The organism is Variovorax ginsengisoli (assembly GCF_030811835.1).
GTDB classification, from domain to species: domain Bacteria; phylum Pseudomonadota; class Gammaproteobacteria; order Burkholderiales; family Burkholderiaceae_C; genus Variovorax; species Variovorax ginsengisoli_C.
In genome coordinates this window covers 55,676-102,573 of record NZ_JAUSRO010000020.1, presented here as the reverse complement: position 1 = coordinate 102,573, position 46,898 = coordinate 55,676, and the positions used below count along the sequence as shown (strand labels likewise).

Below are 46,898 nucleotides of genomic sequence, written 5' to 3'. Positions count from 1 at the left end.
CCCACCAGGTGCTCGGCGCACAGCACGGCATGGCCCAGGCCCAGCATGCGCGGCTGGCGCACATAGGACACGGTCATGTCGTCGGGCATGACCGAACGGGCGATGTTCAAGAGGGCGGTCTTGCCGCTGGCTTCGAGCTGGCTTTCGAGCTCGAAGGCCGTGTCGTAATGGTCTTCGATGGCGCGCTTGTTGCGGCCGGTCACGAAGATCATGTCGCGGATGCCCGCGGCGTAGGCCTCTTCGACGGCGTACTGGATGAGCGGCTTGTCGACCACCGGCAGCATTTCCTTGGGCTGGGCCTTGGTGGCGGGCAGGAAGCGGGTGCCGAAGCCTGCGACGGGGAAGACGGCTTTGCGAATGGAGCTGGCTGAATTTCTCATGAGCACCCATTCTTGCCGCGGCGCAATTCATGTCCGTTGTCGTTGCTTTTTGTATCTTTATGATACACAATGTTGCATGCAGGGCGTTATGCGTATCCAAACCGTCGTTGAAGATGAAACAGCCATGAATGCGTCGATCGGACAAGAAAGGTTCAACCGATGGCGCAACGATCCGCGGATGCATGGTTTTGCAAGCCGTCTGCTGGTGCGCTGGCTGCAATGGCAGTGCGGTTGCACACAGAAAACAGCCATCGCCGCTGTTCGAAGCCTGCCTGAAGAGGGCAATCTGGATGATCTGGTGCTTCTGGTCACTGAGTCGGGCGTACCCCATGCGACCAGGCCGGTGGGCCGGGACTGAACCTCACGTCTTTTTCACGTCGGCCGGCGTCGGAGCCTCGACGACTTCCGCCGCACGCAGGCGCATGTGTGCCGCATTGCCTGCTTCCCAGGCGTCCATCCACGAGGCGAACGTGCTGCGCGAGGCGCGTTTGACCAGGGTGGGTGACGCCCCTTCCACCCCTTCTATCAGCTCCCAGCGAAATCCTTTGCCTTGGTCAACGACGACGACCTTGACGATGCGGTATCGCTTACCCGCAGGGGGCGCGCTGTTGTTCGAGTCGAAGCCTTTGTCCATGGGGCATGCCGAATAGTACTTCTAAAGTACTAGTTTTTGAGGTGTGCCTATTCTTTGCTCACGGTCAGTAAATGTCAATCAATGTCAATTGACGATGTGGGGCGCCCGGCGATACGGCCGGTCTATGGGGCAGACGCTAAAAAGCCGCTCACAGCCGGCGGCGGCTGTCTTCGTAGCGACGGTCGATACGGGCGAGACGGTATTCAGAGCCGACGGCGCGGATTTGGCACCATATGGAGTCGTAGCGACCACCGTCGGAATAGTGGGCTTCGACGACCCACACGCCGGGTGAGCGCTCGACTGCAGCCCAGGTGCTCAGGCTTTCGAGCCGCACATGGTCGGGCATGCGTTCGGCTACCGATGACGCGCAGGCTTCACGGGCGTCGGCAATGGACTTTTCTTCGCTCAATGCGCTCCATGACGCATGGGAGCCCATCCACACGCCCAGGCCCCAGATCGCCAGCACGTTCAGGCGCTTGCGCCAGTCGGGCCAAGTCGAGCCAGCGTCGTCGCTGCTGGAGTGCATGGTGCTGGTGGTCATGAGTGGGATCCGAAGGCTTGTTTTCTTCTTATCGGCGCGCTGGAGCTTTTTGTTACGGCTGAATCTGTGAGATTTTCCACATTTTGTGACTTGATTTGACGTCTTGCAATATTTTGTTGCGTTTGCCGAGTGGGTTTCACTGTGGCGGCGCTACGACAGATTCCACCTGAGCTTATGCGGAAGAAGTATTTGTCACTGGCATGTTAAATGCATGATGATGCGGAATATGAATACTGGATGCCATGGAACTGCGCCAGCTTGAAGCCTTCGCCGCAGTGATGTCCACGGGCACCATGACCGGTGCGGCCCGCTTGCTGGCGCGCTCGCAGCCAGCGGTGACGCGGCTCGTGCAAGAGCTGGAGGCCGAAATCGGCTATCCGCTGTTCACGCGCCACGGGCCGCGTGTGACACCGACGGAGCAGGCTTTTCTGCTTTATGAAGACGTCGAACGCGCGCTGGGCAGCCTGCAGCAGATTCACCTGCGCGCCGCGGAAATCGCGCGGGGCGAAGCACAACCGCTCCTGCTGGCCGCCACCTCGGCGTTGGCGCTCGGCTTGCTCCCGCAGGCGCTGCGGCGGGTGGAGGCGCACAGCGGTGCCGTACCGATTCAGCTGCGCAGTGCATCGCCCGAGCAGGTGGTGCATGCCGTGCTCAATGGCGCCGTGCAGCTCGGTGCGAGCAGCCTGCCGCTGGAGCACCGCGGGCTCGACGTGCACTGGATCGGCCAGATGCCCTGCCTGGCGGTGCTGCCGGAAGACGATCCGCTCGCCGCGCACGACGTCGTGCCCTTGGCCTTGCTTGCCCAACGCCGCATCGTCACCATGAGCAACCCCTTCCGGCTGCGGCGCCGGCTCGACGCCACGCTGGCGCGCGCTGGGCACCTGCCAACGCGCAGCGACGCGCTGATCGAAACGAATTCCTCGGTCAACGCCCAGGCGCTGGCGCGCGCCGGCCTGGGTGTGGCCGTGCTGGAGCCGTTGACGGCCTACGGCGCGCCGCTCCAAGGCCTCGCCGTGCGGCCGCTGGACACCGACATACCGTTCGTATTCGGCGTGATCACGCCGCAGGGCAGGCCGGTCGCGCCCCCCGTGCGGGCGCTGATCGACGCCTTGCTGGACGCGGCCACCGCGTTGCCCCATTTCGTGCGTCACGAGCCGTCTGCGCACGGCGCGCTGCTGCAGACGCTCTACGGCGATGACGAACCTTCCGACCTTCCTGAATGAAAGCCCCCCGATGACTGCAGAGATCGGCCTGCCCGCACTTGAAGCCCGCCTGCGACAAGACCTGTCGTGGCTCGGCCTGCCCGCCAAAAGCTGGGTGCCCCCCAAAGCTGGCGCGGCGGAGGCGCCGCTGGACGTCGCCATCGTTGGCGGCGGCATGGCAGGCCTGGCGCTGCTGGCCACGCTCACCCATCTGGGCCTGCGCGCGCGCATCTATGACCGCGCGCCGGCCGGCTTCGAAGGGCCGTGGGCAACCACCGCGCGCATGGAAACGCTGCGCTCGCCCAAGGAACTCACCGGCCCCGCGCTCGGCCTGCCGGCACTGACCTTTCGGGCGTGGTTCGAGGCCCAGTTCGGCCTGGCTGCGTGGGACGCGCTCGACAAGATCCCGCGCCTGCAGTGGGCCGAGTACCTGCGCTGGTACCGGCGCGTGCTGGCGCTCGACGTGCGAAACGACCAGCAGGTCAGTGCGGTGCTGCCGCGTGCGGACGGCGTGGTGCAGATCGATCTGATCGACCTGGCCGCAGGTGACAGGCCCTACAGCGTGCAGGCGCGTCACGTGGTGCTCGCCACCGGCCGCGACGGCCTGGGCGGTGCCTGGGTGCCCGACTGGGCCGCTTCGCTGCCGCGCGCGCGTTGGGCGCATTCGTCGGAGCGCTGGGACGCCGCGAGCCTGCAAGGCCTGCGCGTGGCCGTGGTCGGTGGCGGCGCGTCCGCCATGGACGCCGCCGCCACCGCGCTGGAGGCTGGCGCAGCGCGCGTCGATCTGCTGATCCGCCGCGCCGATCTGCCTCGGGTCAACAAGGGCAAGGGCGCGGGCAACCCCGGCATGGTGCACGGGTTCTGGCAACTGCCCGACGAATGGAAATGGCGCATGCGCCACTACATCAACGTGCAGCAGGTGCCGCCGCCGCACGGCAGCACGCTGCGCGTGTCGCGCCACGCGAATGCGCATTTCCAGCTGGGCACGCCTGTGCTCGGTGCCACCCAGCGGGCCGACGGCGCGCTGCGCCTGGACACCCCCAAGGGCCCGCTGGCCGCGGACTTCGTCGTGTTCAGCACCGGCTTTCGCACCGACTGGACGCTGCGGCCCGAGTTCGCTGCTTTTGCATCGCAGGTTCGCGTGTGGCAAGACCGCTTCGCGCCGCCGGAAGGCATGGCCGACAGCGAGCTGGCCGAATCGCCGGACCTCGGCCCGCTCTTCGAATTCCAGGAAAAGACGCCCGGTGCCTGCCCCGGCCTCGCGCGCGTGCACTGCTTCAACTATGCCGCTTCGCTCTCGCACGGTGCGGCGGCGGGCGACATTCCGCAGATCACCGACGGCGCCCAGCGGCTGGCGCGCGGCCTCGCTGCGGCCCTGTTGCGCGAAGACGTCGACCAGCACTTCGTCGCCATGCAGCGCTATGCCGAGCCGGAGCTCGACGGCGACGAGTGGACGCCGTCGGTGCTGCCGCCGTACATCGAGCCCGAAAATCAAGCCGCTACCGAAGCCGAGGCCGAGGACCCTAACGGCCACGAGGTGGCGCGATGACGGGTTGGCTGGTTCGCCGTCTGCTGCAGGCGTTCGGCGTGGTGGTGGCGATGACGCTGATCGTCTTCATCGGGCTGCATGCCATTGGCAACCCGATCGACATCCTCATCGGCGAGGACATGAACCAGCAGGAACGCCTGGCGGCCATCGCGCGGCTCGGGCTCGACCAGCCGCTGTGGCGCCAGTACCTGGCTTTCGTCGACGGGGCGCTGCACGGCAGCCTGGGCCGCAGCTTCGTCTACCAGGAAGACGCGGTGCGCCTGATCCTGCAGCGCCTGCCGGCGACCATGGAACTGGCCTTCGTGGCGCTGCTGATGGCCATTGTGCTGGGGGTGCCGCTGGGGCTGTTCGCGGGCATGAAGCCAGACCACCCCGTGTCGCGCACGCTCATGGCGACCAGCATCGTCGGCTTTTCGCTGCCGGCCTTCTGGGTGGCGCTGATGCTGATCATGGTGTTCAGTGTGCAGCTGGGCTGGTTGCCGGCCAGCGGGCGCGGCGCCACCCGTGAGCTGTTCGGCGTGCAGTGGTCGTGGCTCACGCTCGACGGCTGGCAGCACCTGCTGCTGCCGGCCTTCAACCTGGCGCTGTTCAAGATTTCGCTGGTGCTGCGCCTGACGCGGGCCGGGGTGCGCGAGGTGCTGCCGCAGGACTACGTCAAGTTCGCGCGCGCCAAGGGCCTGACGCCCACGCGCGTGGTGCTGATGCACGTCATGCGCAACACCATGATCCCGCTGGTCACGGTGCTGGGGCTGGAGCTGGGCGCCACCATCGCGTACGCGGTGGTCACCGAAAGCATCTTCGCCTGGCCGGGCGCGGGCAAGCTCATCCTCGACAGCATCAATTCGCTCGACCGGCCGGTCGTGGTGGCCTACCTGATGGTGGTGGTGGTGATCTTCGTGACGCTGAACCTCATCGTCGACCTGCTCTACAAATTGCTGGACCCACGCGTTCGACTGGAAGGTGCGAGATGAGCGCAGTGAAAAGCTACGACGAACGCTCGATCTGGTGGCGCGTGGCCGCTGACTTTCTGCGCTCTCGCATCGCCGTCGGCGGGCTGGTGCTGCTGGGGCTGGTGGTGCTGGCCGCATTGCTCGCGCCCTGGATCACGCCGCAGAATCCCTACGACCTGATGCAGCTCGACGTGCTCGACGCGCGCCTGCCACCCGGCTCACAGAGCAGCGAGGGCGGCTACACCTACTGGCTGGGCACCGACGGCCAGGGCCGCGACCTGTACTCGGCCATCGTCTACGGGCTGCGCATCAGCCTGACGGTGGGCGTGGGTTCGGCGCTGATTGCAGCGGTGGTTGGCACGCTGATCGGCCTGGTGGCCGCCTATGCCGGCGGCAAGGTGGATGCATTGCTGATGCGGCTGGTCGACCTGCTGCTGTCGTTTCCCACCATCCTGATGGCGCTGATGATCCTGGCCTACCTGGGCAAGGGCGTGGGCAACGTCATGCTCACGCTGGTGCTGCTCGAATGGGCGTACTACGCGCGCACCGCCCGTGGCCAGGCGCTGGTGGAGGCGCGGCGCGAGTATGTGGACGCGGCGCAGGGGCAGGGCATTCCGCGCTGGCGCATCGTCACCGGCCACATCCTGCCGAACTGCCTGCCGCCGCTGCTGGTGATCGGCGCGCTGCAGATTGCGCGCGCCATCACGCTGGAGGCGACGCTGTCCTTCCTGGGCCTGGGCGTGCCGATCACCGAGCCCTCGCTGGGCCTGCTGATTTCCAACGGCTATCAGTACCTGCTGTCCAACGAATACTGGATCAGCTTCTTCCCCGGCGTTGCCTTGCTGGCCGCCATCGTCGCGATCAACCTGGTGGGCGACCAGTTGCGCGACGTGCTCAACCCGAGGCTTCAGAAATGAGCGCAGTTCCCGTGCAGGACCTCGAAGTCCCGACGCTCGAAGTCCGCAACCTGCAGACGCGCTTCCACACGCGCGCCGGCGTGCTGCCGGTGGTCGATGGCGTGTCGTTCACACTGGGCCGCGGCAAGGTGCTGGGACTGGTGGGGGAGTCGGGTTCGGGCAAGTCGGTGACCGGCTTTTCGATCATGGGCCTGGTCGATCCACCGGGCAAGGTCGAAGGCGGACAGGTGCTGTTCCAGGGCCGCGAACTCACGCAGCTGCCGACGACCGAGCGGCGCGAGCTGCAGGGCAACCGCATCGCGATGATCTTCCAGGACCCGATGGCCACGCTCAACCCGGTGCTGCGGGTCGACACGCAGATGATCGAGGCGGTGAAGGCGCACAAGCGCGTGTCCACCGACGAAGCGCGCCGCCATGCGCGCGACACGCTCGCGCGCATGGGCATTCCCAGCCCCGAAGAGCGCCTGCGCGCCTACCCGCACCAGCTGTCGGGTGGCATGCGCCAGCGGGTGGCGATTGCCATCGCCATGCTGCACGGCCCCGACCTGATCATTGCGGACGAGCCGACCACCGCGCTGGACGTGACCATCCAGGCGCAGATCCTCTCGGAAGTGCAGAAACTGGTGCGTGAAACCGGCACCTCGCTCATCTGGATCAGCCACGACCTGTCGGTGGTGGCGAGCCTGGCCGACGAAATTGCCGTGATGTACGCCGGGCGCATCGTGGAGCACGGCACGGTGGCCGACGTGCTCGACCATCCGCAGCATCCGTACACGCGGGGGCTCATCGACAGCCTGCCGAGCGCCAACGAGCGTGGCGCGCGCCTGCGGCAGATCCAGGGCATGACGCCCAGCCTGTTGAACATGCCGGCTGGCTGCGCTTTTGCGCCGCGCTGCCCGCATGCGGATGCGGCCTGCGCGCAGCGGCCCGAGATTTCGCATCCGCGGCACGACGCGCCGTGGCACACGGTGCGCTGCTTCCATCCGCAGCATGGCAAGCCGGCGCCTGCGGTGCCGATGGCGCTGCCCGCCATGGCACGCGCGGCGGCGCTGGAAGAGGGTGTGCCGCTGATCGAGTTGAAGCAGGTCGCACAACGCTTTGGCGCCACGCCACCGCCAGGGGCGGTGGGCCGCGCGCTGCGCAGCGTGGGTCTGAGCAAAGCGCCGGTCGTCACGCACGCGGTCGATGGCGTCGATCTGTCGGTGCGGCCTGGCGAGGTGGTTGGCCTGGTGGGTGAATCGGGCTGTGGCAAGTCGACGCTGGGCCGCATCGCCGCGGGCCTGCTGACGCCCACCGAGGGTGAGGTGATTGTTGGTGGCAAGCCGGTCGCGAGCCTGTCGGCGGAGGAACAGCTCGCCGCCCGCCTGCGCATTCAAATGGTGTTCCAGGACCCGTATGCGAGCCTGAACCCGCGCCTGCGCGTTTCGCGCATCGTGGGCGAGGCCGCGCTGCTGCACGGCCTGACCGACGCGGTCGGGCAGGACGACTATGTGTGCGCCCAGCTGCAGCGCGCCGGGCTCGACCCCGCGCTGCGCCACCGCTACCCGCACCAGTTCAGCGGCGGCCAGCGCCAGCGCATCGGCATTGCGCGCGCGCTGGCGGTGCAGCCGTCGATGCTGGTCTGCGACGAGGCCGTGGCCGCGCTGGACGTGTCGATCCAGGCGCAGATCCTGAACCTGTTCATGGACCTGCGCGACCAGTTGGGGCTGGCCTATCTCTTCATCAGCCACGACCTGGGCGTGATCGAGCATCTGTGCGACCGCGTGGTGGTGATGTACCTGGGCCGCGTGGTCGAAAGCGCGCCGGTGGCCGAGCTGTTCACACGGCCGAGCCATCCGTACACGCAGGCGCTGCTGGCGGAAATTCCGAGCATCGACGCACGCCGCACCGTGTTCAGCGCGATCCGGGGCGAGATTCCGAGCCCGATCGCGCCGCCCTCAGGCTGCCACTTCCACCCCCGGTGTCCGCAGGCGATGCCGCGCTGCCGCACCGAGGTGCCGCGGCTGCGCGGCATTGCGGTGCGGCATGCCACGGCCTGCCACCTGTACGACGACGCTTCCATCTGATCCCCGTCTTTTTGCCTGAAGGATTTTCAACATGAACCGTTTGCTCCCCATCGTTGCCGCCGCATTGCTTGCCACGGGCACAGCCGCATCGGCCCAGACGCTCTCCATCGCCTTCGCCGACCCGGTCTCCTCGGTGGATCCGCAGCTCAACAACCATGCGGGCGACCGTTCGCTCGCGTTGCACTTCTGGGACTCGATCATCAATTCGCGCGACGGCGGCAAGCTCGAACCCGCGCTGGCGTTGAGCTGGAAGACGCTGGACGACAAGACCTGGGAATTCAAGCTGCGCACCGACGTCAAGTGGCAGGACGGCACGCCGTTCACGGCCGACGACATCGTGTTTTCGTTCCAGCGCGCGCGCAGCGTGCCAGGCAGCGTGGCCTCGTATTCGGGCGCGCTGCGCACGGTGGAGTCGGCCACCGCCAAGGACCCGGCCACGCTCATCATCAAGACCAACACGCCCAACCCGATGCTGCCGCTGGACATCGCGTCGATCTACATCGTGAGCAAGCACGTGGGCGAGAAGTCGAAGACGGAGGACTACAACGCGGGGCGCGCGGTGATCGGCACCGGCCCCTACAAGTTCATTTCGTACGTGCCGGGCGACCGCACGGTGTTCGAGCGCAACCCGGGCTACTACGGGCCGAAGCCGCTGTGGGAGAAGGTCAACTACCGATTCATCAACAACGGCGCGGCGCGCACGGCCGCGCTGCTCGCGGGTGACGTGGACGTGATCGACAAGGTGGCCGTGACCGACGTCGAGAAGCTGCGCAAGGACCCGAAGGTCAGCGTCTACACGTACCCCGGCCTGCGCGTGCTGCTGCTGCAGCCGAGCTTCAAGGCCGGCCCCAACGAGTTCATCACCGACAACGCGGGCAAGCCGCTCGAGAAGAACCCGCTGCTCGACGTGCGTGTGCGCCAGGCGCTGTCGTTGGGCATCAACCGCAAGGCCATCGTCGACCGCGTGCTGCAGGGCACGGTGACCGAGGCCAACCAGTGGATGCCCAAGGGCAGCTTCGGCTACAACCCGGAGGTCAAGGACATTGCCTACAACGCGGAGCAGGCGAAGAAGCTGCTGGCCGAGGCCGGCTTTCCGCAGGGCTTCCAGATTGCGATCCACGTGCCGGGCGACCGCTACCCGCAGGCGCCCGAGACGGTGCAGGCAGTGGCCCAGTTCTGGAGCCGGATCGGCGTGAAGACCAAGGTCGAGGTGGTGCCATGGGCGGTGTATTCGAGCCGCGCGAACAAGAACGAATTTGCCGTGAGCGTGATCGCCTGGGGCAATGGCACGGGCGAAGCCGGTTACGGCCTGCTGCAGACGCTGGCCACCAACGACGCCAAGCGCGGACGCGGCTCCAACAACTGGGGCCGCTACAGCAACGAGTCGGTCGACAAGGCGCTGGACGCCGCCACGGTGGAGTTCGATGCACCGCGCCGCGAAGCCATCTTTCGCCATGCCGCCAAGCTGGTGACGGACGACGTGGGGCAGATTCCGCTGTTCCACTACCAGAACATCTGGGCCGCGAAGAAGGGCCTGAAGGTCGTGCCGCTGCTGAGCGACCGCACGACCGCCATGCAGGTCACGCGCACCAAGTGAGGCCGCACGCATGCTGAGCATTACACCGGCCGACGCGCTGATCGACGTGCCGCGGCGCATCGCGGTCGATGGGCTGGCGCCGGGCGAGGAGATCGAAGTCGTGAGCTGCACGCTGCGTGGGCCAGGCGTGCCGTGGCGGGCCGCGGCGCGCTTCGTGGCCGATGCCAGCGGCACCGTCGACCTGCAGCGCGATGCGCCGGTCTCAGGCAGCTACGACGGCGTGTCTGCGATGGGTCTGGTCTGGTCGCAGGTGCCCGACACCCCCGGTGCGCGCGAGCCTTTCGGCGCGGAACCGGGCGCCGCGTTGCGTACTGACATCACGGTGCTGCGCGCAGACGGCGCCGTGCTGCAGGGCGGCTTCGTGCAACGCCTGGCGGGCAAGGGCGTGACGCGCCGCGAGGTGCGCGAAGACGGCCTGGTCGGCACGCTCTACCTGCCGGCGGGGCCGGGGCCGCATCCGGCGGTGATGATTCTCAACGGATCGGGCGGCGGCATCAACGAGCCGCGCGCCGCGCTCTATGCCTCGCACGGCTATGCCGCGTTTGCGCTCGCCTATTTCAAGGCGCCGGGGCTGTCGGACTACATCTCCGCCACGAAGCTCGAGTACTTCGAGACCGCGCTGGCCTGGCTGCATCGCACGGTGCAGCCGGCGCGCGGCTTCGTTGCACTCAGCGGCCAGTCGCGCGGCGGGGAACTGGTGCTGCTGCTGGGCACCTTGTTCCCGGAGTCGGTCTCGGCCGTGATCGGCTACGTGCCCGGCGCCGTGGTGCACTGCGCGCAGAACGCCTGCGACCCGGCCCTCGGCCGCGAAGGCCCGGCCTGGATCTTCCGCGGCCAGCCGCTGCCGCACGTGTGGGAGCACAACCGCACGGCCACCTGGGCGCCGTGGGACGAAGGCCCGGAGCCGCGCCGTCATGCTGCCGCGCTGCTGACTGCGCTGCAGGACCCGGATGCGGTCGAGCGCGCCCGCATCCGGGTCGAGCGCATTCGCGGTCCGGTGATGCTGCTGTCGGCCACCGACGACGGCTCCTGGCCGTCGAGTCTCTACAGCCGCATGGTGACCGAGCGCCTGGCGCAGTTCGGCCATCCGCATGCGGTGACGCATCTGGACTTCGAGGGCGCGGGCCATTCGATCCTGTTCCCGTATGTGCCGACCACCCAGCTGGGCTACGCGCATCTTGTGTCGGGGCGGCGCAGCACCACGGGCGGCACGCCTGCCCACAACGCGCATGCGGACGAAGCGTCGTGGCAGGGCGTGCTGCGTTTTCTTTCTGATTCCTGGAGACACCACCCATGACCGATTCGCCTCTTTCCACCGACCTCGTCGATGCCTGCGTGCCGTTGGCCGCCGACAGCCCGGTCTACGCCGTGCGCCACCAGCGTGACAAGGTGGCAGTGGCCACGCAGGGCAGCTACGCGGCGCTGTTCGATCCGGCGCTGTCGGGGCCACCGCTGGTCGAGCGCCTGTTGGCCGCGCATGCGATCGCGCGCAGCGCCGGCAGCACCGCGCTGCAGGCGCACTATCGCGCGCAGCTCGATGCGCTCGCGCCGCTGAGCGCGGCGCAGCAGGCGGCGGCGGACGGGGCGGCCGTCGAGTCGCTCGCCGCCTTCGGTGAGGGCCCGCGCCTAGAGGCCGTGCTCGCCTTCACCCGCACGCTGACCGATCGGCCTGTCGAAGGGGACCGTGCGGCGCTGCTGACGCTGCCCGCCGCGGGCCTGACCACGGCCGAGGTGGTGGCGCTGGCACAGCTGATCGCCTTCGTCGCCTACCAGGTGCGCGTGGTCGCGGGCCTGCAGGCGCTGGCAGCGCTCGGCGGCGATGCGGTGGCGCCCGTTGCAGCCGAAGAGAGCGCGCCTTTCGTGCACCCGGCCAACCTGCCGCCACCCGGCGAGCCGCTGCGCATCAACGGCTTCACCAGCGAAGTGCTGGGCTGGAAGTCGTGGCTGCCGGTGCTCGACCTGACGCAGGCCACGGCCGAGCAGGTGCGGGTGCTGGACACCAGCCACCCGAAGGCCCGCAGCTCCGACTATTACCTGCTGCTGGTGCAGCAGCCGCGCATCCTGCAGGAACGCGCCACGGTGTTCAACGCGATCATGTACGCACCGGGCGGCCTGTCGCGCGCCGAGCGTGAACTGGCCAGCGCGGTGGTCTCGCGCATCAATGGCTGCGTGTACTGTGCGTCGGTGCATGCGCAGCGCTTCGAGCAACTCGCGCGGCGCAACGATGTGATCGCCCAGGTGTTCACCGACCCCGAGACCGCCGGCACCAATGCGCGCGAGCGGGCCATCGTGCATCTGTCGATCGAGCTGACCCGCGACCCTGCCGGCTTTGGCGCCGCGCAGTTGCTGGCCGCGCGTGCCGCGGGCCTGTCGAACCTCGAGATTCTCGATGCGCTGCACGCGGTGGCCATCTTCGCGTGGGCGAACCGGCTGATGTTGAATCTGGGTGAGCCGGTGGTGGGGGGCTGAGGGCGGCCTCTCACGGCGCCATCATGCCCTTGGCCCGCAGCGTTTCCACCCGCTCCGGCGCCGCGAGCGATGCCAGGAACTCCCGCGCGGCGGCCGCGTGGGCGGCGTCGCCCGCCACCCCACCCGCATACACCGTGTAGTTCTGCACCGCTTCAGGCAGCGGCCCGACGAAGGACACGCCCTGCACCGGCAGGATCTCGCTGACCTGGTGGACGGCAAGGTCAGCCTCGCCGGTGACCAGGCGCTCGGCCACCAGCCCACCGGGCACCAGCACCGCCTTGGCACGGATGGCATCGGCGATGCCCATGCGCTGGAACAGGCCATCGAGGTAGATGCCGCTGGAGCCGCCCGAGGTCGGATCGATGTAGGCGACCTTGCGGGCACCGAGCAGCGCCTGCTTGAAGGCTTCTTCGGTATCGATCTTCGGCTCGGGCGCACCGGCCTTCACGGCCACACCGATGCCTACCTTGCCGAGCGGCACGATGCTGTTGGCCGCGACGCGCCCGCTGGCACCGAGCGGCTGCAGCGCACCGGTGGTGAGCACCACCACGTCGAAGGCTTCGCCGGTCGCGATGCGGCGGCCCAGCGCGCCGGCCGTGTCGTTCTGGATCTCGACCTTGTGGCCGGTGCGTGCCTCGAAGGCCGGCACCGCCGCGAGCACCACCTGCTTGAACGCACCCGCGGTCAGCACCTTGACTGTGTCGGCCTGCGCCGCAAGGCTGAGGGCGGCGGCAGGAATCAGGAGCAGACGCAGGAGCGGGAGCAGGCGAGGCATGGTGTTTAGTTTCGGTAGCTGGTGTCGATACGGTCGAGTTTGCGGATCAGCGAGGGCCAGACGAAGCTGCCGCCCAGCCCGCCGGTCTGCACCTTCATGGCATGGCCGACGCCGTCGACGATCTTCGGGTCGACATGGGTGAGTTCGCCGCCGCCGGACTGCGCGGCAATCTGGATCTGGCAGGTGTTCTCGAAGGTATACATCGACAGGAAGGCGTCGGCGATGGTCTTGCCGCAGGTTAACAGGCCATGGTTTCGCAGCATGAGGAAGTTGGCGTTGCCCAGGTTGGCCTGCAGGCGCGCCTTTTCGTCGTCGCGGATGGCCACGCCTTCGTAGCCATGGTAAGCCAGCGAGGCCAGCACGAAGGTTGACTGCTGGCTGATGGGCAGCACGCCGCCTTTCTGTGCGCTGACCGCGATGCCCGCCTTGGTGTGGGTGTGCAGCACGCACTGCACGTTCTCGCGCACGGCATGCACCGCGCTGTGGATCACGAAGCCGGCGGGGTTCACGGGGTAGGGCGATTCGATGACCTTGTTGCAGTTCTGGTCGACCTTGACCAGGCTCGATGCGGTGATCTCGTCGAACATCAGCCCGTATGGGTTGATGAGGAAGTGGTGCTCGGGTCCCGGCACGCGCGCGCTGATGTGCGTGAAGACCAGGTCGCTCCAGCCGTACAGCGCGACCAGGCGGTAGCAGGCGGCGAGGTCGACGCGCAGCTGCCATTCTTCTGCGGAGACGAGTTGCTGGACTTCGGATTGGGATGTGGCGTTCATGAGGGGCTCCTGTTGGGGTCAGACGGTGGCGGGTTGCGGCTGCTGCAGCGCCGCCTTGTAGATGCTCTGCTTGGGCTGCGCCATCACGCGCGCGAGCATCGGCATGAAGTGCTCGATGGGCAGCGTCTCGGCCTCTGGGTCGAAGGCGGGGTTGTCGTAGCGCTCGCAGAACTCGGCTGTGTGGGCGTAGTGCGGATGGTCCTTGAACTGGTCGCGCATGTCACGGTCCATGCCCAGGTGATGGAAGAAATAGTGGCCCTGGAAGATGCCGTGGTGCTGCACCATCCAGTGGTTGGCCTCGCTCACGAAGGGCTTGAGGATCGCGGCCGCGATGTCCGGATGGTTGAACGAGCCCAGCGTGTCGCCGATGTCGTGCAACAGGGCGCACACCACATACTCCTCATCGCGGCCGTCGCGCAGTGCGCGGGTTGCGGTCTGCAACGAATGGGTGTAGCGGTCGACGGGGAAGCCGCCATAGTCGCCTTCGAGGATCTGCAGGTGCTTGATCACCCGCTCGGGCAGGCCGCGCGAAAAGTGCATGAATTCGCCGCCGATGGTCTGCCAGTCTTCGCGCGTGCTGTCCTGCATGCGCACGAAAGTCGCCTTGGTCGTCATAGTTTGTCTCCGTGGGGTGCGAGCCACTCTAAGCTCATGCTCGACGGTCCACTGTCATGAGTTTGACAATGCACTGTCCTCGCCACCCCCGGACTTACCCCTGGGTGCCATGGCTGCCAACGCTAGGCTGCGCCTCCGTGCGCAGCCCGGAGGCAATCCTGCAGCAACTGCGTGGCCCGCGAGGGCTGTGGCGACCGGCGCGTGAGGCTGACGAAGCTGCATTCGTAGCGAAAACGCTCCGGCGCCACCGGCTGCATCAGCCCCTGGCGTTCGAAGCTCTCCGCGTAGTGGTCGGGCAGGAAGCCGATGAAGCTGCCCGAAAGGATCAGCGTCGCGATGCCCTCCTGGTCGAAGGCGGTGGCGGTGCGTGGCAACTGCTTGCGGTGGCTCAGCTCCATGTTGGGCGAATGCTCGCCGAGCGCGGCGAAATCGTGCGCCTTGAGCCGGGCCCACGTGAGCCCGCGGTGCGGCGCGCCGAAGAGCGGGTGGCCCCGGCCGCAGTACAGCAGCATGGTTTCTCCGAACAGCGGCGCGTAGTCGAGGCTCATCGAACTGCGGTGCGCCGGGATGATGCCCACATGGAAACTGCCGTCGATGACGCCGCGCTCGATCGTGTTGATCGACGCGACGTGCAGGCTCAGCGACACGGCCGGCGCCTCCCGGTGAAAGCGGGCCAGCGCAACGCCGATGTGCGCCTGGGGGTTGCTCGCGGTCTTGTCGAAGATGGCGAGCTCGAGCTGTCCGCCCATGCGGCTGTGGATGTCGTCGATGCTGCTGCGAAACGCGTCCACCGAGGCCAGCAGGCGCAGCGTTTCGTCGTAGACGCGCTGGCCTTCGGGCGTGAGCGCGAAGCCGGCACGGCCGCGCCGGCACAGCACCAGGCCCAGGCGCGTCTCCAGGTCTTTGACATGGCGGCTCACGGTGGAGGTGCCGATGTTCAGTTCCAGCTCGGCGGCAGCCATGCCGCCGCAGTCGGCCACGCTCTTGAACACGCGCAGCAGGCGCAGGTCCATGTCGGCGAGCTGGCCGAGCAGGGCGCGGTTCTTGGGGCTGCTTCGATCGGTGTCGGTTTCTTGCATAAATCCGCAAGTGAACATTGATATTGCGCCATTTGTACCACTGAAGCCTGGCCCAACAATCACCGCCATCCACTACTCCATGAGCCCGCCTGCCGCGGGATCGCGCCATGACCGTCCAGACCGCCCCTGTGCCCTCGGCACCCGAATCCACCGTGCGCACCGATGCCGCCTGGCTCGACGCGCACTGGATGCCCTATACCGCCAACCGCAACTTCAAGGCCGACCCGCGCATCATCGTGGAGGGCAAGGGCGCCTACTACACCGACGCGGACGGCCGCAAGATCTTCGACGGCCTGTCGGGCCTGTGGTGCTGTGGCCTGGGTCATGGCCGGCCGGAAATCACCGAGGCGGTGAGCAAGCAAGTCGGCAAGCTCGACTACGCGCCGGGCTTCCAGTTCGGCCATCCGCTGGCCTTCGAGCTGGCCAACCGCATCAAGGAAGTCACGCCTGCGGGTCTGGACTATGTGTTCTTCACCGGCTCGGGTTCCGAGTCGGCCGACACCTCGCTGAAGATGGCGCGCGCCTACTGGCGCGCCAAGGGCCAGGCCGGCAAGACCCGCCTGATCGGTCGCGAGAAGGGCTACCACGGTGTGAACTTCGGCGGCATTTCGGTCGGTGGTATTGCGGGCAACCGCAAGCTGTTCGGCCAGACCCTGGAGGCCGACCACCTGCCGCACACCCAGCTCGCGAGCAATCTGTTCAGCCGCGGCATGCCCGAACACGGCGCCGAACTGGCCGACCGCCTGCTGGACATCATTGCACTGCACGACGCATCGACCATCGCCGCAGTGATCGTCGAGCCTTTCTCGGGCTCTGCCGGTGTGGTGGTGCCGCCCGTGGGCTACCTGCAGCGCCTGCGCGACATCTGCACGGCCAACAACATCCTGTTGATCTTCGACGAGGTCATCACCGCTTTCGGCCGCTGCGGCGCAGCCACCGGCGCAGACGCGTTCGGCGTGGTGCCCGACATCATGAACATCGCCAAGCAGGTGACCAATGGCGCGCAGCCACTGGGCGCGGTGATCGCCAAAAAGGAGATCTACGACACGTTCATGGCCGCCGGCGGCCCGGACTACATGATCGAATTCCCGCACGGCTACACCTATTCGGCGCATCCGGTGGCCTGCGCGGCCGGGCTCGCAGCGCTCGACGTGCTCGTCAAGGAAGACATGTTCGCGCGTGCCGCCGCACTGGCGCCGCATTTCGAGGCCGCCGTGCACAGCCTCAAGGGCGCCAAGCATGTGACCGATATTCGCAACTACGGCTTGGCTGCCGGCTTCACCATTGCCGCGCTGCCCGGCGAGCCGGCCCGTCGGCCCTACGACATTGCCATGGCGTGCTGGAAAAAGGGCTTCTACGTGCGCTTTGGCGGCGACACGATCCAGCTGGCCCCGCCGTTCATCTCGGAGAAGGCCGAGATCGATCGATTGATCAACGCACTGGGCGACGCGCTGGCCGAGACGGCCTGAGCGCGGGCCTCGAGGCGGGGCTGGCTGGCCGGGTCAGATGCGCTCGAACACCAGGTCCCACACACCGTGGCCCAGCTTGATGCCGCGGTTCTCGAACTTGGTGAGGGGGCGATAGTCGGGCTTTTGCGCGTAGCCGCCGGCCACAGCGTCGGCGGTGTTGCGCAGCAGCGGTTCGGTCGACAGTACGTCGAGCATCTGTTCTGCGTAGGGCTGCCAGTCGGTCGCGCAGTGGATGTAGCCGCCGGGCACCAGGCGCTCGGCCAGCTTGCGCACCAGCGGCGTCTGGAGCAGACGGCGCTTGTTGTGGCGCGCCTTGTGCCACGGGTCCGGAAAGAACACATGCACGCCGGCCAGCACGCCATGCGGCAGCATGTGGTCGATCACGTCGACTGCGTCGTGCGCGACGATGCGGATGTTCTCGATGCCCTGTTCGCCGCAGCGCTTGAGCAGCTTGCCCACGCCGGCTTCGTGCACTTCGCAGCACAGGAAGTTGGTGTCGGGCCGCACGGTGGCAATGTGCGCCGTCGCCTCGCCCATGCCGAAACCGATCTCCAGCACCGTGGGCGCTGCGCGGCCGAAAGTGGCTGCAAAGTCGATTGGTTCGGGCCGATAGGCCACCAGAAAGCGCGGGCCGAAGTCCGCATAGGCCTTGGCCTGGCCGTCGGTGGTCCGTCCGCCGCGTTTGACGAAGCTCTTGAGGCGGCGGTGCAGCGGATGCGGTGGTGCCTCGGCGGACGGCGCGGCGTTGGTGGCTTCCCCGGACGGTGCGGCGGAAGAGGAGTCGGGCGACGGGGCGTCCGGAGCGGTGGCAGGGTTGTTCATCACGGCCCGGGATTGTAGAGAACGCGCCAGGGCTCGACCCAGCCTGCGAGCATGTCGGCCAGCGTGTGGCTTTCGGCCGTGCCGCTCGCCGCCGGCAGGCCGAGCACCCGCGCCGCGGCGTCAAGGGCCGCACGGGCGGCGGCTGGCGTGCCGGTGTCGATCGGCGCGGCGCCGTTCTGCTTGGACAGCTTGTGGCCGTCGGCACCTCGCACCAGGGGGGTGTGCAGGTAGGCGGGCGTAGGCATGCCGAGCGCACGCTGCAGCAGGATCTGGCGCGCCGTGTTGTCGCAGAGGTCTTCACCACGCACGACGTCGGTGACGCCCTGGTCGGCGTCGTCGACCACCACGGCGAGCTGATAGGCCCAGGGGCCGTCGGCACGGCGCAGCACGAAGTCGCCGACCTCGGCCGCCACGTCCTGCTGCTGGGCGCCCAGGCGGCGGTCATGCCAGCGAAGCGGCGGGGGGTGCCCGCCGTGCGTGAAGGTCTCCGTGGCGAAACGCCAGGCTCGCGCTGTCCGGCCGTGCAGCCCGTGGCGGCAGGTGCCGGGGTAGACGCGTTCGCCGTGCCGGGCGTGGCCGATGCCGCGTGCGGCAAGGGCGAGATCGATGTCCTTGCGCGAACAGGCGCAAGGGTATGCGAGCGCCTCGGCGGCCAGACGGTCGAGGGCTTGCTGGTAGCGTGCGGTGCGCCGAGTCTGCCAGACCGTTGGTGCGTCAGGCTGTAATCCGCAGGCGGCGAGCTGGCCGAGGATGTATTCGCCCATGCCCGGCAGGCAGCGTTCGGTGTCGGCATCTTCGATGCGCACCAGCCAGCGTGCGTGCGGGCCGCGTGCACGCACGTCGAGCCAGCTGGCCAGCGCGGCGACCAGCGAGCCGGCGTGCAGCGCGCCGGTGGGCGACGGGGCAAAGCGGCCGACCGACGGCATGGCGACGTGTCAGCGCTTCAGCACTTCACAGCGCGTCGAGCGCGAGCGACAGGCCCGACAGGAAGGCGTCTTCCACGCGGTGGCCGATGCACCAGTCACCCGCCAGCCCGATGCGTGCCTTGGCGTCCCAGAGGTGGGACTTGCCCAGTGGCACCTGCGTCTGCGCCTCGGTCCAGCAGCGCGCCTGTGCGTAGCTGGGCCGCGCGTGGATGCCGGTGATCTCGGAGAAGGCGCGCAGCAGCTTGGCCTCGACCCGCGCCGCGTCGTCGCGCAGATGTTCCTGCGACCAGGTGGGGCTGGCCTGGAGCGTCCAGCGTTCGATCGGGTCGCGTCCGGGCTTGGACGATTCGCGCGCGAGCCAGGCGATGCGGTGGTGGGTGCTGCGCGCCACGTTCCACTGCGGGCCGAGGTGCGACATGGTCGGCTGGTTGGCCTGCGGGAAGGCGATCATCAGCGTCCAGCAGGGTGCTGCGTGAACCTTGGCGATGCTGCGCGACAGGCTGGCCGACAGGTGAGTGCGATCGAGCAGCTGGCGGGCCGCCGCCGGTGGCACGGCCAGCAGCACGGCGTCGAAGCCGGTGTACACGTGGCTGGCGCCGCCTGCGGCTTCGGTGCGCAATTGCCATTGCGTGCGCTTGAGCGGATCGGCCTCGATCTGTACGACCTGCGTGCCGGTGACCAGGCTGTCGCCCAGCGGCGCGGCCCAGTGCGCGACCAGCGCGTCCATGCCCGGCTGGGCCACCCAGTGCGATTCACGCGAGGGCAGGGCGGCTTCGGCAACGCGGCCGTGGGCGTCGAGCACGCGCACGAGGTTGGCGCTCCAGCGCTTGCACAGCGCAGGGGCGGTCGCGAGCGCGAGTTCGAAGCGTGGATCGCGCACGGTGAAGTACTGCGCGCCGCTGTCGAAGCGGCCGAAAGGCGTGGTTTCGCTCGCCATGCGTCCACCGACCGAGTCCGCGCTTTCGAACACGGTGGCCCGGTGCCCCGCTTGCACCAGCGTACGCGCGGCGGCGATGCCGGCCATGCCTGCGCCGATCACGGCGAAATGACGCGCTGCGCTGCGACTCTGATCGCGACTTTCCTCGGCAGGAGACATTTTCATGACGATGTTCTTTCTTTTGGGTGACAGAATGACAATGGGCCGACTCTAACCCGCCTGACTGGCACGTTCTCGACACGTTCTTATTCTGTTGCTCGTATGCGGTTGCGCCATTCGAATGTGTCTCTCCATCCTTTCGCGCTGCTGATGCTCTTTGTCGGCTGGTGGCTGTGCGCAGGGCAGGAGGCCGATGCCGCGGAACCCCGGCCTGTCTACGTGGGCGCGAACGAAAACCGCCCGGTGGCTGCACAGTCGCAGCGCCTGGAAGACCCGGCTGGTACGTTGACGGTCGATCAGGTGCGTGCCGACCCGCGATGGGTCGACGACGATCGGGCCACGCTCAACCTGGGCGCGTCCCACTCGGTCTGGTGGCTGCGGCTGCGTCTGGTCAGCACGTCTGCGCAAGCCGAGGAACTGGTGCTGGACACCGGTTCGCCGCTGCAGGATTACGTCGATTTCCATGTGCTCGACGTTGCCGGGCACGAGCGCCTGATGAGGCGTGGCGGCGACAGGCTGCCCTTTTCAGACCGCCAACTGCAGACGCCTTCAGTGGCGTTCCGCTTCGTGCTGTCGCCCGGCGACACCGTGGACCTCTACCTGCGCCTGCGCAGCCATGATGGCGTGTTCGAAGCCATGCCGCTGCACTTGGCGAGCGCCATGCAGCATGCGGTGTCGTCCGCCACCAGCATGCTGTGGCAGGGCCTGTATTTCGGTGGATTGCTGGCGCTGGCGGCCTACAACTTCATTGTTTTCGTGTTGACCCGCAGGGCCGCGTTCGGCGTGTACGTGGCCTACCTCATGGCCTTCCTGCTGTGGAGCTTCACGCTCAAGGGACTGTCGGCACAGTATCTGTGGCCGAACTCGCCGCAGCTGGTTAACCAGATGCTGGTGATCGGCGGCAGCCTCTCTTTTGCCCTGTCGGGCGTCTTTGCCATCAGCTACATGCAACTGGCGCATCGGCTGTCGCGGCGGACCTACGCGCTGGTGCGCGGCTTGACGGTGCTCAGCCTGCTGCCGATACCGATCGGGTTGGCTGACCATTACGCGCTCGCGTGGCTGGTCTGCGTGCCGGTCGGGCTGTCGGGCGTGCTGGTCACCATGACCACTTCGGCATGGCTGGCGTGGCAGGGCGTGCGTGAGGCCCGTGTCTTTCTCCTGGCTTTCGCGCTGCTGTCGGTCGGCGTGCTGATCAACTCGCTGGAGCTTTATCCTGTGCTCTATGCCGTGCTGCCTTCCAGTGCGATCGTCAGCGATTTCTGGCAGATCGGTTCGGTGGTGCAGATGCTTTTGCTGGCCCTGGGCCTGGCCGACACCATGAACCAGATGCGCGCAGCCAAACTCGCGGCCGAGCAGGAGGTCAATCGCGCGCAGGCCCGGCAGGCGTTGGAGCTCGAGCGGCAGGTACGCGCTCGCACGCTGGAGCTCCAGCGCGCGAACGATCTCCTGCAGCGCCTGTCGGTGACAGACGAACTCACCGGGGCCTTCAACCGCCGCCATTTCAATGTGCTGTGCCGCAAGGCGCTGGACCGTGCGCAGCAGGGCGTTCCAGTTGCCATCTGCATGTTCGATGTCGACTACTTCAAGGCCTACAACGATATCTACGGCCACCAGGCGGGCGACCAGGTGCTGCAGGCCGTGTCGGCGGCGGTGCAGGCCGAACTCCAGCTTTCCGGCGATCGCCTGTGCCGGCTGGGCGGCGAGGAGTTCGGTGCCTTGCTGACGGTGGACACGGCAGATGCGGCCGAACGCCTGGCCGTGCGCCTGCGCGATGCGGTGCGCAGGCTGGCGATTCCCCACAACGGCAGTCCCTTGGGCAAGCTGCGCGCGAGCTTCGGCATGGTGTTCTGGGAACCAGAGGCGGCAATGGAGCTCGACCCGGACAGGATGTATGCGGCAGTCGACCAGCTGCTCTACAACGCCAAGCAAAGCGGACGGGACCGTGTCGCGGTGAGTGCCATCGTGCGGCAGGGTCCTGACGCTGAAGCAGTCTGAGCGGGCCCCGTCGACCTATCGGCCGCGGTGGCGCTCGAGCAGTGCGCGCCGTGTGCCTTCATGCTCGAACTGGGCGAGCCACCAGGCCAGTGCACGGCCTGGCGTGCCGGCGCGCCAGGCGCAGTGCATGGCCCCGATTGGCATGGCGCGTGCGACCGGCACTGCGACCAGGTGTCCGGCATCGATGTAGGGCTGCGCCATCGGCACCGGAAGAAAACCGCCACCGACGCCGTGCAGTTGCGCGGCCAGTTTGGCTTGCATGGTCGGCACGGTGAGCACGTCCTGCCCGCCGACCAAATTGACCGTCATGCTCTGCGCGACGCGCGCCGAATCCGCTGCCGCCACGGCGCGGTGGCGGCGCAGCACTTCGTCGGTCACGGGCCCGGCCAGTTGCGCGAGCGGATGGTGCGGCGCGACGGCGTACACGAAACCCAGTTCGCCCAGCGGCCGGCTTCGGATGCCGGTGGCCGTGAAGGCCAGGCTGGTGGCATTGAGCACCGCGCCGATGGCAAGGTCGGCCTCGCCGCTGGTGAGGGCCTCGATGGTGCCCATGAGTGTTTCGTCGCGCAGCTTGAGCCGCGTCGGGGGCTCCAGTGCGTAGAAGGCGCCAACCAGGTCGTACAGCGGATCGCGCGCGATGACGCTGTCGACGGCGATGGTCAGCAGCGGCTCCCAGCCGGTGGCCACCCGTTTGACGCGGTTGGCAACGGCCTCCACGTCGGCCAGCAGGCGTGTGGCTTCGCGCATGAGTTCGGTACCGGCCGCGGTCAGGCGTGCCTGACGCGAACTGCGGTCGAACAGCAGCACGTCGAGCGCGTCCTCGATCTGGCGCACGCGGTAGCTCAGCGCGCTGGGCACCAGGCCGAGCGCGCGTGCGGCACCTGCAAAACTGCCAGCGCCGACCACAGTCTGCAGCATTGACAGTGCTTCGGGCGTGAGGACGTCGCGGGCGTTGGGCAAGCAGGGACTTTCAATCAATCAAATAATTTGAATGATGCCATCAAAACGCGGCGGTGTTCAAAGCGCTCTGCGGGCCTAAAGTTCTCTCCATCCGCTGCGCACACGGCGCGGCACACGAAGACCCCCACGGGGTCGCTAGGAGTTCAACGATGTTGACGGTTCGCAAATCCCAGGAACGTGGCTACGCCGATCACGGCTGGCTCAAGTCCTTCCACAGCTTCTCTTTTGCCGGCTACTACGACCCGGCCCACATGGGCTTCGGCAACCTGCGCGTGATCAATGAAGACCGCGTGGCGGGCGGTGCCGGCTTCGGCACCCACGGCCACAAGGACATGGAGATCATCAGCTACGTGCTGTCGGGCGAGTTGGCGCACAAGGACAGCATGGGCAATGTCGAGAGCATTCCACCCGGCGATGTCCAACGCATGAGTGCCGGACGTGGTGTCACACACAGCGAGTTCAATCACAAGAAGGATGAAACGACACACTTCCTTCAAATATGGATCGAACCCAATGTGCGGGGTATTCCACCCGGCTACGAACAGAAGAACTTCAACGCTGCCGACAAGCGGGGTCGCCTGCGCCTGGTGGCGTCGCCCGAAGGCGCCGATGGCTCGGTGACGGTGCATGCCGATGCGCGGCTTTATGCCGGGCTGCTCGATGGCGCCGAGACGGCAGAACTGGCGCTCGATCCGCAACGCAAGAGCTACGTGCATCTGGTGCGCGGCGAGCTCGAGGTCAATGGCACGAAGCTGGCGACAGGCGACGCTGCGATGATTCAAGGTGAGTCGAAACTCGCGCTGGCAGCGGGCAAGGATGCCGAGGTGCTGGTGTTCGATCTCGCCGCCTGATTCTGTTTTCCCCAAAGCCGCCTGACTGGGCGGCTTTCCCTTGTTCTTCGATTTTTTCTTCAACCTCAGGAGTTTTCCATGGCCTCTTCCAATACCGCTCCCTACACGTCCACCGGCGTGACCACCACCTCCACGCAGGACGTGATCGCACTCGTCGGCCGCATCCTGATCGCTTACCTGTTCATTCCCGCTGGCATCGGCAAGCTCATGGGCTTTGCCGGCGCCGTGGGCTACATCAGCTCCGTCGGTCTGCCACTGCCGCAGGTCGGTGCGGTGCTGGCGATCATCGTCGAGCTGGGCTTCGGCATTGCGCTGCTGCTCGGTTTCAAGACCCGCATCACGGCCGTGGTCCTGGCCGTGTTCACGCTGGCAGCGGCCGTGTTCTTTCACAAGTACTGGTCGGCACCTGACGCGATGAAGATGGCGCAGATGATCAACTTCAACAAGAACATCGCCATCGCGGGTGGCCTGCTGGCTTTCGCTGCGTTCGGCCCTGGCCGCCTGAGCATCGACAAGAAATAAGCTCGCCCCCAAACCTCTCTACGTTCACTCTTTCATTGCATTCATCATGTCCAACATTGCAGTTGTCTACCATTCCGGCTACGGCCATACCCAACGGGTGGCGCAGGCCGTTGCCGAAGGTGCCCAAGCCCAGTTGATCGCCATTGACGCCGAGGGCAACCTGCCCGAAGGCGCCTGGGAAACCCTGGCCGCCGCCGACGGCATCATCTTCGGCACGCCGACCTACATGGGTGGCCCGAGCTGGCAGTTCAAGAAATTCGCGGACGCTTCGTCCAAGGCATGGTTCACCCGTGCCTGGCAGGACAAGGTGTTCGGCGGCTTCACCAACAGCGCCAGCTTCAATGGCGACAAGCAGGTGACCCTGATCTATCTGCAGACGCTCGCGTCGCAGCACGGCGGCATCTGGGCCAGCCTGGGCCTGCCGCCTGCCAACACCAAGGCGGCGACCCGCAACGACATCAACAATTTGGGTGGCTCGGTGGGTGCGCTCGTGCAGTCGCCGTCGGACGCCAGTGCCGCCGAGATTCCGCAGGGCGACCTGGACACGGCCAAGCTCTACGGCAAGCGCGTGGCCGACATCGCTGCCAAACTGCGCGGCTGATCGACGCCTTTTTCACCATCACTGCCGCTGCCGGCAAGGAGTCCGCCATGAATGATCTGCTCGTGCTGAAACCTCATGACAAGGACCTTGGCGGCGGCTTCCATGTGCGGCGCCTGCTGCCCGCCGCCCAGCGGCGGTCGGTGGGCCCTTTTGTTTTCTTCGATCATTTCGGTCCTGCCACCGAGGAGCCGGACCAGTCGCACGACGTGCGGCCGCATCCGCACATCGGTCTGGCCACGGTCACCTACCTGTTCGAGGGCGCGATGATGCATCGCGACAGCCTGGGCAGCGTGCAGGAAATCCTGCCCGGCGCCATCAACTGGATGACGGCGGGCCGTGGCATCGTGCATTCGGAGCGCAAGCCTGAGCGTCTGCGTGATGACGTCTACGTCAACCATGGCCTTCAGCTGTGGGCGGCCCTGCCGCAGGCCTTCGAGGAGGTCGATCCCAGTTTCATCCACACGCCCGCCGGCGCGATTCCCGAGGTCGATGTGCAGGGTGCTCGCGTTCGCGTGCTGATCGGCAGTGCCTTCGGTGCCAGTTCGCCGGTGGCGACTTTCGCCGAGACCCTGTATCTGGATGTCGCGCTGACTGCCGGTGCCCGTTTCGTGTTGCCGCCGCTGGCACCCGAACTCGCGCTCTATGCGGTGGGCGGCGATATCGAGGTCGACGGCGCGCCATTGGCTGCGCACACCATGGCCTTGCTGCCGGACGGCGAAGGTGCCACGGTGACTGCCGCGCAGGCCGTTCGCCTGATGGTCGTCGGCGGCGCACCGCTCGATGGCCCGCGCTACATCACCTGGAACTTCGTGTCGAGCCGGCGCGAGCGCATTCTGCAGGCCGGCGAAGACTGGGCCGCGCAGCGCATGGGCCAGGTGCCGGGCGAAACCGAATTCATTCCGTTGCCGGGCCACCCGTTCAAGGTGCAGAGCCCAGCGCCCGACACCGGCACCACGCCGGTCTGAGCCAGGGCAATCGCGTTTCAGCCCTTGCGGGCGAGGTCAGGGTCTTCGGCAGCGCGGGCGCTGGCGGCGCTGCCGGTCGCGCTCAGGTCGGGCGCCAACGTCCGGCGGCCGTCGAACACGAAGCAGTCGCCGCGGTAGTGCGCGCCGCCGATCTCCTCGAAATACTTGAGGATGCCGCCTTCGAGTTGCAGCACGTTGTCGATGCCGGCTTCTCGCATGAGGATGGCCGCCTTCTCGCAGCGGATGCCGCCGGTGCAAAAGCTGACCACCGTCTTGCCGGCCAGTTCGTCCTTGTGCGCGAGCAGGGCTGGCGGGAACTCAGTGAACTTCGAGATGCGCCAGTCGATGGCGCCTTCGAAGGTGCCGTGGTCGACCTCGAAGGCATTGCGCGTGTCGAGCAGGGCGATCGCCTGGCCCGCGTCGTCGTGCCCCTGGTCGAGCCAGCGCTTGAGCGTGGGCGCGTCAACGCCCGGCGCACGGCCGGCCGCCGGCTGAATGGCCGGATGGTCCATGCGGATGATCTCGCGCTTGACCTTCACCAGCATGCGCCGGAAGGGCTGTGTGGCCGACCAGCTCTCCTTGGTCTCCAGGTCGGCGAAGCGCGGATCGGCACGCAATTCGGCGAGGAAGGCGTGGACGGCGTCCGCCTCGCCCGCGAGGAACATGTTGATGCCTTCGGGGGCGAGCAGGATCGTGCCCTTGAGCTCGCGCGCCACGGCGCTGGCTAGCAGCACAGGGCGCAGGGTTTGCGGGTCTTCGATGGCGCTGAAGAGATAAGCGGCGATGTTGAGGATCTGTGGCACGCATCCATTGTAAAAGCCCGGCCGTGCGGCCAGCGCCTAGCACAGACGGCCGACCCTGCGTCCGCGTTGTGGCAGTAGCGACTTTCTACAATGGCGCGATGTTTGTACACCTGCGCCTGCACACCGAATTCTCCGTCGTCGACGGCACCAACCGCATCGACGAAGTCGTCAAGGCCGCCGCGGCCGACCAGCAGCCGGCACTGGCCATCACCGACCTCAACAACCTGTTCGGCGCAGTCAAGTTCTACAAGGAAGCGCGCGGCAAGGGCGTCAAGCCGGTGCTGGGCGCGGAGGTGTTCCTCGAAGGACTGGGCGCCGAAATCGGCGCGCTGACGCGTATCGTGCTGCTGGTGCAGAACACCGAGGGTTACCTGCATCTTTCCGAACTGCTGGCGCGCGCCTGGACGCAGAACGTCGGCCGGGGCCAGTCGCAGGCGGTCTGCAAGCTCGAATGGCTCCAGGAGCTCAACGGCGGCCTGATCGCGCTGTCGGGCGCGCAGGCCGGGCCGCTGGGCGCGGCGCTGCTGCAGGGCCATGCGGAGCGCGCCACGCAGGTGGCGCTGCAGATGGCCAGCCTGTTCCCGCACCGTTTCTACATCGAGCTGCAGCGCGCGGGCCGTCCCGAAGACGAGCCGCATGTGATCGCCGCCGTGCAACTGGCTGCGCGCCTGGGGCTGCCGGTGGTGGCGACGCACCCGGTGCAGTTCGCGTTGCCCGACGACTACGAGTCGCACGAGGCGCGCGTGTGCATTTCCGAGGGTGAAATCCTTGGCAACCAGCGCCGCGTGCGCAAGTTCACGCGCGACCAGTACTTCAAGTCGGCCGCCGAGATGGAGGCGTTGTTCGCCGACGTGCCCAGCGCCATCGCCAACACGGTGGAGATCGCCAAGCGCTGCAGTCTCACGCTGGTGCTGGGCAAACCGCAGTTGCCGAACTTCCCGACGCCTGACGGCATGCCGATCAACGACTACTTCCGCCTGGCGTCCTTCGAAGGGCTGGAGGCGCGCCTGGCGCACCTGTACCCCGAGGCGGCCCAGCGCGATGCCCAGCGGCCGCGCTACGTCGAGCGGCTGGAGTTCGAGATCAAAACGATCCTGAACATGGGCTTTCCCGGCTACTTCCTGATCGTGGGCGACTTCATCAACTGGGCCAAGAAGAACGGCTGCCCGGTCGGCCCCGGCCGGGGATCGGGTGCGGGCTCGCTGGTGGCGTATGCGCTGAAGATCACCGACCTCGACCCGCTCGAATACAACCTGCTGTTCGAACGTTTCCTGAACCCCGAACGCGTCTCGATGCCCGACTTCGACATCGACTTCTGCCAGGGCAACCGCGACCGCGTGATCGACTACGTCAAGGACAAGTACGGCCGCGACGCCGTCAGCCAGATCGCCACCTTCGGCACCATGGCCGCGCGTGCGGCCATCCGCGACGTGGGGCGTGTGCTGGACATGAGCTACATGTTCTGCGACGGCATCAGCAAGCTGATTCCCAACAAGCCGGGCATGTCGGTCACGCTGCAGTACCCGCCCAACCCGAAAGTCGAAGGCGACAAGAACAACTACGCCATCGAGATGGAGCCGCAACTGGCCGCGCGCATCGAGAAGGAAGAGGAAGTGCGCATGCTCGTGGAGCTGGCGCAGAAGCTCGAAGGCATGACACGCAACATCGGCATGCATGCGGGCGGCGTGTTGATCGCGCCAGGCAAGCTCACCGACTTCTGCCCGCTCTACCAGCAGCCGGGAAGCGACTCGGCGGTGAGCCAGTACGACAAGGACGACGTGGAGGCCGTGGGCCTGGTGAAGTTCGACTTCTTGGGCCTGGCCACGCTCACCATCCTGGAGATCGCGCGCGAGTTCGTGGTCAAGCGCCACAAGGGCCAGGAGAACTTCAACTACGAAGACATCAAGCTCGACGACGTGGCCACCTACCGGCTCTTCTCCGACGGCAAGACCGAGGCGGTGTTCCAGTTCGAATCGCGCGGCATGCAAGGGATGCTCAAGGACGCCCGGCCGACGCGCCTGGAAGACCTGATCGCACTGAACGCGCTGTACCGGCCGGGCCCGATGGACCTGATTCCCAGCTTCGTGGCACGCAAGCATGGGCGCGAGCCGGTGGAGTATCCGCATCCACTGGTGGCCGAGATGCTCAGCGAGACCTACGGGATCATGGTCTACCAGGAGCAGGTGATGCAGACCGCGCAGATCCTGGGCGGCTACTCGCTCGGCGGCGCCGACATGCTGCGCCGTGCGATGGGCAAGAAGAAGGCCGAGGAGATGGCCGAGCACCGCGCCATCTTCCGCAAGGGCGCAGCCGTCAACGGCATCGAGCAGGACAAGGCCGACGAAATCTTCGACCTGATGGAGAAGTTCGCGGGCTACGGCTTCAACAAGTCGCACGCCGCAGCGTACTCGCTGCTGGCCTATCACACGGGCTGGCTCAAGGTCCATTACACGGCCGAGTTCTACTGCGCGAACATGACCGTGGAAATGGACGACACCGACAAGCTCAAGGTGCTGTTCGAAGACGCGGTCAAGAACTTCGGCATGACGTTCGAGCCGCCGGACGTGAACCGCGGTTACTACCGCTTCGAGCCGGTGACCGACAAGGTCATCCGCTACGGCCTGGGTGCCGTCAAGGGCACCGGGCAGCTGGCAGTGGAGGCCATCGTCCGGGCGCGGGAAGAGGGCGGACCATTCACCAGCCTCTACGATTTCTGCGTGCGCATCGATCGCCAGCGCATCAACAAGCGCACGGTGGAGGCGCTGATCAAGGCGGGTGCCTTCGACGCCATCCAGCAGAACCGTGCCGCGCTGGTGGCATCGATCGACCGCGCCTTCGACTTCGCCAATGCCACGCAGGCCAACGCCTCGCAGGCCGACATCTTCGGCGACTGTGAACATGGCTCGGCCACCCAGGAACCCGAGCTGGTCGCGGCCACGCCCTGGGGCGTGAAAGAACGCCTGACCTATGAGAAGACCGCCGTCGGTTTCTACCTGTCGGGCCACCTGTTCGACGAAGTCGCGCACGAAGTGCGGCGTTTCTGCAAACGCGAAGTCGGCGACCTGCTCGACAGCCGCGAGCCGCAGGTGATCGCCGGCATCGTGAGCGACATGCGCGTGATCAATGGGCAGCGTGGGCGGCTTGCGATCTTCAAGCTCGACGACAAGTCCGACACGATCGAGGCCACGGCGGATGAAGCCGTGATGAACGCCAACCGCAACACCCTCAAGGACGACGAGCTGGTGATCGTGAGCGGGCGGCTGCAACCGGGCCGGGGCGGGTTCGAAGCACGCTTCCAGGTCCAGCAGGTGTGGGACCTGGCCGCCGCGCGCTGCCGCTTCGGCAAGTTCCTGCGCGTGGCCGTCAACGGCAAGGCGCCAGACATCGCAAGGCTGGTGAAGGACTTTCCGCCGCGCGTGGAAGTGAGCGAAGCGGGTGAATTGCGCATCGGCCTGCCGGTGCGCCTAGCCCTGGCGCGCAACGGCGCGCAGGTCGAGCTGCAGTTGGGCGAGCAGGCCAAGTTCTTCCCGACCGATGCCGCGCTCGCCAGCTGGACGGCGCAGGCCGAAGCGGGCAAGGCCGCGGTCATCTACGAGTGACCGCGCCAGGCCGCACAGCCGTGTGGCCTATCGCTTCGGTCGCAGCGTGACGATCAAGCGCGACGGCACGGTGCCATCGATGTCGCGCGGCAGTTTTTCGGTTTTCTGCAAGGCACGCAGCGCGGCTTCGTCCCAGCTGGGCAGGCCGCTCGACTTGACGAGTTGCGGCGTGCCGACGATCGTGCCGTCTGGTGCCAGCCGAATGTCGAATTCGGCACCCGGATTGCCGTTGACCATGTCCGCGTCGGGATAGACCACATTGGGTCGCACCGCCGCTGCCACCTTGCCGCCGTAGCTGCCCGAGGGGCCGGAGGACTTGGCTGCATTGCCTTCGCCGCCGGAGCCGGCCATGGCCTGCATCCGCTTGAGCGTGGCGGCGCGATCCGCCGCGGCCTGGGCCGATGCCTTGGCGTCGGCGGCCTTCTTGGCGTCTGCGGCAGCCTGGGCCTTGGCGTCGGCGGCCTTCTTGGCCTCGGCAGCGGCTGCAGCCTTGGCATCGGCGGCGGCCTTGGCATCCGCCGCTTTCTTCGCGTCGGCTTCCTTCTTCTTTGCTGCGTCTGCAGCGGCCTGGCGGGCCTCGGCCGCTTCCTTTTTCTTCGCTTCGGCCTGGGCTTTCTGCTGGGCTTCCTTGCGGTCGGCTTCTTCTTCGGCTCGGCGTTGGGCTTCGAGCTCCTTCTTCTGCTGCGCGGCCTTCTTGGCAGCTTCCTGCTGCTTGGCGAGCCTGTCCTGTTTTTCCTGCTCGATCTCGCGCTCGCGCTCCTTTTGCTCCTTGAGCTTTTTCTCGCGTTCGAGCGCAATGTCGGGCGCGCGTGGCGCTGGCGTAGGGTCAGGCGCCTTCACCTGGGGTGGTGGAGGCGGCGGTGGCGGAGGAGGGGGCGCGGGCGTGGCCACGGGTTCTGGTGCGGGCGCGGGCGGTGGCGGCGCAGGGGCGGGCTCCGGCGGCGGTGTGGGTTCCGGCGGTGCGGCGCGTGGTGCGGCTCGCTGCACCGTGGTCGACCACAGTTCTGCCTCGACGGCGTCCTGCTCCGCGTCGCGCTTCCAGTGAACACCCCAGGTCAGCGCGGCGATCAGCAACGCGTGCGCGACCAGCGCGAGCGCGACGGCACGCGGCGTGCCGCGCTGCGGCGGCGGTGCGAATTCAGGACGGTCGGCTGCGAGCGACATGCCTTACTTGGCGCCCGAGGCCTGCACCGAGAGGCCGACGCGTTCGACCCCGGCGCGCTTGAGCGCGTTCATCGCCTTGACCACCGTCTCGTATTTCACCGATTTGTCGGCACTGATGACCACCGGCCGGTCGGCATCGCCGCCCTGGGCGGCAATGACCACGGCGCCGATCTGGCCGAACGGCACGTTGCTGCCGCCGGAACCGGTCGAGGGGTCCTTCTTGACCTGGATCTCGTCGTCGGTCTTGATGACGATCTCGATCGGCTTGTCGGGCTGCTTGTTGGCTCGGTCGACCGTGGGCAGGTTGATCACGCTGGGCGTGATGAGGGGGGCGGTCACCATGAAGATGATCAGCAGCACGAGCATCACGTCGATGAACGGGACCATGTTGATCTCGTTGATGGTTCGGCGCCCGCGCCCGCGCATGGAAACGGATGCCATGGTCAGCGGCCCGCCACCGCGCCACTGGCGGACGGCTGGTGCACGGAGAGATTGCGCTGCAGGATGTTGGAGAACTCTTCGGTAAAGGTCTCCAGCGAGATGGCGATCTTGTCGATTTCGCGGGCGAAGCGGTTGTAGCTCACCACCGCCGGAATGGCCGAGAACAGCCCGATGGCCGTGGCCACCAGCGCCTCGGCGATGCCCGGCGCCACGGTGGCCAGCGTGACCTGCGTGAGCGAAGCCAGGCCGGTGAAGGCGTGCATGATGCCCCAGACGGTACCGAAAAGACCCACGTAAGGCGACACCGAGCCGACGGTTGCCAGGAAAGACAGGTTTTGCTCGGCCACGTCGAGTTCGCGCTGGAAGCTCGCGCGCATGGCGCGGCGGGCGCCGTCGAGCAGCGTGTTCGGATCGGAAATCTGGCGTTCGCGCAGCTTCTGGTATTCGCGCATGCCGGAGGCGAAGATGCGTTCCATCGGGCCGGCGAGCTTGGCATTCTGTGCGGCCGAGGCGAACAGCTCGTTCAGGCTGGTGCCCGACCAGAAGTCGCGTTCGAACTCGTCGTTGAGGGTACGCATGCGCCGCAGCGCGAAGTGCTTGCGGATGATCGCCGTCCAGCTGGCAATGGAGATGCCCACCAGCAGCAGCACGACGAGTTGCACCACGAAACTCGCGTGGAGCAGGAGGGTAATGATCGAGAGGTCTTGATTCATGGCTTGATAGGTTGAGACATGGAGCTGCAATAGCCCTCGAGGGTTCCCGAAATTTGTGCAGGGATGCGTGCGGGCCGCAGTGTGGCGGCGTTCACCCATCCGATGCGGATGGTGCCTTCGCACAGAACAACGTCCGGCTGCGCCTTGGACAGGACGCGCTGCGCGATGATGATGGAGGCCGATCCCAAATCGCGCAGCTCGGCGGTCACCAGCAGCTCGTCGTCGAGCCGGGCAGGCCGATGGTACTTGAGCTGGGTCTCGCTGACCACGAACATGCCACCGGTCGCCTCGCGCAGCGCCTGCTGCTCGACGCCCAGCGAACGCAACCACTCGGTGCGCGCGCGCTCCATGAACTTCAGGTAGTTCGCGTAGAACACGATGCCGCCAGCGTCCGTGTCCTCCCAGTAGATGCGGATCGGATGTGCATAGCTCATGCTGCAAGCGCGCGCAGCCGCGCGATCGATTCTTCGAGATGCGCCATCGAACTCGCGGTGGAAAAGCGCACGAAGCGGCCGGTGTCGGCCGTGCCGAAGTCGCGCCCGGGCGTGATCGCCAGGTGGGCGCGCTTCATCACTTCGAACGCGAAGTCCCAACTGCCCGATACACCCAGCTTCGCCGCCATCCCACTGCAGTCGGCCCAGGCATAGAAGGCACCATCGGGCATCACGGGCACCTTCAATCCCAGCGCGTCGAGCTGCGGAATGAACCAGTCGCGCCGCGCCTTGAACTCGGCACGCCGTCGCTCGTATTCGGTGATGCTCTCGGGCTCGAAGCAGGCGAGCGCCGCGTACTGCGAGATCGTGCTGGCGCAGATGAACAGGTTCTGCGCCAGCCGCTCGACCACGGGCACCAGCGCCTCGGGCACGACCAGCCAGCCCAGCCGCCAGCCGGTCATGTTGAAGTACTTGCTGAAGCTGTTGATGCTGATGACCTGGTCGTCGATGGCCAGCGCCGTCTGCGCAAAGGCGTCGTCATAGGACAGGCCGAGGTAGATCTCGTCGATCAGCGTGACGCCGCCGCGCCGCGTCACCACCTCGTGGATGCGCCGCAGTTCATCGGGCGCGATCGAGGTGCCGGTCGGGTTGGAAGGCGACGCCAGCAGCACGCCGCGTGTCTTGTCGGTCCATGCGGCCTCGACCTTCTCGGCGCTCAGCTGAAAGCGTTCAGCGGCCGTTGTCGGCACCAGCACAGCATCGCCACCCGCGGCGGTCACGAAGTGGCGGTTGCAGGGGTAGCTCGGGTCGGGCAGCAGGATCTCGTCGCCGGCCTCGACCAGTGTCAGGCAAGCCAGCTGCAGCGCGGCCGACGCGCCTGCGGTGACGACGATGCGCCGTGCGGGGACCTCCACGCCGAAGCGCTGGCGGTACCAGCCGCTGATGCGTTCGCGCAGTTCGGACAGGCCCGTGGCCTGCGTGTACTGGGTCGCACCGGCGCGCACCGCGCGCACGGCGGCTTCCTGCACCAGCGGCGGGGCAGTGAAGTCGGGCTCCCCGATGTTCAGGAAGAGCATCGGCCGGTCGGTGTGGGCCACCTCGCGCGCCATGGTCTGGGCCGCCTTGGCGACCTCCATCACGTAGAAGGGTTCGATCCTTTCGGCGCGTTGGCTGATCCGCATGGTCAGGCGCGGGCCTTGCCGCTGGCGCGGTCGACTTCGACCTCGGCGCTGCGCAGCGTGGGCGCCAGCCCGTTGAGCACGGCGTTCACATACTTGTGGCCGTCGGTGCCGCCAAACTCCTTGGCCAGCTCGATGCACTCGTTGAGCACCACGCGCCAGGGCACGTCCAGGCAATGACGGAATTCATAGACGCCGATCCACATCACCGCATGTTCGATGGGCGAAATCTCCTCCATCTTGCGGTCGAGCAATGGCAGGATCAGCGCGTCGAGCTCGGCCGCTTCGTTGATCGACCCATGCAGCAGTGCGTCGTAGTGCGCCGCGTCGGCCTTGTGGAAGCCCGCAAGGTCGCGCGTGAAATGGTCGATGTCGGTCGGGTCGTTGTGGCCCACGAGGTACTGGTAGAGCGCCTGCAGGGCGAACTCGCGCGCCCGGCTGCGGTTCGACTTGGCCGATGCCTTGCGCGCTCCCGTGCTCGTGAGACCCGTGCGGGGTTGGCGTGGCGGCTTGCCGGGGGAGGTCTGGGAGGTTTCTTCGGTCATGAAAGGGTGGCCATCAGGCGCGCCATTTCGACGGCGACGCGGGCCGCGTCGCGGCCCTTGTCGGTCTGGCGGGCCACGGCTTGTTCGAGGTTTTCGGTGGTGAGGATCGCATTGGCGATGGGCAGCTGATGGTCCAGCGCGATGCGGCTGACGCTCGCGCCGGATTCGTTGGCCACCAGCTCGAAGTGGTAGGTTTCGCCGCGGATGATGCAGCCGAGCGCGACCAGCGCGTCGTAGCCGCCGCGCTCTGCCAGCGCCTGCAAGGCGACCGGCACTTCGAGCGCGCCGGGCACGCGCACGTGGTCGATGTCGGTGTTCGCGACGCCCATGGCTTCGAGCTCGGCCAGGCAGGCCGCGGCCAGTGCATCGGTGATGTCGGCGTTGAAGCGCGCCTGCACGATGCCGATGCGCAGGCCTTGGCCGTCGAGTGGCGCTTCAGCGCCCTTGTTTGCGTGCAACACGTTCAGTCCTTCTGGATATAACCGGTGATTTCGATGCCATAGCCGCCGGCCATGCTCGGCATGCGGCGCGGCGTGCCCAGCAGCTGCATCTTGTGCACGCCGCATTCGCGCAGGATCTGCGCGCCCACGCCATAGCTGCGCAGGTCCATGCGGCCGCGCTCGGGCGCCTGCGCCGGCCGCGCCGTGCCTTCGAACTGGGCCAGCAATTCGTTGCCTGTTTCGCCGCAGTTCAGCAGCACGGCCACGCCGCGCCCTTCCTTGGCGATGTAGGCGAGGCTGGCGTCCAGCCCCCAGGAATGCAGCGATCGGTTGACTTCCAGTGCATCGAGCACCGACAGGGGCTCGTGCACGCGGGCCACGACCGTGTCGTCCGCGTTCCAGCTGCCGCGCACCAGCGCCAGGTGCACGCCGTGGCTGGGCTTGTCGCGAAAGGCGTGGGCGGTGAAGGCACCCCAGGCGGTCTGGATCTCGCGGGTGCCGACTTTCTCCACCAGCGATTCGGTGTGGCTGCGGTGTTCGATGAGCGCGGCGATGGTGCCGATCTTCAGGCCGTGCTCGGCCGCGAAGATCTGCAGGTCGGGCAGGCGAGCCATCGTGCCGTCTTCGTTCATCACCTCGCAGATGACGGAGGCGGGCGAGCAGCCGGCCATGGCGGCGAGGTCGCAGCCGGCTTCGGTGTGGCCCGCGCGCATGAGCACGCCGCCGTCGACGGCTTGCAGCGGGAAGATGTGGCCAGGCTGCACCAGATCGGCGGCCACGGCGTTCGAGGCCACGGCCGCCTGCACCGTGCGCGCACGGTCCGCCGCCGAGATGCCGGTGGTCACGCCTTCGGCCGCCTCGATCGACACCGTGAAAGCGGTCGAATGCTTGGCGCCGTTGCGCGAGACCATTGGCGGCAGGTTCAGGCGCTCGCACATGGCGCGCGACAGCGTCAGGCAGATCAGTCCGCGCGCATGCCGCGCCATGAAGTTGATCGATTCGGCCGTGATGTGATCCGCGGCAATGACGATGTCGCCTTCGTTCTCGCGGTCCTCCTCGTCCACCAGGATCACCATGCGGCCAGCGGCCATATCGGCGACGATTTCCTCGATCGGCGACACGGGCGCGGGTGCGCGCGTGGGGCGGGGCACCCCGATGGATGTGACGGATGCGTTCATGTGTTGTTGTCTTTCTGGGAGGCACCGCCTGCGCCCGGGAGCATGCCGGCTTGCAGCATGCGCTCCACATAGCGCGCGACCGTGTCGATTTCGAGGTTGACTGTGCTGCCTTCGCGCAGCGTGCCGAGCGCGGTGTTCTCGACCGTGTGCGGAATCAGGTTGATGCTCATCTCACTGCCTTCAGCCACGTCGGTGACCTCGTTGACGGTCAGGCTCACGCCGTTGATGGTGATCGAGCCCTTGTAGGCAAGGAAGCGGGCCAGCGCATGGGGCGCGAGCACGCGCAGTTCCCAGCTCTCACCGATCGGTGCGAAGCGGCTGACCGTGCCGATGCCGTCGACGTGGCCCGAGACGATGTGTCCGCCCAGGCGGTCGTGCGCCCGCAGCGCCTTCTCGAGGTTGACCTGGCCGTCTGGCTCGGCCAGCCCCGCGGTCTTGTCGAGCGATTCGGCGGAGATGTCGATCGTGAACTGGCGCGCGGGCAGATCGAGCGAGGTGACCGTCATGCAGGCGCCGTTGAGCGCAATGCTGTCGCCCAGCCCCACGTCGTCGAGATAACCTTCGGGCGTTGAAATGCTGAGCCGCTTGCCGTAGGACGAAGAGCTGCCAAGGTCGCGTGCGGCGACGATGCGCCCCACGCCGGTGATGATTCCGGTGAACATCCGCGCATTTTCGCACCAGCGGGCGCCCCACGGCGTGCCAGTGCGCGCAGGACATGCAATTCGCGGGTCAGAATTCGTCCCGGCCCGCCACCCGTGCCACGATCCGCAGATCCGGTCCGATCATTTCGACGCTGCGGAATTCCAGTGGCAGCGCGCCTGTCAGCTCGGTGAGCGGGCCGCCAGGTTGGCTCTGGCTGGCCATGTCGAGCCCGCTGCCGATGAGCTTGGGCGCCAGGTACAGCAGCAGTTCGTCGACCAGCCGTTCGCGCAGCAGCGAGCCGTTGAGCTTGTGGCCAGCCTCCACGTGCAGTTCATTCACCTCGCGCCGGCCCAGGTCGGCCAGCATGGCGGCCAGGTCGACCTTGCCGTCGGCGTTGGCCAGGCAGACCACGGTGGCGCCGCGCGCCTCCAGCGCCGCAGCGCGCGCCTCGTCGCGGCTGGCTGCGTAGATCCATACGGGGCGCTGGCCGGAGAGGATGCGCGCCGTCGGCGGCGTCTGCAGGCGGCTGTCGACCACCACCAGCGGCGGTTGGCGGTCGGTTTCGACCAGGCGCACGTCGAGCATCGGGTCGTCCTCGATCACCGTGCCCACGCCGGTCAGGATGGCACCGGCGCGCGCACGCCATGCATGGCCGTCCGTGCGCGCGGCCGGGCCGGTGATCCACTGGCTCACGCCGTTGTGCAGCCCGGTCTTGCCGTCGAGCGACGAAGCCACTTTCATTCGCACCCAGGGCGTCTGGCGCACCATGCGGCTGAAAAAACCGATGTTGAGTTCGCGTGCGGCCCGAGCGCCCGGGCCGACCTCCACCGCGACACCGGCCGCCCGCAGGCGTTCGAAACCCTGGCCTGCAACGCGCGGGTTGGGGTCGGCCAGTGCGGCGACCACCCGACCGATGCCTGCGGCGATCAGCGCATCGCAGCAGGGGCCCGTGCGGCCATGGTGCGCGCAGGGCTCCAGCGTGACATACGCCGTGGCCCCGGCCACCGAATGGCCTCGGGACTGCGCATCGCGCAACGCCATGACCTCGGCATGCGGGCCGCCGGTGCGCTGGGTCTGGCCCTGGCCCAGCAGGCGGCCGTCCGGCGCAAGGATGACGCAGCCTACGGCCGGGTTGGGCGGCACGATGCGCTGCGCGGCGCGGGCCAGTGCGAGGGCCTGTGCCATCGGGACGCCGATGGCCATGGTGTCCTCAAGCCCGTCGGAGGACGCGGAGGAACCGGATGAAGCGGAGGAGGGGGAAATCGAAAGGGTCAACGCAAATCTCGGATTTGCCGGCGCCTTCGCCCCGGCGGTCAACGGCCCCAGCAGGCGGCGACCTGGTCGGTGTCGCCGCGCACACCGGCGTGGACGACGCCGCGCGCACCTGTCTGGTCCAGCGTGAATCGGCCGCACGCGTCCGCCGACTGGGCGCCCTGGGGTTCTGCCACCAGAGTGTAGGCCGAGGGCGTCGAGGCCTCCAGCGCAATGGCATAGCGGCCGCCGGGCACGCCACGCAGCGCAGCGGGCAGCACGCTCGCGCCATCTTCGCTCACCGGGTAGGTGCCCTGGGCGGTGGCAACGCGTTCGAGCCAGTGGGCCGCTTGAAGGAGCCCGGTGCGCGCCTCGACCCGATGCGCACGCTGCACATGTTCCTGGTAGCGCGGCAGGCTGATGGCGAACATCACTGCCACGATGGCCGCGGCGATGAGCATTTCGATCAGAGTGAAACCAGCCACGCGCACCTGTCGGCACGTCCGGGAGACGGGGGTGTTCATTGCAGTTGCCGCCAGCTTGGACGAAGGAGCGTGCGGCCGCGCAGCAGGCGCGTGACGCAGGTCTGGCCGGGCGGACAGACGGCGATGGCCTGGTGCGTGGCGGAATCCGCCAGATCCACGCCGATGCCGCTGCCGTCGCGCGATGCAAATCCACCGGCGCTGTTGGCTGTGTCGTCGGCGTAGAGGCGTGAGCGCGGCGCCTGGCCGTCGATGGCATTGAGCGTCGTGCGAAAGGTCCGGGCGCCCTGGGCCGTGGTGTCGGCGGTCGGACAGCTGCCGGCGCTGTGCGAACTGGCTTCGCGCGGCATGCGCAGTGTGTCTGGACGCATGCTCGGCACATCGACCAGTTGTCCGTCGAACCAGGTGGGGTTCGCGATCACGCGTTCGCCGGCCGGCAAGTCCAGGTACCAACCGCGCCGGCGTGCATCACCGGTGAAGGCCACGGCGGTGGACGACAGCGCTGCAAGCGCTGGGGTCCTGGCGCCGGTCGCCGGGTTGAGCGTTTGGCCGGTGAGCTGGTCCCGCCCGCCGGCAATGGGGCCGCTGCTGCGGCCGAAGGTCACGCGGCCCCCTGCGCGGCTGATGCGGGTGTCGTCATGCAGGCCATAGACGCTCTGCGACGCTCGATCGCTGCGGTCGTCGTCGGTGAGCAGGCGGCCCGTGCCGAAGACGACGGTCAGCCCGCCCTCGGGATGCGCAGTCCAGGCCGGTGCACTCGTGATCGGCTGCGGCACGCCGGGAAGGTCGGGCACCATGGCCGTGAAGAATGGCTGACCGTCGAAAGCCACCTGCCATTCGTCTGCGTTCGCGCTGCTGAGGTCGAACTTCCAGAGCCGGCCCTGCAGGTCGCCCGCGTAGGCGACATCGGGCGTGAGATCGCCGTTGAGGTCGATCAGGCGTGGCGCCGCCAGGCCGTTGTGGCCATCGCCAGCCTGCGCCGGGGTGGTGATGCGGCGGATCTCGCGGTCGCCGTCGAGGTACTGCACGAGAAGGACCGCCTTCTCCGATGCGCTGTTGTAGCCGTTGCCGATCACCAGGGCCCAGCGGCCATCGTTGAGCCGGGCGATCTGGCGTGTGAGCGTGGGGTCGCCGCGCTCGCGCACCGGTTCTGCGAACACGTGGCCGAGGTCGGCGTCCGTGGTGGCGGTCTGGTCGAGCACCAGCAGGTTTTCCGGCGCGGCAGTGGCGAAGCGGGCAGGTTCGCTCACGTCCAGAACGGCATAGCCCCTGCCTCCAGCACCCAGGAAGAGGGCGAGGTAGGTCTTCCAGGCGCCCGCGACGAACACGTCAGCGGTGAACGGAGAGCCGTCGACGAAATAGCTGTGCGTGTAGCCTGGCGTGCTCAGCCGCGCGAGCCGTGGGTACAGGCCCAGCGGCACGTAGGCAAGCTTTTCGCGGCCATCTTCAGCGGCAAAGCCATGCAGCATGCCGTCGTTCGCGCCCACGTAGAGCATGGGCGTGCGGCCCGCATGGCGGGTGCGGAACGCGGCGTAATCGTTGCCGGCATGGCCGTCTGCGGGCTGGCCCGGCTGGAGCCAGGGCCGCGAATTCACGATGTCGCCGTGCCGGGAGTCGCGGTCGCGGAACATGCCGCCGGCGCGGTGTTCCTGGCTGCGTTCGCCGCGCAGGTAGGCCAGCCGTTGTCCGCCCTGCGCGTCGGGTTTGCCGCCGACCGACCCCAGTGACGCCTGCTGCGCGGCGGACAACGCATCCCAGGTCCAGGCGATGCCGCGGACGGCAGCGCCATCGGCGCGGGACGACAGCACCGTGCGTGCATCGGGCACAACGTCGCCTGCGTCCAGTCGCGACGCGGTGCTCACCGGTGTCGCAGGTTGCGTGGCCGTGGCCGGTTGCGTGCCCCAGCGTCCGGTCGTCGACATTGCGCCGGTCTGGGCGGTGATCTGGTAGGCGGTCACCTGGCCGCTCCAGGTGCCCGGGTCGTAGCTGGCGACGAAGCCGACCGAGTCGGTTCGGGTCGTACTGGCGCTGGCGACCATGCCGGAGAGAAATGCGGGCGCGCATCCCGTCCGCTCCGGCGTCGCCACATCCGGCGATGTGCTCAAGTGCAGGGGCGCTGCGGAAGCCGGCGCCTGCGTGCAGAGGAGCGCGCAAACAGGCGCGCACAGCAGCTCGACCACAGGGCGTCGAATGCGCAGGCGAAAAGGGAGCAGGGTGGTGCGACGCATGACGAAGCGAGTGCGAAAGGAATCAGGATGCATCGGCCTTCCAGACCACGATGGACTGCAGCACTGCCTGGGTGCCTGGCTTGAGGCCCTGCGCCAACGCGGTGATGCGGTAGATGAAAGGGCGCTGTACATCCGGCGCCAGGCGATGGGCATTGCCGCCGTCCAGGGTGGCGGCCATGTCGTACGGCAGCACCTCGATCCAGTACCAGGCCCGCGCGGTGGACCCGGCGTCGTTGCGCAACAGCGGGCTGCCCACGGCCCCGCCGGTGGCGCGGGTGTATTGGCCATAGGTCGCGGCGACGGCCTTCATGGCGTCGAGGCCGCTCGCACCCGTGGCGGTGTTCCAGAAAGCGGGCGCTACATGGTCGGCCACACACACGCCGGCCACGCAGGACGGCGTGCGCGTGGCCAGTGCGCGCTGCAGGTCCTGCCAGTCCTGCAGGTTTTCGGGCAGGAAGGCGATGCCGGCTGCGACGTCGAGCCGGCGTGGCCGGCAGCCGACATGCGAGGCGTCGGCGCAGGCGGTGCCGTCGGGGTGCTCGCCGCGCACCTCGAACTCCGCATCGCGCAGCATGGCGTGCGCGGCCTCCTGCGCGCGCTGGTCATCGCTGTCGATGCCGGTGATCCGTTCATGAAAGAGCGCCGTTCGTGCAGCCCCCAGGACGAGCAACAGCGACAAAAGCAGGAGCACCATCACCGTGAGGAGGGATGCACCCTGCTGGTCGCGCCAGGCTGCGCGGCGATGGCTTGGTCGATCGGCGTTGCGCATCATGGCGCCGTCGAAGTGCGCAGGGCGAACACCTGGCGCAGCACCAGCCGTTGCCGTCCGGTGCGAGTCACATCAGCCCCGCGGCAGTCTCGGTAGCTGTCGTTGCCAGCGGCTGCAGCGGGCAGGTCGCCCTTCAGGTCGATGCAGACCTCCACCGCGCGCACGTCGCGCCACAGCGACTGCGCTGTGAGCTGCGAGGCGTTGAGCCGCCGGGTTTCTTGCAAGGCGTTGCGAACGCGGTACATGACTTGGAAGTCGGCGACTTGCCCGATCAGCGCCTGGTTCTTGGAGGCCGTGCGGCACCGCAGCTCGCCGCGGCGCAGGAAGAAGGTGCTGTCAATGCGTTCGCCGGTCCGCACGACTTCTGACAGGCAGTCGAGCCGATGCGCGTCCGACGCCGCGGCAGGCTGGTGGCTGACCGACAGCGTGTCCGGCTCCGTGCCCGCGCCATCGCTGCCTGCAACGAGGCTCGACCCTCCCGCGAATCCGATCAGGCGGTCATCGAACACGTGCAGGCCGGACGCCGGGTCGTGGGTGGGCTCGAGCGCGCCGGCCTGTCGGACATGCCGTCCGATCACGCGCAGTGCGAAAGCGCCTTGCGTGTGCAGCTGGTGCAGGTCACCCACGCTGCCTGATGATTGTCGCGCCATGCTCAGCGCACCGAGTGCGGCGACGATCACCATGGCACCCAGTGCCAGGCCCACGAGCATGTCGATCAGTGCAAGACCGCGCGGGCGCTGGTGCCTGCCGGGGCGGCGTACGGCCTCAGGGTTGGACATAGACCAGGTGGCAGATCAAACCGGCGGGGCATTCGACCGGCCCTGCCTGCAGTTGGAAGGGGCGTGCCATGTCCGCGTCGGACGTGCTGGAGCGGTCGTTCGCGCGCCACCCCACCATCACGCCAAGCTGCCTGCGTTGCGCAGCAACGGCTTCCTCGTCCGGTGAAAGAAAAACCTGCGCGCGGCCCATGGGAAGGGCTCCCGACGCCGACGCTCGCCAGTCGGCCAGATCCCACGCCGCGAGTTTGGCGGGGGAACAGGCTTGCGCGGTGCAGTCGCCGGGAGCGGACGCGCCCGTGTTCCAGTCGCTGGCATAGCGTCCCAGGGCGGCGAAGCCTTCGGGGTTGTCCCGCGTGCGCTCCGCCAGATCGTCGATGACATGCAGTGCCTGCGCACGGTATGCACTGCCCTGCATGTCGACCAGGGTGTGCAACTGCGCCCCCAGCAGGCCCAGCACGCCGACCGCAAGAACCAGCAGCGCGACCAGGGCTTCGAGCATGGCGCTCCCGGAGTCCGATCGGTGGGGGCTGGGTTGGCGGCTCAGCATGCGGTGACGCCTTGCCGCGTGGCAAGCCTGCCGCCGCTCGTCATGCACAGCGCGACCGTGTGGGACGCGCGCGCGTCGCGCAGCGGCCGGACGATGAAGCTGATCGACCCGCTGCCGTTGAACTGGCCTTGCCGGTCGACGGCCATCACGGCATGGTTGGCGGTGAAGTAGATCGAGACACCGTCCGTGCGGGGCGCGGTCTGCAGCAGCTGTTCGCCCCGGTCCAGCAGGTTGTTGTCGTTCAGGTCTGCAAAAACGATCCAGCCGCAGTCCCAGTGCCCGGGCTGGATGGCGCTGGAGCAGCTGTCAACGGGTGCGCGCCGCATCACGATTTCGCCGCCGCGCTGCAAGGCTTCGACGCGTGCCAGATAGAGCGATGCCGTCAGTTCCTCGACGGCCAGGCGCACCCGGTGGCGGTCCATGACCGCCTGAAAAGCCGGTAGCGAGACAGCGGCCAACAGCGCCGTGATGGCGACGACCACCAGCCATTCCAGGGCCGCGAACCCCTCATGGCGTCGGCATTCGAGCGACGCGGTGCAGGGTGGGGCATTCGTCTGGTGCATGCCTGCACGATGCCAGACGCCAGCGCGTTATGGCCTTGCAGCGCGGGCTACGAAGGTCGATTTCCGGTCAAATGTCGCGAAGCAATTGACGGAATTCGTCGATGTCCTCGAAGCTGCGATAGACCGAGGCAAAGCGCACGTAGGCCACCTTGTCGAGGCTCTTGAGTTCGCGCATCACGAGTTCACCCACCTGTTTGGAATCGATCTCGCGGCGCGCGCTCGACAGCAGTTCCTGCTCGATGCGCAGCAGCGCCTTGTCGGTCTGCTCGGCACTCACCGGCCGCTTGCGCAGCGCCAGCATCATGGAGGCCCGCACCTTGGTCGAATCGAAGTCGGCACGGCTGCCGTCCTTCTTGACCACGACCGGAAAGTTGACGTCAGGCCGCTCGTAGGTCGTGAAGCGTTTCTCGCAGGCGGCGCACTGCCGGCGGCGACGCACGAAATCGCCGTCTTCCGAGACGCGGGTCTCCACGACCTGCGTCTCGGCGTGACCGCAGAAAGGGCACTTCATGCAGCCTTGTCGCCCGGCGCCGGGCTGCCCCAAGGCGAGCGCTGCCCCCTCGGGGAGCAGCGAGGACACGACGTGCCGAGCGTGGGGGCCACGTTCTTCAGCGGTAGACCGGGAACCGGCTCGTCAGGGCGTGCACCTTGGCGCGTACGGCCTCGATGTTCGCTGCGTCGCGCGGGTTGTCGAGCACGTCGGCCACCAGGTTGGCGGTCAGGCGCGCTTCCTCGTCCTTGAAGCCGCGCGTCGTCATCGCCGGGGTGCCGATGCGCACGCCGCTGGTGACCATCGGCTTTTCCGGATCGTTGGGGATCGCGTTCTTGTTGATGGTCATGTGCGCGCTGCCCAGCACCGCTTCGGCTTCCTTGCCGGTGATGCCCTTGGAGCGCAGGTCGACCAGCATGACGTGGCTTTCGGTGCGGCCGCTCACGATGCGCAGGCCGCGCTGCGTCAACGTCTCGGCGACGATCTGCGCGTTCTTGACCACCTGCTGCTGGTACGCCTTGAACTCGGGCGCCATCGCTTCCTTGAAGGCCACGGCCTTGGCTGCGATCACGTGCATCAGCGGGCCGCCCTGCAGTCCGGGGAAGATGGCGCTGTTGATCGCCTTCTCATGCTGCGACTTCATCAGGATGATGCCGCCGCGCGGGCCGCGCAGGCTCTTGTGGGTCGTGGAGGTGACCACGTCGGCATGTGGCACCGGGTTCGGGTACACGCCCGCGGCCACCAGGCCGGCGTAGTGGGCGATGTCGACCATGAAGATCGCACCGACGTCCTTGGCCACCTTGGCGAAGCGTTCGAAATCGATGCGCAGCGAGTAGGCCGAGGCCCCCGCGATGATCAGCTTGGGCAGGTGTTCGTGCGCCTTGCGCTCCATCGCGTCGTAGTCGATGGCTTCGTTCGCGTCCAGGCCGTAGCTCACCACGTTGAACCACTTGCCGCTCATGTTGAGGGGCATGCCGTGGGTGAGGTGGCCGCCTTCGGCCAGGCTCATGCCCATGATGGTGTCGCCAGGCTTCAGGAAGGCGAGCATCACGGCTTCATTCGCCGAGGCGCCGCAATGCGGCTGCACGTTGGCGGCGTCGGCACCGAAGATCTGCTTGATGCGGTCGATGGCCAACTGCTCGGCCACGTCGACATGCTCGCAGCCGCCGTAGTAGCGCTTGCCGGGGTAGCCTTCGGCGTATTTGTTGGTGAGCTGCGAGCCCTGGGCCTGCATGACGGCCGGCGAGGCGTAGTTTTCGCTCGCGATCAGCTCGATGTGGTGTTCCTGGCGGGCGTTCTCGGCCTGGATGGCGGCCCAGAGTTCGGGATCGGTCTGTTCGACCAGGATGTCGCGGTGGTACATGGCAGTCCTTTGAAGACGGTGGTCCTTGTTGTTCAAGCAAACAAGGGCTGCCCAGGCGAACGGCTGATCGCCCCATGGTCAGATGGAGCGGCACGCTTCCCAGTGGTGAGTCCACGTCAGCGCAAGTTCCTGAAAAGGTCTGCGCCTATCGCCAGTCGCGTACCCCACCAGTGTACCCGAGCCTTGCCTTTGTGTGCCTGGCAGGAAATGGCTGCGCGACCCGTGTCCGTCAGCCGCGGGTGTCAGGACCCGGCAAGCAAAGCCACCTTGGTGGTGTTGTCCGCTGCTGGAAGCTCCTGGGCCTTCGCCACGGGCAGCGAAGTGGCTGCTGGCGGTTGGGTGCGCATGGACGGCGTTGCCGGAATCGACGTGGACGGCGCGCGGCCCCCGGCCACTTGACGCAGCCGCTCATGCTCGGCCATGACCTTGCCAGCGTAGCCGCCGTCGTCCGCCATGTTGGCCGCGCCGACGTAATAGCGCAGGCCGCCTTCGAGCGAGCCGGCGCGCGAAATGCATTCCTGGAGCACCTTGACGCCCACGCGCATGTTCGTCACCGGGTCGAACGCCGCGAGCGTGCCGCCAGCGCTTTCATATTTGTCGCCGTGCACACGCGTGAGCACTTGCATCAGGCCCTGCGCACCCACGTGGCTCTGTGCAAACGGGTTGAAGCTGGACTCGACAGCCATGATCGCGAGGATCAGCGTGGGGTCGAGCTTCGTCTTCTTGCCGAGTTCATAGGCTTCTGCGACGAGCACGCTCAGTGGTTCTGCAGCCACGCGGTATTTTTTGCTCAGCCAATAAGCGACGGCGGCCTGCTGCTTGGGCAGTTCGAGCGGGCTGGAGGCCGTTGTGCGCTCGATGGCATTGGGCGGCAGCGCGGTGGCTTCGGGCGCCGGCATGCGCGACTGCAGCCAGCCCATCAGGTGGACTTCACCGGTCTGGCGAAGATCGGGCCGGGCCATGAGGGCCAGGCAGACGAACACGGTCGACAACCCCAACAACGCAAAACCGTTGTGGGTGATTTCGAAGAAGCCATCGGCTACATCGGAGGCGAAGGTTCTAAGACCTTTTGCCGTGGCTTCAAAAGCCTGTGACATCGCTCTTTCCTTTCTTATGCGGCACCCGGTCGTTGCCTGCACAGGGAAGGCGATGAACGAAGCTGGTGACGCTTGGATTGGTAGGGATCAGGTCCGCGCAAGGAGGGGTATGAGCGCGGCAGTCTGATCGGGCCGAAGGATCGGCGGCGGATTTCAAGGGCCCGGGCCGGTCATGTGGAGGCGGGGCGAGCCGCATTCTAGGAGGCGCTAAATACCGGGTCAAGCATAAGGAATTGATTTCTTATGTGGAAATGGAGTGGCCCAAGGGTTGGTTTGCAATTGGATGCAAAAAAGTTGCCCTTCATCGAGAGGCCCCTTCCGATTGAAAAAGCCACTCGCGCGAGCGTTGCAAAGGCACCAGAGAAGGCCTAATCTGCGGTTGCGTGATTGCTTCACGCATTCACCGAGATCCAAGCCGACAGGGAATCATCCCGACGC

47 protein-coding genes, 1 pseudogene and 1 riboswitch are annotated in these 46,898 nt (G+C 67.2%); of the genes and pseudogenes, 17 read left to right on the top strand and 31 right to left on the bottom strand.

Annotated elements, in window-relative coordinates:
* On the bottom strand, positions 1-380 hold a 380-nt coding region (locus J2W36_RS24720), incomplete at its 3' end, for a UTP--glucose-1-phosphate uridylyltransferase (protein ID WP_307692437.1).
* Between the two features lie 88 nt (positions 381-468).
* Between J2W36_RS24720 and J2W36_RS24715 the strand changes: the two genes are divergently transcribed.
* Positions 469-738, top strand: coding sequence for a hypothetical protein (locus J2W36_RS24715; protein WP_307692436.1), 270 nt, complete (start codon positions 469-471; stop codon positions 736-738).
* A gap of 3 nt (positions 739-741) precedes the next feature.
* Here the strand turns inward: J2W36_RS24715 and J2W36_RS24710 are convergent, their stop codons facing one another.
* Positions 742-1,014, bottom strand: a complete 273-nt coding sequence (locus J2W36_RS24710; RefSeq protein ID WP_307692435.1) for a hypothetical protein — start codon at positions 1,012-1,014, stop codon at positions 742-744.
* A 148-nt stretch (positions 1,015-1,162) separates the two neighbouring features.
* Positions 1,163-1,555: a hypothetical protein gene (locus J2W36_RS24705; protein ID WP_307692434.1), complete on the bottom strand. Its 393-nt coding sequence runs from the start codon at positions 1,553-1,555 to the stop codon at positions 1,163-1,165.
* A gap of 242 nt (positions 1,556-1,797) precedes the next feature.
* Here J2W36_RS24705 and J2W36_RS24700 point away from each other — a divergent pair, with 242 nt between their 5' ends.
* The 9 genes and pseudogenes from J2W36_RS24700 to J2W36_RS24660 all read left to right on the top strand — a co-directional run bounded on the left by J2W36_RS24700 (position 1,798) and on the right by J2W36_RS24660 (position 12,305).
* A complete protein-coding gene (locus J2W36_RS24700) occupies positions 1,798-2,778 on the top strand; it encodes a LysR family transcriptional regulator (RefSeq protein ID WP_307692433.1) in 981 nt (326 codons plus the stop codon).
* A 10-nt stretch (positions 2,779-2,788) separates the two neighbouring features.
* A complete protein-coding gene (locus J2W36_RS24695; RefSeq protein ID WP_307692432.1) occupies positions 2,789-4,306 on the top strand; it encodes a flavin-containing monooxygenase in 1,518 nt (505 codons plus the stop codon).
* Positions 4,303-5,277 (top strand): ABC transporter permease, encoded by a 975-nt coding sequence (locus J2W36_RS24690; RefSeq protein ID WP_307692431.1) that lies wholly within the window; start codon positions 4,303-4,305, stop codon positions 5,275-5,277. Before J2W36_RS24695 ends, J2W36_RS24690 begins: the two co-directional genes overlap by 4 nt.
* The gene (locus J2W36_RS24685; protein ID WP_307692430.1) at positions 5,274-6,173 is read left to right on the top strand and encodes an ABC transporter permease; all 900 of its coding nucleotides are present in this window, start codon (positions 5,274-5,276) and stop codon (positions 6,171-6,173) included. Before J2W36_RS24690 ends, J2W36_RS24685 begins: the two co-directional genes overlap by 4 nt.
* Positions 6,170-7,159, top strand: a pseudogene (locus J2W36_RS24680) (ABC transporter ATP-binding protein); the annotation flags it as partial. The gene J2W36_RS24685 and the pseudogene J2W36_RS24680, both read left to right, overlap by 4 nt.
* A 45-nt stretch (positions 7,160-7,204) precedes the next feature.
* Entirely contained in the window at positions 7,205-8,239 is a 1,035-nt protein-coding gene (locus J2W36_RS24675) for an ABC transporter ATP-binding protein (RefSeq protein ID WP_307692441.1), read from the top strand.
* Positions 8,240-8,270: 31 nt separating this feature from the next.
* On the top strand, positions 8,271-9,836 hold the full coding sequence (locus J2W36_RS24670; protein WP_307692429.1) for an ABC transporter substrate-binding protein: 1,566 nt from the start codon (positions 8,271-8,273) through the stop codon (positions 9,834-9,836).
* 10 nt (positions 9,837-9,846) lie between these two features.
* Entirely contained in the window at positions 9,847-11,133 is a 1,287-nt protein-coding gene (locus tag J2W36_RS24665; protein ID WP_307692428.1) for an acyl-CoA thioesterase/bile acid-CoA:amino acid N-acyltransferase family protein, read from the top strand.
* Positions 11,130-12,305: a CMD domain-containing protein gene (locus J2W36_RS24660; RefSeq protein WP_307692427.1), complete on the top strand. Its 1,176-nt coding sequence runs from the start codon at positions 11,130-11,132 to the stop codon at positions 12,303-12,305. The genes J2W36_RS24665 and J2W36_RS24660 overlap by 4 nt, the downstream gene beginning before the upstream one ends.
* A gap of 10 nt (positions 12,306-12,315) precedes the next feature.
* On the opposite strand, the gene J2W36_RS24655 is transcribed toward J2W36_RS24660, so the two are convergent.
* From J2W36_RS24655 to J2W36_RS24640, 4 genes are all read right to left on the bottom strand, one after another.
* The gene (locus tag J2W36_RS24655) at positions 12,316-13,080 is read right to left on the bottom strand and encodes a substrate-binding domain-containing protein (protein ID WP_307692426.1); all 765 of its coding nucleotides are present in this window, start codon (positions 13,078-13,080) and stop codon (positions 12,316-12,318) included.
* Between the two features lie 5 nt (positions 13,081-13,085).
* Positions 13,086-13,853, bottom strand: coding sequence for a class II aldolase/adducin family protein (locus J2W36_RS24650; RefSeq protein ID WP_307692425.1), 768 nt, complete (start codon positions 13,851-13,853; stop codon positions 13,086-13,088).
* 18 nt (positions 13,854-13,871) lie between these two features.
* Entirely contained in the window at positions 13,872-14,468 is a 597-nt protein-coding gene (locus tag J2W36_RS24645; RefSeq protein WP_307692424.1) for an HD domain-containing protein, read from the bottom strand.
* A gap of 122 nt (positions 14,469-14,590) precedes the next feature.
* Positions 14,591-15,565, bottom strand: a complete 975-nt coding sequence (locus J2W36_RS24640) for a LysR family transcriptional regulator (RefSeq protein WP_370869381.1) — start codon at positions 15,563-15,565, stop codon at positions 14,591-14,593.
* An 89-nt stretch (positions 15,566-15,654) separates the two neighbouring features.
* Here J2W36_RS24640 and aptA point away from each other — a divergent pair, with 89 nt between their 5' ends.
* Positions 15,655-17,016 (top strand): omega-aminotransferase AptA, encoded by a 1,362-nt coding sequence (aptA, locus tag J2W36_RS24635; RefSeq protein ID WP_307692422.1) that lies wholly within the window; start codon positions 15,655-15,657, stop codon positions 17,014-17,016.
* A 33-nt stretch (positions 17,017-17,049) separates the two neighbouring features.
* Here aptA and trmB read toward each other — a convergent pair whose 3' ends face one another.
* The 3 genes from trmB to J2W36_RS24620 are packed head-to-tail and all read right to left on the bottom strand — an operon-like array spanning position 17,050 to position 19,860.
* Positions 17,050-17,838 carry a tRNA (guanosine(46)-N7)-methyltransferase TrmB gene (gene trmB, locus J2W36_RS24630; RefSeq protein WP_307692440.1) on the bottom strand — a complete coding sequence of 263 codons (789 nt, stop codon included), beginning with the start codon at positions 17,836-17,838 and terminating at the stop codon, positions 17,050-17,052.
* Positions 17,838-18,764 carry a tRNA glutamyl-Q(34) synthetase GluQRS gene (gluQRS, locus tag J2W36_RS24625; protein WP_307692421.1) on the bottom strand — a complete coding sequence of 309 codons (927 nt, stop codon included), beginning with the start codon at positions 18,762-18,764 and terminating at the stop codon, positions 17,838-17,840. The genes trmB and gluQRS overlap by 1 nt, the downstream gene beginning before the upstream one ends.
* Positions 18,765-18,789: 25 nt before the next feature.
* Positions 18,790-19,860: an NAD(P)/FAD-dependent oxidoreductase gene (locus J2W36_RS24620; protein WP_370869382.1), complete on the bottom strand. Its 1,071-nt coding sequence runs from the start codon at positions 19,858-19,860 to the stop codon at positions 18,790-18,792.
* A 123-nt stretch (positions 19,861-19,983) separates the two neighbouring features.
* On the opposite strand from J2W36_RS24620, the gene J2W36_RS24615 reads away from it, so the two are divergent.
* Complete coding sequence (locus tag J2W36_RS24615) at positions 19,984-21,855, top strand: sensor domain-containing diguanylate cyclase (RefSeq protein ID WP_307692419.1); 1,872 nt, start codon at positions 19,984-19,986, stop codon at positions 21,853-21,855.
* 15 nt (positions 21,856-21,870) lie between these two features.
* Here the strand turns inward: J2W36_RS24615 and J2W36_RS24610 are convergent, their stop codons facing one another.
* Positions 21,871-22,815 carry a LysR family transcriptional regulator gene (locus J2W36_RS24610; protein ID WP_307692418.1) on the bottom strand — a complete coding sequence of 315 codons (945 nt, stop codon included), beginning with the start codon at positions 22,813-22,815 and terminating at the stop codon, positions 21,871-21,873.
* A gap of 149 nt (positions 22,816-22,964) precedes the next feature.
* On the opposite strand from J2W36_RS24610, the gene J2W36_RS24605 reads away from it, so the two are divergent.
* From J2W36_RS24605 to J2W36_RS24590, 4 genes are all read left to right on the top strand, one after another.
* Positions 22,965-23,666, top strand: a complete 702-nt coding sequence (locus J2W36_RS24605) for a pirin family protein (RefSeq protein WP_307692417.1) — start codon at positions 22,965-22,967, stop codon at positions 23,664-23,666.
* A gap of 78 nt (positions 23,667-23,744) precedes the next feature.
* Positions 23,745-24,188 carry a DoxX family protein gene (locus J2W36_RS24600; RefSeq protein WP_307692416.1) on the top strand — a complete coding sequence of 148 codons (444 nt, stop codon included), beginning with the start codon at positions 23,745-23,747 and terminating at the stop codon, positions 24,186-24,188.
* Positions 24,189-24,234: 46 nt separating this feature from the next.
* Complete coding sequence (locus J2W36_RS24595) at positions 24,235-24,789, top strand: flavodoxin family protein (protein ID WP_307692415.1); 555 nt, start codon at positions 24,235-24,237, stop codon at positions 24,787-24,789.
* A 47-nt stretch (positions 24,790-24,836) separates the two neighbouring features.
* Positions 24,837-25,754, top strand: a complete 918-nt coding sequence (locus tag J2W36_RS24590) for a pirin family protein (protein ID WP_307692414.1) — start codon at positions 24,837-24,839, stop codon at positions 25,752-25,754.
* Between the two features lie 17 nt (positions 25,755-25,771).
* On the opposite strand, the gene J2W36_RS24585 is transcribed toward J2W36_RS24590, so the two are convergent.
* On the bottom strand, positions 25,772-26,557 hold the full coding sequence (locus tag J2W36_RS24585; RefSeq protein WP_307692413.1) for a sulfurtransferase: 786 nt from the start codon (positions 26,555-26,557) through the stop codon (positions 25,772-25,774).
* A gap of 98 nt (positions 26,558-26,655) precedes the next feature.
* On the opposite strand from J2W36_RS24585, the gene dnaE reads away from it, so the two are divergent.
* Complete coding sequence (gene dnaE, locus J2W36_RS24580; RefSeq protein ID WP_307692412.1) at positions 26,656-30,156, top strand: DNA polymerase III subunit alpha; 3,501 nt, start codon at positions 26,656-26,658, stop codon at positions 30,154-30,156.
* A gap of 27 nt (positions 30,157-30,183) precedes the next feature.
* Here the strand turns inward: dnaE and tolA are convergent, their stop codons facing one another.
* The 19 genes from tolA to J2W36_RS24485 all read right to left on the bottom strand — a co-directional run bounded on the left by tolA (position 30,184) and on the right by J2W36_RS24485 (position 46,460).
* Positions 30,184-31,320, bottom strand: coding sequence for a cell envelope integrity protein TolA (gene tolA, locus J2W36_RS24575; protein ID WP_307692411.1), 1,137 nt, complete (start codon positions 31,318-31,320; stop codon positions 30,184-30,186).
* A gap of 3 nt (positions 31,321-31,323) precedes the next feature.
* Positions 31,324-31,761, bottom strand: a complete 438-nt coding sequence (locus tag J2W36_RS24570; protein ID WP_307692410.1) for an ExbD/TolR family protein — start codon at positions 31,759-31,761, stop codon at positions 31,324-31,326.
* A gap of 2 nt (positions 31,762-31,763) precedes the next feature.
* Entirely contained in the window at positions 31,764-32,474 is a 711-nt protein-coding gene (tolQ, locus tag J2W36_RS24565; RefSeq protein WP_307692409.1) for a protein TolQ, read from the bottom strand.
* Entirely contained in the window at positions 32,471-32,908 is a 438-nt protein-coding gene (gene ybgC / locus J2W36_RS24560; protein ID WP_307692408.1) for a tol-pal system-associated acyl-CoA thioesterase, read from the bottom strand. Before ybgC ends, tolQ begins: the two co-directional genes overlap by 4 nt.
* Entirely contained in the window at positions 32,905-34,089 is a 1,185-nt protein-coding gene (locus tag J2W36_RS24555) for a pyridoxal phosphate-dependent aminotransferase (protein ID WP_307692407.1), read from the bottom strand. The genes ybgC and J2W36_RS24555 overlap by 4 nt, the downstream gene beginning before the upstream one ends.
* Before the next feature lie 2 nt (positions 34,090-34,091).
* Complete coding sequence (nusB, locus tag J2W36_RS24550; protein WP_307692406.1) at positions 34,092-34,631, bottom strand: transcription antitermination factor NusB; 540 nt, start codon at positions 34,629-34,631, stop codon at positions 34,092-34,094.
* Entirely contained in the window at positions 34,628-35,092 is a 465-nt protein-coding gene (gene ribH, locus J2W36_RS24545) for a 6,7-dimethyl-8-ribityllumazine synthase (protein ID WP_307692405.1), read from the bottom strand. Before ribH ends, nusB begins: the two co-directional genes overlap by 4 nt.
* A 2-nt stretch (positions 35,093-35,094) precedes the next feature.
* The gene (ribBA, locus tag J2W36_RS24540; RefSeq protein WP_307692404.1) at positions 35,095-36,249 is read right to left on the bottom strand and encodes a bifunctional 3,4-dihydroxy-2-butanone-4-phosphate synthase/GTP cyclohydrolase II; all 1,155 of its coding nucleotides are present in this window, start codon (positions 36,247-36,249) and stop codon (positions 35,095-35,097) included.
* Positions 36,246-36,911, bottom strand: coding sequence for a riboflavin synthase (locus J2W36_RS24535; protein WP_307692403.1), 666 nt, complete (start codon positions 36,909-36,911; stop codon positions 36,246-36,248). The genes ribBA and J2W36_RS24535 overlap by 4 nt, the downstream gene beginning before the upstream one ends.
* A 67-nt stretch (positions 36,912-36,978) precedes the next feature.
* On the bottom strand, positions 36,979-38,094 hold the full coding sequence (gene ribD / locus J2W36_RS24530) for a bifunctional diaminohydroxyphosphoribosylaminopyrimidine deaminase/5-amino-6-(5-phosphoribosylamino)uracil reductase RibD (RefSeq protein WP_307692402.1): 1,116 nt from the start codon (positions 38,092-38,094) through the stop codon (positions 36,979-36,981).
* Between the two features lie 110 nt (positions 38,095-38,204).
* Positions 38,205-38,666 carry a type IV pilin protein gene (locus J2W36_RS24525; protein ID WP_307692401.1) on the bottom strand — a complete coding sequence of 154 codons (462 nt, stop codon included), beginning with the start codon at positions 38,664-38,666 and terminating at the stop codon, positions 38,205-38,207.
* Positions 38,663-40,852 carry a pilus assembly protein gene (locus J2W36_RS24520; RefSeq protein WP_307692400.1) on the bottom strand — a complete coding sequence of 730 codons (2,190 nt, stop codon included), beginning with the start codon at positions 40,850-40,852 and terminating at the stop codon, positions 38,663-38,665. Before J2W36_RS24520 ends, J2W36_RS24525 begins: the two co-directional genes overlap by 4 nt.
* Before the next feature lie 22 nt (positions 40,853-40,874).
* Entirely contained in the window at positions 40,875-41,624 is a 750-nt protein-coding gene (locus J2W36_RS24515) for a pilus assembly PilX family protein (protein ID WP_307692399.1), read from the bottom strand.
* On the bottom strand, positions 41,621-42,400 hold the full coding sequence (locus tag J2W36_RS24510) for a PilW family protein (RefSeq protein ID WP_307692398.1): 780 nt from the start codon (positions 42,398-42,400) through the stop codon (positions 41,621-41,623). Before J2W36_RS24510 ends, J2W36_RS24515 begins: the two co-directional genes overlap by 4 nt.
* Positions 42,387-42,899 carry a type IV pilus modification protein PilV gene (gene pilV / locus J2W36_RS24505; protein WP_307692397.1) on the bottom strand — a complete coding sequence of 171 codons (513 nt, stop codon included), beginning with the start codon at positions 42,897-42,899 and terminating at the stop codon, positions 42,387-42,389. Before pilV ends, J2W36_RS24510 begins: the two co-directional genes overlap by 14 nt.
* Before the next feature lie 41 nt (positions 42,900-42,940).
* Positions 42,941-43,510: a GspH/FimT family pseudopilin gene (locus tag J2W36_RS24500; RefSeq protein ID WP_307692396.1), complete on the bottom strand. Its 570-nt coding sequence runs from the start codon at positions 43,508-43,510 to the stop codon at positions 42,941-42,943.
* Positions 43,511-43,577: 67 nt separating this feature from the next.
* Complete coding sequence (gene nrdR, locus J2W36_RS24495; protein WP_307692395.1) at positions 43,578-44,021, bottom strand: transcriptional regulator NrdR; 444 nt, start codon at positions 44,019-44,021, stop codon at positions 43,578-43,580.
* A 97-nt stretch (positions 44,022-44,118) separates the two neighbouring features.
* Entirely contained in the window at positions 44,119-45,363 is a 1,245-nt protein-coding gene (gene glyA / locus J2W36_RS24490; protein WP_307692394.1) for a serine hydroxymethyltransferase, read from the bottom strand.
* 42 nt (positions 45,364-45,405) lie between these two features.
* Positions 45,406-45,532, bottom strand: a riboswitch (ZMP/ZTP riboswitch).
* A gap of 73 nt (positions 45,533-45,605) precedes the next feature.
* Entirely contained in the window at positions 45,606-46,460 is an 855-nt protein-coding gene (locus tag J2W36_RS24485; protein ID WP_307692393.1) for a lytic transglycosylase domain-containing protein, read from the bottom strand.
* Positions 46,461-46,898: the final 438 nt, after the last annotated feature.

Bases quoted from the DNA above. Each gene is read 5' to 3' on its own strand.
- J2W36_RS24595 (WP_307692415.1), top strand. From the start codon at position 24,235: ATGTCCAACATTGCAGTTGTCTACCATTCCGGCTACGGCCATACCCAA.
- J2W36_RS24705 (WP_307692434.1), bottom strand. From the start codon at position 1,555: ATGACCACCAGCACCATGCACTCCAGCAGCGACGACGCTGGCTCGACT.
- J2W36_RS24485 (WP_307692393.1), bottom strand. From the start codon at position 46,460: ATGTCACAGGCTTTTGAAGCCACGGCAAAAGGTCTTAGAACCTTCGCC.
- trmB (WP_307692440.1), bottom strand. From the start codon at position 17,838: ATGAACAACCCTGCCACCGCTCCGGACGCCCCGTCGCCCGACTCCTCT.
- ribD (WP_307692402.1), bottom strand. From the start codon at position 38,094: ATGGCCATCGGCGTCCCGATGGCACAGGCCCTCGCACTGGCCCGCGCC.
- nusB (WP_307692406.1), bottom strand. From the start codon at position 34,631: ATGACCGAAGAAACCTCCCAGACCTCCCCCGGCAAGCCGCCACGCCAA.
- J2W36_RS24645 (WP_307692424.1), bottom strand. From the start codon at position 14,468: ATGACGACCAAGGCGACTTTCGTGCGCATGCAGGACAGCACGCGCGAA.
- J2W36_RS24570 (WP_307692410.1), bottom strand. From the start codon at position 31,761: ATGGCATCCGTTTCCATGCGCGGGCGCGGGCGCCGAACCATCAACGAG.
- J2W36_RS24710 (WP_307692435.1), bottom strand. From the start codon at position 1,014: ATGGACAAAGGCTTCGACTCGAACAACAGCGCGCCCCCTGCGGGTAAG.
- J2W36_RS24650 (WP_307692425.1), bottom strand. From the start codon at position 13,853: ATGAACGCCACATCCCAATCCGAAGTCCAGCAACTCGTCTCCGCAGAA.
- aptA (WP_307692422.1), top strand. From the start codon at position 15,655: ATGACCGTCCAGACCGCCCCTGTGCCCTCGGCACCCGAATCCACCGTG.
- tolA (WP_307692411.1), bottom strand. From the start codon at position 31,320: ATGTCGCTCGCAGCCGACCGTCCTGAATTCGCACCGCCGCCGCAGCGC.
- J2W36_RS24660 (WP_307692427.1), top strand. From the start codon at position 11,130: ATGACCGATTCGCCTCTTTCCACCGACCTCGTCGATGCCTGCGTGCCG.
- J2W36_RS24665 (WP_307692428.1), top strand. From the start codon at position 9,847: ATGCTGAGCATTACACCGGCCGACGCGCTGATCGACGTGCCGCGGCGC.
- J2W36_RS24510 (WP_307692398.1), bottom strand. From the start codon at position 42,400: ATGTCCAACCCTGAGGCCGTACGCCGCCCCGGCAGGCACCAGCGCCCG.
- nrdR (WP_307692395.1), bottom strand. From the start codon at position 44,021: ATGAAGTGCCCTTTCTGCGGTCACGCCGAGACGCAGGTCGTGGAGACC.
- J2W36_RS24600 (WP_307692416.1), top strand. From the start codon at position 23,745: ATGGCCTCTTCCAATACCGCTCCCTACACGTCCACCGGCGTGACCACC.
- J2W36_RS24715 (WP_307692436.1), top strand. From the start codon at position 469: ATGCGTATCCAAACCGTCGTTGAAGATGAAACAGCCATGAATGCGTCG.
- J2W36_RS24515 (WP_307692399.1), bottom strand. From the start codon at position 41,624: ATGATGCGCAACGCCGATCGACCAAGCCATCGCCGCGCAGCCTGGCGC.
- pilV (WP_307692397.1), bottom strand. From the start codon at position 42,899: ATGCTCGAAGCCCTGGTCGCGCTGCTGGTTCTTGCGGTCGGCGTGCTG.
- J2W36_RS24690 (WP_307692431.1), top strand. From the start codon at position 4,303: ATGACGGGTTGGCTGGTTCGCCGTCTGCTGCAGGCGTTCGGCGTGGTG.
- J2W36_RS24525 (WP_307692401.1), bottom strand. From the start codon at position 38,666: ATGAACACCCCCGTCTCCCGGACGTGCCGACAGGTGCGCGTGGCTGGT.
- J2W36_RS24655 (WP_307692426.1), bottom strand. From the start codon at position 13,080: ATGCCTCGCCTGCTCCCGCTCCTGCGTCTGCTCCTGATTCCTGCCGCC.
- J2W36_RS24535 (WP_307692403.1), bottom strand. From the start codon at position 36,911: ATGTTCACCGGAATCATCACCGGCGTGGGGCGCATCGTCGCCGCACGC.
- J2W36_RS24670 (WP_307692429.1), top strand. From the start codon at position 8,271: ATGAACCGTTTGCTCCCCATCGTTGCCGCCGCATTGCTTGCCACGGGC.
- J2W36_RS24605 (WP_307692417.1), top strand. From the start codon at position 22,965: ATGTTGACGGTTCGCAAATCCCAGGAACGTGGCTACGCCGATCACGGC.
- J2W36_RS24695 (WP_307692432.1), top strand. From the start codon at position 2,789: ATGACTGCAGAGATCGGCCTGCCCGCACTTGAAGCCCGCCTGCGACAA.
- J2W36_RS24555 (WP_307692407.1), bottom strand. From the start codon at position 34,089: ATGCGGATCAGCCAACGCGCCGAAAGGATCGAACCCTTCTACGTGATG.
- ribBA (WP_307692404.1), bottom strand. From the start codon at position 36,249: ATGAACGCATCCGTCACATCCATCGGGGTGCCCCGCCCCACGCGCGCA.
- J2W36_RS24500 (WP_307692396.1), bottom strand. From the start codon at position 43,510: ATGCACCAGACGAATGCCCCACCCTGCACCGCGTCGCTCGAATGCCGA.
- dnaE (WP_307692412.1), top strand. From the start codon at position 26,656: ATGTTTGTACACCTGCGCCTGCACACCGAATTCTCCGTCGTCGACGGC.
- tolQ (WP_307692409.1), bottom strand. From the start codon at position 32,474: ATGAATCAAGACCTCTCGATCATTACCCTCCTGCTCCACGCGAGTTTC.
- J2W36_RS24700 (WP_307692433.1), top strand. From the start codon at position 1,798: ATGGAACTGCGCCAGCTTGAAGCCTTCGCCGCAGTGATGTCCACGGGC.
- glyA (WP_307692394.1), bottom strand. From the start codon at position 45,363: ATGTACCACCGCGACATCCTGGTCGAACAGACCGATCCCGAACTCTGG.
- ybgC (WP_307692408.1), bottom strand. From the start codon at position 32,908: ATGAGCTATGCACATCCGATCCGCATCTACTGGGAGGACACGGACGCT.
- J2W36_RS24620 (WP_370869382.1), bottom strand. From the start codon at position 19,860: ATGTCTCCTGCCGAGGAAAGTCGCGATCAGAGTCGCAGCGCAGCGCGT.
- J2W36_RS24520 (WP_307692400.1), bottom strand. From the start codon at position 40,852: ATGCGTCGCACCACCCTGCTCCCTTTTCGCCTGCGCATTCGACGCCCT.
- gluQRS (WP_307692421.1), bottom strand. From the start codon at position 18,764: ATGCCGTCGGTCGGCCGCTTTGCCCCGTCGCCCACCGGCGCGCTGCAC.
- J2W36_RS24685 (WP_307692430.1), top strand. From the start codon at position 5,274: ATGAGCGCAGTGAAAAGCTACGACGAACGCTCGATCTGGTGGCGCGTG.
- J2W36_RS24590 (WP_307692414.1), top strand. From the start codon at position 24,837: ATGAATGATCTGCTCGTGCTGAAACCTCATGACAAGGACCTTGGCGGC.
- J2W36_RS24640 (WP_370869381.1), bottom strand. From the start codon at position 15,565: ATGTTCACTTGCGGATTTATGCAAGAAACCGACACCGATCGAAGCAGC.
- J2W36_RS24675 (WP_307692441.1), top strand. From the start codon at position 7,205: ATGGCACGCGCGGCGGCGCTGGAAGAGGGTGTGCCGCTGATCGAGTTG.